32 protein-coding genes (1 of these 32 running past the window's edge) are annotated in these 57,671 nt (G+C 61.5%); 13 read left to right on the top strand and 19 right to left on the bottom strand.

Annotated elements, in window-relative coordinates:
- The 3 genes from QZR14_RS19125 to QZR14_RS19115 form a co-directional block, all read right to left on the bottom strand.
- Positions 1-6,468, bottom strand: the 5' end (the start) of a protein-coding gene (locus tag QZR14_RS19125; protein ID WP_311997413.1) for a non-ribosomal peptide synthase/polyketide synthase. The gene continues 11,376 nt to the left of window position 1, outside the view; only the first 6,468 of its 17,844 coding nucleotides appear in the window; its start codon is at positions 6,466-6,468; its stop codon lies beyond the left edge, outside the window.
- Positions 6,465-19,481, bottom strand: coding sequence for a non-ribosomal peptide synthetase (locus QZR14_RS19120; RefSeq protein ID WP_311997412.1), 13,017 nt, complete (start codon positions 19,479-19,481; stop codon positions 6,465-6,467). The genes QZR14_RS19125 and QZR14_RS19120 overlap by 4 nt, the downstream gene beginning before the upstream one ends.
- A 246-nt stretch (positions 19,482-19,727) precedes the next feature.
- Positions 19,728-26,138, bottom strand: coding sequence for a non-ribosomal peptide synthetase (locus QZR14_RS19115; protein WP_311997411.1), 6,411 nt, complete (start codon positions 26,136-26,138; stop codon positions 19,728-19,730).
- A 488-nt stretch (positions 26,139-26,626) separates the two neighbouring features.
- Between QZR14_RS19115 and QZR14_RS19110 the strand changes: the two genes are divergently transcribed.
- From QZR14_RS19110 to QZR14_RS19095, 4 genes are all read left to right on the top strand, one after another.
- Positions 26,627-27,421, top strand: a complete 795-nt coding sequence (locus tag QZR14_RS19110) for a helix-turn-helix transcriptional regulator (protein WP_311997410.1) — start codon at positions 26,627-26,629, stop codon at positions 27,419-27,421.
- 33 nt (positions 27,422-27,454) lie between these two features.
- Positions 27,455-28,849, top strand: a complete 1,395-nt coding sequence (locus tag QZR14_RS19105; protein ID WP_311997409.1) for an efflux transporter outer membrane subunit — start codon at positions 27,455-27,457, stop codon at positions 28,847-28,849.
- A 156-nt stretch (positions 28,850-29,005) separates the two neighbouring features.
- Positions 29,006-29,611 carry an SCO family protein gene (locus tag QZR14_RS19100; protein WP_250604605.1) on the top strand — a complete coding sequence of 202 codons (606 nt, stop codon included), beginning with the start codon at positions 29,006-29,008 and terminating at the stop codon, positions 29,609-29,611.
- Positions 29,611-30,090 carry a copper chaperone PCu(A)C gene (locus QZR14_RS19095; protein ID WP_311997408.1) on the top strand — a complete coding sequence of 160 codons (480 nt, stop codon included), beginning with the start codon at positions 29,611-29,613 and terminating at the stop codon, positions 30,088-30,090. The genes QZR14_RS19100 and QZR14_RS19095 overlap by 1 nt, the downstream gene beginning before the upstream one ends.
- Before the next feature lie 77 nt (positions 30,091-30,167).
- On the opposite strand, the gene QZR14_RS19090 is transcribed toward QZR14_RS19095, so the two are convergent.
- Positions 30,168-30,668 carry a hypothetical protein gene (locus tag QZR14_RS19090; RefSeq protein ID WP_250604601.1) on the bottom strand — a complete coding sequence of 167 codons (501 nt, stop codon included), beginning with the start codon at positions 30,666-30,668 and terminating at the stop codon, positions 30,168-30,170.
- A 221-nt stretch (positions 30,669-30,889) separates the two neighbouring features.
- On the opposite strand from QZR14_RS19090, the gene QZR14_RS19085 reads away from it, so the two are divergent.
- On the top strand, positions 30,890-31,264 hold the full coding sequence (locus QZR14_RS19085; protein ID WP_311997407.1) for a hypothetical protein: 375 nt from the start codon (positions 30,890-30,892) through the stop codon (positions 31,262-31,264).
- Positions 31,261-31,458 carry a helix-turn-helix transcriptional regulator gene (locus tag QZR14_RS19080; RefSeq protein WP_311997406.1) on the top strand — a complete coding sequence of 66 codons (198 nt, stop codon included), beginning with the start codon at positions 31,261-31,263 and terminating at the stop codon, positions 31,456-31,458. Before QZR14_RS19085 ends, QZR14_RS19080 begins: the two co-directional genes overlap by 4 nt.
- 38 nt (positions 31,459-31,496) lie before the next feature.
- Here the strand turns inward: QZR14_RS19080 and QZR14_RS19075 are convergent, their stop codons facing one another.
- Positions 31,497-32,513, bottom strand: a complete 1,017-nt coding sequence (locus QZR14_RS19075; protein ID WP_311997405.1) for an ABC transporter substrate-binding protein — start codon at positions 32,511-32,513, stop codon at positions 31,497-31,499.
- Positions 32,514-32,932: 419 nt separating this feature from the next.
- Here QZR14_RS19075 and QZR14_RS19070 point away from each other — a divergent pair, with 419 nt between their 5' ends.
- The gene (locus QZR14_RS19070; protein ID WP_311997404.1) at positions 32,933-35,143 is read left to right on the top strand and encodes an LTA synthase family protein; all 2,211 of its coding nucleotides are present in this window, start codon (positions 32,933-32,935) and stop codon (positions 35,141-35,143) included.
- Positions 35,144-35,195: 52 nt separating this feature from the next.
- On the opposite strand, the gene QZR14_RS19065 is transcribed toward QZR14_RS19070, so the two are convergent.
- Positions 35,196-35,612 carry a hypothetical protein gene (locus QZR14_RS19065; RefSeq protein WP_311997403.1) on the bottom strand — a complete coding sequence of 139 codons (417 nt, stop codon included), beginning with the start codon at positions 35,610-35,612 and terminating at the stop codon, positions 35,196-35,198.
- 266 nt (positions 35,613-35,878) lie between these two features.
- Between QZR14_RS19065 and katG the strand changes: the two genes are divergently transcribed.
- Positions 35,879-38,149 carry a catalase/peroxidase HPI gene (gene katG / locus QZR14_RS19060; protein WP_311997402.1) on the top strand — a complete coding sequence of 757 codons (2,271 nt, stop codon included), beginning with the start codon at positions 35,879-35,881 and terminating at the stop codon, positions 38,147-38,149.
- 363 nt (positions 38,150-38,512) lie between these two features.
- Here katG and pepN read toward each other — a convergent pair whose 3' ends face one another.
- From pepN to QZR14_RS19030, 6 genes are read right to left on the bottom strand one after another with little or no spacing between them, the layout of a single operon-like run.
- Complete coding sequence (gene pepN / locus QZR14_RS19055; RefSeq protein WP_311997401.1) at positions 38,513-41,170, bottom strand: aminopeptidase N; 2,658 nt, start codon at positions 41,168-41,170, stop codon at positions 38,513-38,515.
- A gap of 10 nt (positions 41,171-41,180) precedes the next feature.
- Positions 41,181-42,011 (bottom strand): DUF2797 domain-containing protein, encoded by an 831-nt coding sequence (locus QZR14_RS19050; RefSeq protein WP_311997400.1) that lies wholly within the window; start codon positions 42,009-42,011, stop codon positions 41,181-41,183.
- Complete coding sequence (locus tag QZR14_RS19045) at positions 42,008-42,268, bottom strand: YeaC family protein (RefSeq protein WP_007919229.1); 261 nt, start codon at positions 42,266-42,268, stop codon at positions 42,008-42,010. Before QZR14_RS19045 ends, QZR14_RS19050 begins: the two co-directional genes overlap by 4 nt.
- A gap of 32 nt (positions 42,269-42,300) precedes the next feature.
- Positions 42,301-43,170 carry a rhomboid family intramembrane serine protease gene (locus QZR14_RS19040; protein ID WP_311997399.1) on the bottom strand — a complete coding sequence of 290 codons (870 nt, stop codon included), beginning with the start codon at positions 43,168-43,170 and terminating at the stop codon, positions 42,301-42,303.
- On the bottom strand, positions 43,167-44,138 hold the full coding sequence (locus tag QZR14_RS19035) for a metallophosphoesterase (protein WP_311997398.1): 972 nt from the start codon (positions 44,136-44,138) through the stop codon (positions 43,167-43,169). The genes QZR14_RS19040 and QZR14_RS19035 overlap by 4 nt, the downstream gene beginning before the upstream one ends.
- Positions 44,138-45,028 (bottom strand): NAD(+) kinase, encoded by an 891-nt coding sequence (locus tag QZR14_RS19030; RefSeq protein WP_003224174.1) that lies wholly within the window; start codon positions 45,026-45,028, stop codon positions 44,138-44,140. Before QZR14_RS19030 ends, QZR14_RS19035 begins: the two co-directional genes overlap by 1 nt.
- Before the next feature lie 115 nt (positions 45,029-45,143).
- Between QZR14_RS19030 and QZR14_RS19025 the strand changes: the two genes are divergently transcribed.
- Positions 45,144-46,094, top strand: a complete 951-nt coding sequence (locus QZR14_RS19025) for a DUF1853 family protein (protein ID WP_311997397.1) — start codon at positions 45,144-45,146, stop codon at positions 46,092-46,094.
- 185 nt (positions 46,095-46,279) lie between these two features.
- Here the strand turns inward: QZR14_RS19025 and QZR14_RS19020 are convergent, their stop codons facing one another.
- Positions 46,280-47,563 (bottom strand): arsenic transporter, encoded by a 1,284-nt coding sequence (locus QZR14_RS19020; protein ID WP_250604583.1) that lies wholly within the window; start codon positions 47,561-47,563, stop codon positions 46,280-46,282.
- A 169-nt stretch (positions 47,564-47,732) separates the two neighbouring features.
- On the bottom strand, positions 47,733-48,290 hold the full coding sequence (locus QZR14_RS19015; RefSeq protein WP_064390479.1) for an NADPH-dependent FMN reductase: 558 nt from the start codon (positions 48,288-48,290) through the stop codon (positions 47,733-47,735).
- A 183-nt stretch (positions 48,291-48,473) separates the two neighbouring features.
- On the opposite strand from QZR14_RS19015, the gene QZR14_RS19010 reads away from it, so the two are divergent.
- Together QZR14_RS19010 and QZR14_RS19005 are read left to right on the top strand one after the other, a co-directional pair.
- Complete coding sequence (locus QZR14_RS19010) at positions 48,474-48,704, top strand: hypothetical protein (protein WP_250604579.1); 231 nt, start codon at positions 48,474-48,476, stop codon at positions 48,702-48,704.
- An 85-nt stretch (positions 48,705-48,789) separates the two neighbouring features.
- Positions 48,790-49,683 carry a LysR family transcriptional regulator gene (locus QZR14_RS19005; protein WP_311997396.1) on the top strand — a complete coding sequence of 298 codons (894 nt, stop codon included), beginning with the start codon at positions 48,790-48,792 and terminating at the stop codon, positions 49,681-49,683.
- Here QZR14_RS19005 and QZR14_RS19000 read toward each other — a convergent pair.
- The 5 genes from QZR14_RS19000 to QZR14_RS18980 all read right to left on the bottom strand — a co-directional run bounded on the left by QZR14_RS19000 (position 49,649) and on the right by QZR14_RS18980 (position 54,980).
- A complete protein-coding gene (locus QZR14_RS19000) occupies positions 49,649-50,263 on the bottom strand; it encodes a GNAT family N-acetyltransferase (protein ID WP_311997395.1) in 615 nt (204 codons plus the stop codon). The two genes, QZR14_RS19005 and QZR14_RS19000, sit on opposite strands and share 35 nt — an antisense overlap.
- 14 nt (positions 50,264-50,277) lie before the next feature.
- Complete coding sequence (locus QZR14_RS18995; RefSeq protein WP_250604573.1) at positions 50,278-52,533, bottom strand: Orn/Lys/Arg decarboxylase N-terminal domain-containing protein; 2,256 nt, start codon at positions 52,531-52,533, stop codon at positions 50,278-50,280.
- Positions 52,534-52,721: 188 nt separating this feature from the next.
- Positions 52,722-53,480, bottom strand: a complete 759-nt coding sequence (gene dnaQ / locus QZR14_RS18990; RefSeq protein WP_250604571.1) for a DNA polymerase III subunit epsilon — start codon at positions 53,478-53,480, stop codon at positions 52,722-52,724.
- A gap of 180 nt (positions 53,481-53,660) precedes the next feature.
- On the bottom strand, positions 53,661-54,131 hold the full coding sequence (gene rnhA / locus QZR14_RS18985) for a ribonuclease HI (protein WP_007910572.1): 471 nt from the start codon (positions 54,129-54,131) through the stop codon (positions 53,661-53,663).
- Positions 54,132-54,221: 90 nt separating this feature from the next.
- Positions 54,222-54,980, bottom strand: a complete 759-nt coding sequence (locus QZR14_RS18980; RefSeq protein WP_007910573.1) for a class I SAM-dependent methyltransferase — start codon at positions 54,978-54,980, stop codon at positions 54,222-54,224.
- Between the two features lie 66 nt (positions 54,981-55,046).
- On the opposite strand from QZR14_RS18980, the gene gloB reads away from it, so the two are divergent.
- Together gloB and QZR14_RS18970 are read left to right on the top strand one after the other, a co-directional pair.
- Positions 55,047-55,814 (top strand): hydroxyacylglutathione hydrolase, encoded by a 768-nt coding sequence (gene gloB / locus QZR14_RS18975; protein ID WP_311997394.1) that lies wholly within the window; start codon positions 55,047-55,049, stop codon positions 55,812-55,814.
- 99 nt (positions 55,815-55,913) lie between these two features.
- Entirely contained in the window at positions 55,914-57,377 is a 1,464-nt protein-coding gene (locus QZR14_RS18970) for a transglycosylase SLT domain-containing protein (protein WP_311997393.1), read from the top strand.
- Positions 57,378-57,671: the final 294 nt, after the last annotated feature.

The raw sequence follows: 57,671 nt of genomic DNA, 5'->3' as shown, positions 1-57,671 counted from the left end.
CAACGAGTGGCCGCCCAGTTCGAAGAAATGATCAAAGCGCCCTACTCGCTCGACCTTCAGCAGCTCGGCCCAGAGACCGGCTATGACGGTTTCGACTTCACCGATCGGGGCTTCGTACTCGCGGGTCAGTAGCGCCGACTGGTCGGGAGCCGGCAAGGCCTGGCGATCCAGTTTACCGTTGGGACTCAGCGGCAAGGCCTGCACATGCACAAACACGGCAGGCACCATGTAATCCGGCAGATGTGTGAGTAATTGACTGCGTAGCTGATCTGTTTCCAGTAGCTCGCCGCTGTAATACGCCACCAGCCGCTGATCGCCCGGCACGTCCTCACGGGCCAGCACGGTCGCTTCGCGCACGCCGTCGACCTGCGCCAGATGCGCCTGAATCTCGCCCAGTTCGATGCGCAAACCACGGATTTTGACCTGATCGTCGTTGCGCCCCAGGTACTCGATGTTGCCATCGGCGAGATAGCGTGCGACGTCGCCGGTGCGGTACATACGCGCGCCAGGCTGATCACTGAACGGATCGTCGAGGAAGCGTTCGGCCGTCAGCTCAGGCCGATTCAGATAACCCCGCGTCACTTGCACGCCACCCAGATACATCTCGCCGACCACACCCAGCGGCGTCGGTTGCTGGTGAGCGTCAAGGATATACACGCGGGTATTGCACAGCGGTTTGCCAATCGGTGGCGCGCCTTGCGGTACCGGCGAATGAGGTTCCAGCGTCCACACGGTGCTGTCGACGGTGGCTTCGGTCGGACCATAAACGTTGTGCAGGCGCACCTGCGGCAGACGCTCGCGGAGGCTGCGCACCAACGCAGCCGTCAGCTCACCGCCGCCACAGAACACATCGGTCAGGCTGCTGCACTCGCCCACATCTTCCACTTCAAGAAATTGTTGCAACAGCGCCGGTACGAACTGGATGACATTGACCTGTTGCTCACGAATGAGCTGCACCAGCGCGGCCGGATCGCGGTGGTCGTCCGGGCCTGCGAGAACCAGACGCATGCCGCAGCTCAACGGCCAGAACAGCTCCCACACCGAGGCGTCGAAACTGAACGGGGTTTTCTGCAGCAGCGCGGCGCCGGTTGAAAGTGGGCATAGGCTGGCGCTCCAGTGCAGCAGATTGCCCAGGTTGCGGTGCTCGACCATCACGCCTTTCGGCTTGCCGGTGGAGCCGGAGGTGTAAATCACATAGGCCAGATTTGCCGCGCTCAGGCCTGGCACCTGCGGATTGCTCTGCGCAAGGTCTTGCCAGTTGCACTCGTCGAAATCGACCCGCACGCCGGCCCACTCGCCGATCAGCGCACGCGTCGGCGCATGCACCAGCACCGTCACGGGTGCGCTGTCCTCAAGCATGTAGGCCAGACGTTCGGCGGGATAACCCGGATCGAGCGGCACGTATGCGCCGCCGGCCTTGAGAATCGCCAGCAGACCGACCAGCAATTGCGGCCCGCGCTCGACGCAGATCGCCACCCGCGCATCACTGTCCACACCGCACTGGCGCAGGTGATGGGCGAGCTGGTTGGCGCGACGGTTCAACTCGGCGTAACTCAAACGCAACTCACCGGCCACCACGGCATCCGCGTCTGGCGTGCGCAACACCTGCGTCTCGAAGCGGCCATGAACGGTCTGCTCAAGATCGTGGGTGACAGCGGTGGCGTTCAGATCAACCAGCAGGTGCTGACGCTCGTCGTCGGCCAACAACGTCACCTGCTCCAACACCGCTTGATCATTGCTGACCATCGCCTGCAACAGGCGCCGGAAGTAGCCGACGTAACGTTGAATGGTCGACTCATCGAACAAGGCAACGGCGTACTCCAACACACCGCGAATCCCGTCCGGCGCCTCTGCCAGCGTCAGTGACAGGTCGAATTTGGCAAAGTGGCTGGGTTCGGCAACGCTTTGCAGCGTCAGCTCGCCCAGACTCAGGTTGGCACCATGGCCGCTGTCCCAACTGAACATGGCCTGGAACAACGGGCTGTGCGCCATGCTTCGCGCAGGCCGGGTGATTTCCACCACCTGTTCGAACGGCAGATCCTGATGCGCCTGGGCTTGCAGTGTTCGCGCTTTGACCTGCGCCAGCAGCGCTTCGCTGCTCAACGCGCCCGAAGTATCGATACGCAGGGCCAGAGTATTGACGAACATGCCGATCAGGCCTTCGATCTCGGCCCGCGTGCGATTGGCCACCGGCGAACCGATGACCACTTCGGCTTGCCCGGACAAACGACTCAACAGGCTCGCCCAGGCACCGAGCATAAGCATGTACATGGTCACGCCGTGACGCTGGGCCAAGGCCTTGAGCCCGGCGCTCAGGCGTTCGTCGAGCACCACCTCGACGGTGCTGCCGGCGTAATCCTGCTGTGCCGGGCGCACACGGTCAGTCGGCAGCGTCAACAGCGCCGGAGCGCCCGCCAGCGTCTGCTGCCAGTATTCGCTCTGGCGCTGCAACACCTCGCCACTGAGCCAGCGCCGCTGCCACACCGCGTAATCGCTGTATTGCAGGGTCAGCGGCGGCAGTGGATCCGGCTGGCCATGGCTGAACGCCTGATACAACGCCATCAGTTCACGGGTCAGCACGCCCATCGACCAGCCATCGGAGATGATGTGGTGCAGGGTCAACAACAGCACATGATGATCGTCGGCCAGCCGCACCAGGCGTCCGCGAATCAGCGCGTCATCCTGCAAATCGAACGGCCCGGACGCTTCGCCCTGAATCAGCGCCTGCAAGGCTTGCTCGGGTTGCGGATGTTGGCGCAGGTCTTCGACGCGCAGCAACAGGCCGCTGTCGACCGGGGCAATCAGCACCTGTGCCTGATCATTGAACTGGGCGAAACGGCTGCGCAGGGTTTCATGACGGGCAACGATCCGCGCCAGTGCACGCTGAAGCGCAGCGTCGTCGAGGCGGCCACGCAAACGCAGGGCCACGGGAATGTTGTACGCGGTGTTGGCGCCTTCCATTTGCGCCAGAAACCACAGGCGTTGCTGGGCGAACGACAGCGGCAAGGCGCCGTCACGCGGCACCGGCACAATCTCCGGTTGCGTGCAGCGCCCGGCCGCACTCAGTACCGCCGCGACCGCCGCCAGTTCGGCGTTGGCGAACAGTTCAGTCAGTGCCAGTTCGACGCCGAGCCGTTGCCGCACTTGCGAAACCATGCGCATCGCCAGCAGCGAATGGCCGCCGAGTTCGAAAAAGTGATCCTGACGCCCGACCCGCTCGACCTGCAGCACCTCGGCCCAGATCTGCGCCAGCGCGTTTTCCACCTCGCCTTCGGGCGCCGCGTATTCGCGGGTGAACAACGCCGACAGCTCCGGCGCCGGCAAGGCTTTGCGGTCGACCTTGCCATTGGCGGTCAACGGCAACGCGGCGAGTTTGACGAACGCCACCGGCACCATGTACTCCGGCAAGCGGCTCAATAATTGCGCACGCAGCTCGCCGACCGGCAGCGTTTCGACCTGCGCCTGCTCGGTGAAGTACGCCACCAGGCGCGGCTGGCCGGGTTGGTCTTCACGGGCCAGCAGCACGGCTTCCTGAATCCCCGGCAACTGATTGAGGCAGGTTTCGATTTCGCCCAGTTCGATGCGCACGCCACGGATTTTCACCTGATCGTCGTTGCGCCCCAGGTACTCGAGCGTACCGTCTTCGCGCCAGCGTGCGAGGTCACCAGTGCGGTACATGCGCGCGTTCGGCAAACGGCTGAACGGGTCACGCAGAAAGCGCTCGGCAGTCATTTGCGGGCGGTTCAAATAGCCACGGGCGACGCCGGCACCGCCGACGTACAACTCGCCCGCCACGCCCATCGGCACCGGGCTCTGGTGTTCATCGAGCAAGTACACCGTGGCGTTGCTTACCGGTTTACCGATGTGCAACGCGTCGCCGCTGTCGACTCGACCCGATGTTGCGACCACCGTGGCCTCCGTCGGACCATAGTTGTTGATCACGTCGAAATGCTGGTTGCGATTGAACTGGCGCAAGCGGTCGCCGCCGATCAGCAGCGTGCGCAGGGTCGGGTGTTCGAGGTTCTGGCTGAAAGCGTATTCGGCCACCGGCGTCGGCAGAAAACTCACGTCCAGCGGTTGTGCGCACCACCACGCCAGCAGCGCATCGATGTCTTCGTTGCCATCGTGGTTCGGCGCCAGGTGCAAGGTCGCACCTGCGCACAGGGCCGGCCAGACTTCCCAGGCCATCGCGTCGAACCCGAAACCGGCGAGGCTTGAGGTGTGGCGACCGGCACACAGGTCGAAGGCCGTGCAGTGCCAATCGACCAGATTGTTCAGGGTCTGATGCTCGACCATCACGCCTTTGGGCAGGCCGGTGGAGCCGGAGGTGTAGATCACATACGCGAGGTGTGAAGCGGTCAGGCCCGGCACCTGCGGGTCGAAGGTGCAGGTCAGTGTCCAGGTACAACGGTCGAGGTCGATCACCGGTACGTCCAGCGCCGGCAAGCGCGCACGCAGATCGGTTTGGGTGAGGACCAAAACCGGAGTGCTGTCGCTGAGCAGATAGTGCAAGCGCTCGGCAGGGTGCGCCGGATCGACCGGCACGTAAGCGGCGCCGGCCTTGAGAATGGCGACCAGCCCGATCAGCGTATCGAGACCGCGGCGGGCGACGATGGCCACCCGATCATCGGGTTTTACACCGCGCTCGATCAGATGATGCGCCAGGGCATTGGCGTGACGGTTGAGCTCGGCGTAGGTCAATTGCGCATCGGCAAACACTGCCGCCAGCGCTTCCGGCCGCTGCGCAACTTGAGCTTCAAAGCGTTGTTGCAGGGGCTGGGTCGGCGGGAAATTCATGTGCGTAGCGTTGAAGCCGACCAGCACTTGCTCAAGCTCCACGGCCGGCAGAACCGACAGTTGATTGACCGGCGTTTGCGGCGCCTGCTCGAGTGCCAGCAGCAGGTTTTCCAGTGCACAGTGCATGTAGGCGCAGATCCGCTGCGGGTCGATCTGCGTGCTCGCCAGCAACGTCAGACTGAACGCGTCGCCGAGGTCATCGACGCTCAGGGTCAGCGGATAGTTGGTACGTTCCTCGGAGTGCAGGGTGGCAATGCCCTCCCACGCCGCCAGCGTTTCAGCGCTGGCCGTGGTGACGTTGTGGCTGTGGCGATAATTGAGCAGCGTGCTGAACAGCGGCGTCGGCGCGACCACGTTGCTGCAGCGCTGGGCCAGGGCCAGCGGCGCGTATTCATGGCGCATCAGCGTGGTCAGCCGCGCGTGGGTGGCGTTGACGGCGGCGCGCACATCAGCGCTGTCGACATTCACCCGCAACGGCAAGGTGTTGATGAAAATTCCCAGCGCCCGGTCGACCGCCTCGGCGCCTTGCATGCGCCCCATCAGCACCGTGCCGAACACCACGTGTTGCTTGCCGGTCAACGCGGCCAACACCTGCGCCCAACCGAGGTGAAACAGGCTCGCGGCACTGACCCCGAGCTGGCGTGCCTGGGCGCGCAAACGCTGGCCCAACAGCGGTTCGATCGGCTGGCTCAGTTCGCCAATTTCGCTGCCGTCACCCTGCACATCCTGCAAACCGTACGGCAACGTCGGCTCGTCGATGTCGCTGAGCATCTCGCGGAAAAACCCCTCATGCTCGGCTTCGCTGACACCCAGCCGCGCCTGTGCCACATAATTGCGAAACGGCACCGGCCGCCCCAACAACTCGCGCTGCCCGCTGAGGCAGGCGCGCATTTCATGCCGCACCACGTCGAGGGCCGAGTGGTCGAGAGCCATGTGATGGAACAGCAGCGTCGCAATCACCCGTTGCCCGGCGTCATCCCAGGCATGGGCCAGACGCATGAGCGGCGCGCGGCTGACGTCGAGGCGAAAGTGTCGGGCGTCGAACCGCTGGTGCAGGTACGCCAGCACGTCGCTGTCGGCGTCAGGGACGATGACCTCTTCCACTGGCAGCTCGGCGCGGCGCCAGACCACCTGCACCGGGGCATCCAGGCCCTGCCAGTGCACAGAGGTGCGGAGGATGTCATGGCGATCGATCACCGTTTGCAACGCTTGCGCGAACGCCTGAAAGCGTTCGCGGCTGGCAAAGGCGAATTGTGACGGCATCACATACGGATCGCCTTCGCCGCCACTGACGTGGTGATAAAGAATGCCTTCCTGCAACGGCGCCAGCGGGTAGATGTCCTGGACATTCGCCGCGCCGCCAGGCACTTGCGCCACGAGGTGGTCGATGCTGGTCTGATCCAGTTCGACCAGGGTCAGCATCGACGGGTTGATCTGCGTGGCGTCGGCTGCGATGCCGTTGGCTGGCACCTCGACCTGACCGGCCTTGGTCGCCGAGTAGTGCCCGGCCTTGATCAGTTCGATCAGCGCCGGTTTGTGTTCGCGTAGCGCAGCCAGCAGCGCCGGATCGCTCAACGCCTGTTTGTTGCCGTTCACCCGCAGCTGATCATCGGTGACCGCCAGTTGGATGTCTTTAGCCTTCAATGTGGCCAACAGTTCGATCACGTTCACAGGACGATCTCCATTCTTTCCGTAATTGCGGCGTAGCCGGCCAGGGTCGGATGTTCGAACAGCGACCTGACATCAGCTTCCATGCCTTCCTGACGCAACCGGCCGATCAGACTGACCGCCAGCAGCGAGTGACCACCCAACTCAAAGAAATGGTCCTGACGCCCTACCCGCTCGACGTTGAGCAGTTCCGCCCAGAGCCGTGCCAGGGTGATTTCGACTTCGCCGACCGGGGCTTCGTACTCGCGTGTTTTCAGCGATTGCTGATCCGGTGCCGGCAAGGCCTTGCGGTCGAGTTTGCCGTTCGGGCTCAGCGGCAAACGATCGAGATGCACGAACACCGCAGGCACCATGTAATCCGGCAAATGCTCGAGCAGTTGACTGCGCAGCAGGTCGATTTCCAGCCGCTCGCCGGTGTAATACGCGACCAGACGTTTGTCGCCGGGCGCGTCTTCCCGGGCCAGCACCACGGCTTCCTGCACACCCTGGATCTGGGTCAGGCGCGCCTGAATTTCGCCCAATTCGATGCGCAAGCCACGGATCTTCACCTGATCATCGTTACGCCCCAGGTATTCGATATTGCCGTCCGGCCGATAGCGCGCGACGTCACCGGTGCGGTACATGCGCCCGTGCGGATGAAACGGATCCTCGAGGAAGCGTTCGGCCGTCAGTTGCGGCCGGTTCAGATAACCGCGCGCCACCTGCACACCGGCGATGTACAGCTCGCCGATCACGCCTTGCGGCACCGGTTGCTGCTGCGCATCGAGGATGTACATGCGGGTGTTGGCGATCGGTTTGCCGATTGGCGTGTTGTCCGGGGTCTGCTCGATGGAGCCGGCGCAGGCCCACGCGGTTACGTCGACGGCGGCTTCGGTCGGGCCATACAGGTTGTGCAAACCGCTGCCAGGCAGTTGCAGCTTGAAGCGCCGCACCAGACTGCCCGGCAACGCCTCACCGCTGCACATCACCTGCCGCAGGCTGTCGCAGCGTGTGGTGTCGCTGTTGGCGAGGAACACATCGAGCATCGACGGCACAAAGTGCAGCGTAGTGATGTGTTCGCGCTCGATCACTTCGCTCAGGTAGTGCGGATCCTTGTGCCCGCCGGGCTGCGCCATGACCAGGCGCGCGCCGGTCATCAGCGGCCAGAAGAACTCCCACACCGACACGTCGAAACTGAACGGGGTTTTCTGCAGCACCGAATCGGCAGCGCTCAGGCGATAGGCGTCCTGCATCCATAGCAAACGGTTGACCACCCCGATGTGTTCGTTGACCACGCCTTTCGGCTGGCCGGTCGAGCCGGAGGTGTAGATCACGTAGGCGCTGTGTTGTGGCGTCAGCGCCGGGATTTGCGGATTGTCGGCAGACAACGATTGCCAAGTGTCCTGGTCAAGATCGACCACGGGGGCGGCGATGTCCCCCTGCAACGCGCGAGTCGCCCCGTGCACCAGCACCACGGCCGGCGCGCTGTCCTCGAGCATGTAAGCGAGGCGCTCCGACGGATAGGCCGGGTCCAGCGGCACATACGCGGCGCCGGCCTTGTTGATCGCCAGCAGGCCGATGACCATTTCCAGGCTGCGTTCGACGCAGATCGCCACCCGCGCATCCACTTGCACACCGAGACGGATCAAGTGCTGGGCCAAACGGTTGGCGCGCTCGTTCAACTGCGTGTAGCTCAATGCCTGATCACCGGCGACAACGGCCACAGCCTGCGGCGTGCGCTGCACCTGCGCTTCGAACAGGCCGTGCAGCGTTTGCTGCAAGTCGTAATCGACGACAGTGTCGTTGAGGCCGAACAGCAACGTCTGCCGCTCCTCGTCCGCCAACACCGTCAGGCGATTCAATGCTTGCTGAGGTGTTTGCTCCAACGCTTCAACCAGCACGGTCAGCGCGTTGTGCATGTACTGGCCGAGGCGTGCCGCACCAATGCGCGACGGTGTCATCACTGTCAGTTGGAAGCCGCTGCCCAGATCGTCGACGTTGAGGGTCAACGGGTAATTGGTGCGCTCCTCGCCGGCCAGGGATTCGATGCCCTGCCAGGCCTCACGCTTGGTCTTTTGCTGAGCTTCGCTGTCGCTATGACGGTAATTGAGCATTGCGCTGAACAGTGGTGACGGCGCCGCGACACCGCTGCAACGCTGGGCCAATGCCAGCGACGCATGTTCGTGAGCCAACAACGCACTGAGTCGCGCATGGGTCGCCTTGACCCCGGCGCGCACGGTGGTTTCGTCGACATCCACGCGCAATGGCAAGGTGTTGATGAACATGCCCAGACCGCGATCCGCGCCCGCGCCGCCCTGCATGCGACCCAACAGCACCGTACCGAACACCACCCGCTCCTGACCCGACGTTGCCGCCAGCACCTGTGCCCAAGCGAGATGAAACAGGCTGGCGACGCTGACGCCGAGCAACCGCGCCTGACTGCGCAGACGCTGCGCCACCAAGGCCGGCAGTGGCTGGCAGACTTCCTCGATGTCATTGCCGTCGCCGTGCACATCCTGCAGGCCAAACGGCAATGTCGGTTCGTCAATGTCGCCGAGCATCTCGCGAAAGAACACTTCGTGCTCCTGTTCGCTGACGCCAAGACGAGTCTGCGCAACATAATTGCGGTATGGCACCGCTGCCTCCGGCAACTGCTCACCGCCCTGCAAAATCGCCTGCATTTCTTCACTGACCACCGCCATCGCGGTGTGGTCCATGGCGATGTGGTGGAACAACAGCATGGCAACCACGCGTTGATTGGCCGGATCGAGGGCATACACCAGACGCAGCAGTGGCGCCTGATCCAGGTCCAGACGCCAGTGCCGTGCGTCGAAGCGCCCACGCAACTGATCGATGGCCTCACCCTGCGCAGGCTCCAGCGCCACAGCCTGGACCGGCAGCTCGGCACGGCGCCAGACCACCTGCACTGGCGTCGTCAAGCCTTGCCAGACCACGGAAGTGCGCAAGATGTCGTGGCGCGTCATGACCTGACGCAACGCCGCCGCGAACCCTTGCAATCGCTCGAGGCTGTCGAACGCCAGACACGATTGCAGCAGGTACGGATCGCCCTGCGCGGCGCTGAGGTGGTGATACAGAATCCCTTCCTGCAACGGCGCCAACGGATAAATGTCCTGCACGTTGGCCGCACCGCCCGGAACCGTGGCGACGATACGCTCGATGCTGGCCTGATCCAGTTGCACCAGCGGCAGCATGTCCGGGGTGATGTGCGTGCAGTTGACCGCAATCATGTTCTCCGGCACGACGACCTCGCGGCCGCTGCCCACCGCCGCCGCCAGCGCGGCCAGCGTCGGTTGACTGAACAGCACACGCACATCGGTGCTCAGATCGGCCTGACGCATGCGTTCGATCAGTGTCACCGCCAGCAACGAATGCCCGCCCAGTTCGAAGAAATTGTCGTGACGTCCGACCTGTTCGACGTTGAGGACTTCGGACCAGATCTGCGCCAAGGCGACTTCCACCGCGCCTTGCGGTGCAGCATATTCGCGGCTCAGCCACGCTGTTTGATCCGGCTCTGGCAGGGCCTTGCGGTCGAGTTTGCCGTTGGCGGTCAGCGGCAGTGCTGGCAGGCGCACGTAAGCGGCGGGCACCAGCGCTTGCGGCAACTGCGCTTGCAGATGACGGCGCAAATCCTCGATCTCGACGCTCAGACGTTCGGTAAACCACGCCAGCAACTGCCCGTCGCGCACCAGCACCACGCAATCCTGCACGGCCTCGTGAGCGCTCAACGCCGCTTCGATTTCGCCCGGTTCGATACGCACGCCGCGCAGTTTGACCTGATCATCGTTACGCCCCAGGTATTCGATGTTGCCGTCGGCCAGCCAGCGTGCGAGGTCGCCGGTGCGGTACATGCGCGCCAGCGGTGCGTCGCTGAACGGGTCGTCGAGGAAGCGTTCGGCGCTCAGCTCGGGGCGATGCAGATAACCGCGTGCCACACCGGCACCACCGACATACAACTCAGCGGCGACGCCGACCGGCACTGGACGCTGCTGGTCGTCGAGCAGGTAAATCTTCGCGTTGGCCATCGGCCGACCGATATGCAGCACCTGCCCGGCCTCAACCACCCCGGAGGTGGCAACCACCGTGGCTTCGGTTGGGCCGTAGTTATTGATCACCGCGAAGGTCTGTTCACGCGGGAACTGCCGCAGTTTGTCACCACCGATCAACAGCGTGCGCAAGGTCGGGTGGCCGAGGTCGCGACTGAACGCATATTCGGCGACCGGCGTCGGCAGGAAACTCACCTGCAACGGCTGCGCGCACCACCATGCCAGCAATTCATCCAGGTGCTCGTTGCTCACCGTTTGCGGCGGCAGATGCAGGGTCGCGCCGACACACAGCGCCGGCCAGACTTCCCACGCCATCGCATCGAAACCGAAGCCGGCGACACTCGCCGTGTGGCTGCCGGCGTGCAGGTCAAAAGCGCGGTTGTGCCAGTGCACGAGGTTTTCCAGCGTCGCGTGTTCGACCATCACGCCTTTCGGCTGGCCGGTAGAACCCGAGGTGTAGATCACATAGGCCAGATGCGCCGGGGTCAGCGTCGGTACTCGCGGATTGCTGTCCGGCAGCTGCGCCCAGACACTGCTATCGAGATCGATCACCGGCACGGCACCGAGACAATCACGCGTCGAGGCCTCGGCCAGAACCGCCAACGGAGCGCTGTCCGCAAGCAGGTAAGCAATGCGCTCCGCCGGGTGCGCCGGGTCGACCGGCACATAAGCGGCGCCCGACTTGAGGATCGCCAGCAGCGCCACCAGCATCTGCGGACTGCGCCGCACGCACACGGCGATGCGGTCGTCAGGCTGCACGCCAAGGCTGAGCAGATGGTGGGCCAGACGGTTGGCGCGTTGATTGAGCTGGCCGTAGGTCAACGATTGCCCGCCCTGCACCACGGCCAGCGCATCCGCGCGTTGCGCCGCTTGAGTCTCGACCAGCGCATGAAGGGTTGCGCCACGGGGAAACGCGACAGCACTCCGGTTGAAATCCACCAGCAGTCGCGTCTGCTCCGGCAGCGACAGAATCGGCAGCTGATTGAGTGGCGTCCGGGGCTGCTGCTCCAGCGCTTGCACCAGATGTTCCAGTGCGGTGTGCATGTAGCTGCAGATCCGCTGTGCACCGATCTCGGCGAGCGCCAGCACGTCCAGGGCAAAACCGTCGCCCAGATCATCCACCGACAGGGTCAGCGGATAATTGCTGCGCTCCTCGCCGCCGAGCATGCGCACGCCTTGCCAGATCCCCTGGCCGTCGCGCGGCTGCTGTTCAGCAGCGCTGTGCCGGTAATTGAGCAAGGCGCTGAACAGCGGCGCGGAACCCGACATGCCGCTGCAGCGTTGAGCCAGCGCCAGCGACGCGTGTTCATGAGCGAGCAGAGCCGTCAGCCGTGCGTGAGTGGTTTTCACCCCGGCGCGCACGCTTTCAGCGAGATCGACCCGCAGCGGCAGGGTATTGATAAACACCCCCAACGTGCGGTCGGCACCCTCGCCACCCTGCATGCGCCCCATCAACACGGTGCCGAAGACCACGTCGCGACGCCCGGAGACCACGCCCAGCACCTGCGCCCAGGCCATGTGCATCAGGCTCGCCGGGCTGACGCCCAACTGCCGCGCCTGTTCGCGCAGACGTAGATTGAGCGCGGCATCGAGCGGTTGCAGCGCTTCTTCGATGCCGCGCCCATCGCCCTGAACATCTTGCAGACCGAAGGGCAAGGTCGGCTCGTCGATATCGCCGAGCATGTCGCGGAAGAACGCTTCATGTTCCTGCTCATCGGCGCCCAGGCGGGCCTGCGCCACGTAATTGCGATACGGCATCGGCGGCGTCAGCGTGTCGAGTTGATCGAACATCAACGCGTGCATTTCCCGGCCAATCACGTCCATGGCGGTGTGGTCGAGAATCGAGTGATGGAACAGCACGATGGCGACCACTTGCTGGTGCGACGGATCCTCGGCGTAGACCATGCGGATCAGCGGCGCAGCGCTCAGGTCGAGGCGGTAATGCCGTGCGTCGAAACGCGCGTGCAACTGCTCAAGCATGTTGCCGTCCTGCGGATCCGGCAGCACTTGCTGCACAACCATCTGCGCCACGCGCCAGACCACCTGATGCGGGCTGGGCAAACCTTCCCAGACCACACTGGTGCGCAGAATGTCGTGACGGGCGATGACCTGCTGCAAGTGCTCGGCGAAAGTCTGTAACCGTTCAAGACTGTCGAAGGCCAGACGCGATTGCAGCAGGTACGGATCGCCCTGTTCGGCACTGAGGTGGTGATAAAGAATGCCTTCCTGCAACGGTGCCAGCGGATAGATATCCTGCACATTCGCGGCGCCGCCCGGCACCGTGGCAACGATACGATCGATACTGGTTTGATCCAGCGTGGTCAGGGTCAGCATGTCCGGGGTGATGTGCGTGCAATCGGCCGCAATCAGATTGGCCGGCACTGCGATTTCCCGGCCACTGCCCAAGGCTCGCGCCAGTGCGGCCAGACTCGGCTGGTTGAACAGCACGCGCACATCGGCGCTCAGACCGGCCTGACGCATGCGCTCGATCAGGCTCACCGCCAACAGCGAATGGCCGCCGAGTTCGAAGAAATTGTCGTGACGGCCGATCTGCTCGATGTTGAGGACGTCGGCCCAGATCTGCGCCAACGCTGTTTCGACCGGACCTTGTGGCGCTTCATATTCACGGCTGAGCCACGCATCCTGATCCGGTTCGGGCAAGGCCTTGCGGTCGAGTTTGCCGTGGGCGGTCAGCGGCAAGCTGTCCAGGCGCACGTAAGCCGCAGGCACCAAAGTATCCGGCAGTCGCGCTTGCAGATGCTGGTGCAAATCGCCGATCTCGACGGATTCGATGGTGGTAAACCAGGCGACCAGACGTCCATCACGCACCAACACCACGCATTCGCGCACCGCGTCGTGAGCGCTCAGCGCTGCTTCGATTTCGCCGAGTTCAATGCGCACGCCGCGCAGTTTCACCTGATCGTCGTTGCGGCCCAGGTATGCGATATTGCCGTCCGCGAGCCAACGCGCGAGGTCGCCAGTGCGGTACATCCGTGCGTGGGGCTCGTCGCTGAACGGGTCGTCGAGAAAGTGCGCAGCGGTCAGTTCCGGGCGATTCAGATAACCGCGCGCAACCCCGGCGCCGCCGACATACAACTCGCCTTGCACGCCAGTCGGCACAGGTTGTTGCTGACGGTCGAGCAGATAAATCCGGGCATTGGCGATCGGCCGGCCGATGTGCAGAACTTGCCCAGTCTCGACGCGCCCGGACGTCGCCACCACCGTGGCTTCGGTCGGGCCGTAGTTATTGATCACGTCAAACGCCTGATCACGCGGCAACTGGCGCAACTTGTCGCCACCGATCAGCAATGTGCGCAGGGTCGGATGACCCAGTTCACGGCTGAAGGCGTATTCCGCCACCGGGGTCGGCAGGAAACTCACCTGCAACGGCTGCCCACGCCACCACTCGAGCAGTTCATCGAGATGTTCATTGCCGATCGCGGGCGGTGGCAGATGCACGGTCGCGCCGACGCACAGCGCCGGCCAGACTTCCCAGGCCATGGCATCGAAACCGCAACCGGCGACGCTGGCGGTGTGGCTGCCGGCCTGCAGATCGAAAGCTTCGGCATGCCAGTGCACGAGGTTTTCCAGGGTGCGGTGCTCGACCATCACGCCTTTCGGTTGCCCGGTGGAACCGGAGGTGTAAATCACGTAGGCCAGATTCGCCGGGGTCAACCTCGACAACACTGGGTTGGTGTCAGGTAAGTGCTGCCAGTCGCTGGCGTCCAGATCGATCACCGGCACAACGCCAAGCAGCTCGCGCGTCGACGCTTGCGCGAGCACGGCGATCGGTTCGCTGTCGTGCAACAGGTAGGCGATGCGCTCTGCCGGGTAATCCGGATCGATCGGCACGTAACCGGCACCGGCCTTGAGAATCGCCAGCAGCGCAACGAGCATGTCCGGGCCACGACGCAGGCACAGCGCAACACGGTCGTCGACCTGCACGCCGAGGCCGAGCAAGTGATGGGCCAGGCGATTGGCGCGCTGATTCAGTTCGCCATAGCTGAGCGGTTGCTCGCCCTGCACCACCGCCAGCGCCTCGGGCTGCGCGGCCACTTGCGCTTCGAACAGGCGCGGCACGGTCTGCGCCGGCGGGTATTCACGACCGCTGATGTTGAAGCCGACCAGCACTCGCTGCCGCTCGCTCGGCGAGACAATCGACAGCTGCTGCAACGGCGCCGTCGGCGTGTACTCCAGTGCCGTGACCAGACTGTGCAACGCGGTTTGCAAGAAATCGCAGACCCGCGCGCCATCCACCTGTGGCACGGCTTGCACACTCAAGCGGAAACCTTCGCCGAGGTCGTCAACGCTGACCACCAACGGATAATTGCTGCGCTCGCGGGAGCTGAGAATCTGCACGCCGTCCCACGCTACAGCGGCCGACTCCGGCGCACTGTGGCGATAATTGAGCAAGGTGCTGAACAGCGCCTGCGCACCACCGACACCACTGCAACGCTGGGCCAGTGCCAGCGAGGCTTGCTCGTGGCCGAGCAACTGCGCCAGCCGCGCATGGGTGCCCCGCACGCCGCTCTCTACCGAATCCGCCCCGACACTGACGCGCAGCGGCAAGGTGTTGATGAACATGCCCAGCGCCCGGTCTGCGCCCTCTCCGCCCTGCATTCGGCCAAGCAGCACTGTGCCGAACACCACGTCCTGCTGGCCGGACACCTGCGCCAGCACCTGAGCCCAGGCCTGATGCACCAGACTGGCGACGCTGACACCGAGCCGCCGCGCCTGCTCACGCAGACGTTGACCGAGGCCGGCATCCAGTTCGCAATGACTGTCGAGAATGTCGCTGCCGTCGCCGTGCACGTCCTGCAGACCGAAGGCCACGGTCGGCTCGTCGATATCGCCAAGCATCTCGCGGAAGAACGCCTCATGGGCCTGATCATCAACGCCGAGTCGCGCCTGCGCGACAAAATGGCGGTACTGCACCGGCGGCGGCAGATCGCTGCTACGGTCGAGCATGACGTCATTCATTTCCGCGACCAGCACGTCCAGTGCGGTGTGGTCGAGGACGATATGGTGCATCAGGAGAATGCCGATCCAGCGGTTGTGCGGCTGATCTTCGGTGTAGACAAAGCGCATCAGCGGCGCGCGATTGAGGCCCAGGCGATAGTGGCGCGGATCGAAACGCGCCTGCATCTGTTCCAGCACATCGCCATCGAGTTCGTCGGCATCGACACGTTCCAGCGCCAGCGGCGCCTCGCGCCAGACCACTTGCACCGCTTCTTCCAACCCTTCCCAGACGATGCCGGTGCGCAGGATGTCATGACGTTTGATCACACCGTTCAAGGCTCGAACGAAGGTTTTGATCTGTGCCAGACCGTCGAAGGCGAATTGCGCTTGCAACACATACGGATCACCGTCAGCGGTGGCCAGATGGTGATAGAGAATCCCCGCCTGCAACGGCGCCAGGCCGTAGATGTCCTGCACGTTGGCGATGCCGCCCGGCACGCTGGCAACAACGCGGTCGATTGCGGCTTGATCGAGACGGGCCAGCGGCAGCATGGCCGGAGTGATGCGCGTGCAACCCGGCTCGATCAGGTTGTCTGGAACGACGATGCCGCGTTCGCTGCTCAGGGTCGCCGCCAGCGCTGCCACGCTCGGCTGACCGAACAGCACGCGCACATCACAGTGCAGATCCTGTTGGCGCATGCGTTCGATCAGCTTCACCGCCAGCAGCGAATGACCGCCGAGTTCGAAGAAATTGTCGTGGCGACCGACCTGCTCGACACCCAGCAACGTCTGCCAGAGACCGGCGATCAGATTTTCCACGGCACCGACCGGCGCTTCGAAACCGCGCCGGGCAAACGCTTCGCTGTCCGGCGCCGGCAAGGCTTTGCGGTCGAGTTTGCCGTTGGCGGTCAGCGGGAAAGTCTCGAGACGCACGAAGGCGCTCGGCACCATGTACTCAGCCAGCGAAACCAGCAGTTGATCGCGCAACTGCGCCACATCCGGCGCGGCGCCTTCGTCGGCCAGCCAGTAGGCGACCAGCCGCTGATCACCGGGGCTGTCCTCACGGGCGATGACCACGGCTTCACGCACGCCTGCGCAACCAGACAAGCGCGCTTCGATCTCGCCCAGCTCAATGCGGAAACCGCGAATCTTCACTTGGTCGTCGTTGCGTCCCAGGTATTCGAGGCTGCCATCGGCGGCCCAGCGCGCAAGGTCACCGGTTTTATACAAACGCGCCTGGGCGTTTTCGCTGAACGGATCATTGATAAAACGCTCGGCAGTCAGTGCTTCGCGATTCAGATAACCGCGCGCCACACCCGCGCCACCGACGTACAACTCGCCAATCACACCGACGGGAACCGGTTCACGCTGCGCATCGAGGACATACAGCTGCAGGTCGGGAATGCGCACGCCAATCGGGCTGACGCCGAGCAACTGCGCGTCGGCGGCTTGCAGCGGTCGATAGGTCACGTGCACGGTGGTTTCGGTGATGCCGTACATGTTCACCAGCCGCGTTCCGGCATTGCCGACCCGCGCATACCAAGGCTTGAGCAAGCCCGGCTCCAGCGCTTCGCCGCCGAAGATCACTTCCCGCAACGAGTGTTGAAGCTGACTGCGGCCCTGAGCGGCGATCAGTTGGCGGAACGCGCTCGGCGTCTGGTTGAGCACAGTCACGCCGGTCTGGCAAAGCAATGCATAGCAGTCGTCCGGCGAGCGGCTGACGGCTTGCGGGATCAGCAGCAATTGTCCGCCGAACGCCAGCGCGGCCCAGATTTCCCAGACCGAAAAGTCGAAGGCGAAGGAATGGAACAGCACCCCGATGTCTTGCTGGTTGAACTGGAACCAATCGTGGGTGGAGGAGAACAGCCGTGCCACGTTGCGGTGTTCGACCATCACGCCTTTGGGCAGACCGGTGGAGCCGGAGGTGTAGATCACGTACGCCAGATGCGCCGGGCTCAGCTCGGGGATCTGCGGATTGCTATCGAGTTCGGCCTTGAGGTGAGCGCTGTCGAGATCGATCTGCGTCACATTCAGATGGGTCACGCGATCACGCGTCGCCGCCTGCATCAGCAGCGCTGCCGGGGCGCTGTCCTGCAAGGTGAAGCTGATTCTGTCGAGCGGATAGGTCGGATCGATCGGCACGTAACCGGCACCTGCCTTGAGTACACCGAGCAGGCCGATGAGCATTTGCGGGCCACGCTCGACGCAGATCGCCACGCGGTCGTCAGGGCGAATGTTCAGGGCCAGCAAATGGTGGGCGACCTGATTGGCGCGGCGGTTGAGTTCGCCGTAACTGAGGGTTTGCCCGTCGAATATCAGCGCTGTGGCGTCAGGCCTCACTTGGGCATGGGCTTCGAATTGCTGGTGGATCAGCGGGGTTTCCGGGAACTGTGCCAGCGGCGAATTGACGCCGTATAGCAGGTGTTCACGTTCGCTCGCCGGGAGGACGCGCAGCGTTTGCAGCGGCACATCGGCGCCGGTTTGCAGGGCCGCGAGCAGACTCTCCAGCGCCGTGTTCAGGTACGCGGCCATGCGCTCGGCCCCCAGCGCTGCATCCGCCAGCGCGGTGATGCGCAAATCGGCGCCGAGGTCATCGATGTTGATGGTCAGCGGATAGTTGGTGCGCTCGCGGGCACCCAGCACCTGCACGCCGGGGGCAATGTCGACCACTTCCGCCACTTCCTCAACGCTGCTGTGTCGGTAGTTGAGAATCGCGCTGAACAGTGGCGTCGGCACCGCAACGGCGCTGCAGCGTTGCGCCAGGGCCAGCGAGGCCTGCTCGTGCGCCAGCAACGCAGTCAGGCGTTGATGGGTCGCGCGCACGCCGGCGCGCACGCTGTGCTCGCCGACATCAACGCGCAGCGGCAAGGTGTTGATGAACATGCCCAACGCTTGCTCGCCGCCCTCGCCCGCGTCCATCCGCCCCAGCAGCACAGTGCCGAACACCACCGCCGTGCGCCCGGACAATTGCCCGAGCACCCGCGCCAGGGCCAGATGCGTCAGGCTCGCCACGCTGACGCCGAGCTGCCGCGCCTGCTCACGCAACTGCAGGCTCAGGTGGCTGTCGAGCAGCAACGCGGCTTCTTCGATGGCGTGGCCTTCGCCCTGCACATCCTGCAAGCCACACGGCAGCGTCGGCTCGTCGATGTCGGCGAGCATGTCGCGGAAAAACGCTTCATGTGCCTGCTCATTGCCGGCATTGCGTGCCCTGGCCAAGTGATCGCGATACGGCACGGCCGCAGGCACTTGCGCGGCCTGCCCGAGCAGGCAGGCTTGAACTTCCCGGCGCAGCACATCCAGTGCGACGTGATCCATGATCATGTGATGAAACAGCAACAGCGCGACCACGCGGCCCTGCGCCGGATCCTGCGCATACACCAGGCGCAGCAACGGTGCCTGCTGCATATCGAGACGGAAGTGCTGCGGGTCGTGGCGTGCGAGCAGTTGCGTGAGCACGTCGGCGCCCCTGTCGACGGGGACTTCCTCACACACCAGCGGCGCCTCGCGCCAGACCACTTGCAGCGCTTCGTCGAGGTATTCCCAGACAAACGAAGTACGCAGGATGTCGTGACGTTTTACCACCCAGCGCAGCGCGTCGGCGAAGGCGTCCAGCCGTTCCTGACTGTCGAAGACGAAACGCGCCTGCGAAATATAAGGATCGCCGGCAACAGCCGAGAGGTGGTGATAGAGCATGCCCTCCTGCAACGCGGACAGCGGATAGATGTCCTGCACGTTGGCGGCGCCACCGGGCACCGTGGCGACGATGCGGTCAAGGGTGTCCTGACTCAGCTTCACCAGCGGCAGCATGTCCGGGGTGATGCGAAAGGCCGGGCTCAGCCAGTCACCGCCGTGTTGGGCGACCAGCTCCAGCAGTTGCGCCTTGTGCGCCGCGAGGCTGTCCCACAACGCGTCATCCAGCGCGTCGTCGCCGCCCAGAATGACCAGGTCTTCATCTTCCTGTTGAAGGCGGATCGCATGGGTGGAAATGGCAGCCATCAGTTCGCTGAAATGCATGAGGTAACCTGCTGTAAATACGGAAAAAAAGAGCGCGCAGCAGCGAGTCCGTGCACGCGGCGCGCAGCCTGGAAAAACTAAAACATCGGGGCGTGGGTGTCTGACATGGGAAGCGGGGACAAGCTGCCGTGCCCGCTGTTCGTCTCTGTAGGAGCTGCCGAAGGCTGCGATCTTTTGATTTTGCTTTTAAAAACAAGATCAACAGATCGCAGCCTTCGGCAGCTCCTACAGGGTTTGTGGTCGCCGTCAGAGCCGGCGTTTACGGTTGAGGCTCGGGATGGTGGTCTGGGCGATTTCGACCCGCTTGGCCTGCCGCGAGGTCTGTGCAGCCAGCGCGGCCAGCGTCGGCTGGCTGAACAGCGTGCGCGCGTCGACATGCAGGCCGGCCAGACGCATGCGCGCCACCAGACTGACCGCCAACAGCGAATGCCCGCCCAGCTCGAAGAAGTTGTCATGCCGGCCCACCTGCTCGACTTTGAGCACCTGCGCCCAGATCTGCGCCAAGGCCGTTTCCACGTCGCCTTCCGGGGCCTCGTAAGGACGGCTGAGCAGCGCCTCCGCCCCCGGCTCCGGCAAGGCCTTGCGGTCGATTTTGTCGTTAGGTGTCAACGGCAATGCGGCCAGCATCACGTAGGCACCGGGCACCATGAATTCCGGCAACTGCGCCAGTACATGCGCTCGCAAGGCCTCAAGCGTCGGTGCAGTCAGCCCGGTACGCAGGGTGTAATACGCCACCAGTCGCTCATCGCGCACCAGCACCACCGCCTCGCGGATGGCCGGGTGTTCCAGCAGGCGCGCTTCAATCTCGCCCAGCTCAAGGCGTACCCCGCGCAACTTGACCTGAAAGTCATTGCGCCCGAGGAAAACAAGATTGCCATCAGCGCCGTAACGCACCAGATCACCGGTGCGATACAAGCGATCACCTGCCACGAACGGACTGTCGATAAAGCGCTCGGCTTGCAGTTCCGGCAATCCGAGATACCCGCGCGCCACCCCCACTCCGCCAATGTGCAAATGCCCACTGACGCCAAACGGCACTGGCTGATCAAACGCATCGAGGACGTACAGCCGCGTGTTGCTCAAGGCCTTGCCGATCGGCACCACGCTCTGCGGCACCGGCGCGCCGGGTTCCAGGGTCCAGCCGCTGCTGTCGACCGTGGTTTCGGTCGGCCCGTAGACGTTATGCAGGCGCACCCACGGCAGGCGTTCGCGCACTTGCCGGGCCAAGGCGACGGTCAGTTCGCCGCCGCCGTTGAGCACGTCGGTGAGGCTGGTGCACTGACTGACATCGTCCTGTTCAATGAACTGCTGCAACAACGCCGGCACGAACTTGACCACGGTTATGTGCTGCTCGCGGATCACTTGCGTGACATACGCCGAATCGCGGTTGCCATCGGCCCGCGCCAGCACCAGGCGCATGCCCGAGCACAGCGGCCAGAAGATCTCCCACACCGAACTGTCGAAACTGTACGGCGCCTTTTGCAGCAACGCCCCATGCTCGGTGGGCGGCGCAAGCTGCGAGCCCCAATGCACCATGTTGCAGGCGCTGCGGTGCTCGATCATCACGCCCTTCGGCGTGCCGGTGGAGCCGGAGGTGTAGATCATGTAAGCCAGGTTCGTCGCGCCGAGGCCCGGCACCTGCGGATTGTCGTGCGGCTGGTCCTGCCAGGTACCGAGGTCGAGGTCAATCAGCGGCACGCCGGGTTCGCCAAGCAGATCACGCGTCGCGCCATGCACCAGCAGCGCGACCGGCGTGCTGTCTTGCAACATGTAGTTCAGGCGTTGCAGCGGATAATCCGGATCGAGCGGCACATAAGCACCGCCAGCCTTGAGAATGCCCAGCAGACCGATCACCAGCTCAGGCCCGCGCTCGACGCAGATCGCGACTCGCGAATCCGGCTTTACACCAAGCCCGCGCAGATGATGGGCCAAGCGGTTGGCCTGCTCGTTCAACTCGCGATAGCTCAGGCGCTGTTCGGCAAACTGCACGGCGATGGCATTCGGTTTGCGCCGCACCTGCTGTTCGAACAGCGCCTGCAGTGGCTGCTCCATCGGGCAGTCGACGGCGCTGGCGTTGAACTCGATCAACAGCCGTTGCAGTTCTTCTTGCGGCAACAGCGGCAGGCGATTCACCGGCTGCTGCGGCTCGGTTTCCAGCGCCGCGACCAAGCCCTTCAGGGCTGACTGCACATAAGTGCAAATTCGCTGCGCGCCGATGCTCGACAGGGTTCGGGTAGTCAAGCGCAAACCCGTGCCGAGGTCATCGACACTTAGGGTAAACGGGTAATTGGTCCGTTCCTCGTTGGCCAGGGTCTCGATGCCCTGCCAGGTTTGCCGGGAGGTTGTTTGCTCGGCGTCATCGCTGTGCCGGTAGTTGAGCAAGGCGCTGAACAGCGGCGCTGGCGCAGCAACGCCGCTGCAACGCTGGGCCAGCGCCAATGACGCGTGTTCATGAGCGAGTAACGCGGTGAGGCGGGCGTGGGTGGATTTCACCGCTGCGCGCGCGCGCTCGCCGACATCGACCCGCAGCGGCAAGGTGTTGATGAATACCCCCAGCGCCCGGTCGGCACCGGCGCCGCCCTGCATGCGCCCCATCAGCACGGTGCCGAATACGACACTTTGCTGCGCCGAGGTCGCCGCCAATACTTGCGCCCAGGCGAGGTGAATCAGGCTGGCGATGCTCACGCCCGCCAGGCGCGCCTGCTGCTGCAGGCGCTGATACAGATCGCTCGCCAGCGTTTGCTCGGCCTCCTGGATGTTGCTGCCGTCGCCCTGCACATTCTGCAAAGCGAACGGCAAGGTCGGCTCGTCGATGTCGGCGAGCATCTGCCGGAAGAACGCTTCATGCTCCTGCTCGCTGACGCCCAGGCGCGTCTGCGCCACATAGTTGCGGTACGGCACTGGCGCGGCCAGCGGTTCGCCGTGCCCGGACAGGCTGGCGTGAATTTCTTCGCGCATCGCCTCCAGCGCAATGTGATCCATCGCCAAATGATGGAACAGCAAGATGCCCACCACGCGGCCATGTGCGGGGTCAGGGGCATACATCAGGCGCAGCAGCGGTGCCTGACTGACATCCAGGCGATAGCGCCGCGCATCGAAGCGCGCGTGCAATTGATCGAGGATCGCGCCGTGGGCAGGATCCAGTTCGACCGCTTGCACCGGCAGAATCGCCTCGCGCCACACCACCTGCACTGGCGCCGTCAGCCCTTCCCAGACCACCGCCGTACGCAAGATGTCGTGCCGCGCCATGACCTGACGCAGCGCCACGGCGAAGGCCTCGACCCGTTCGAGGCTGTCGAACGCCAGCAGTGATTGCAGCAGATACGGATCGCCCTGCGCAGCGGTGATGTGGTGATAGAGAATGCCTTCCTGCAACGGCGCCAGCGGGTAGATGTCCTGCACATTGGCAGCGCCGCCCGGCACGGTCGCGACGATACGCTCGATCATCGTTTGATCCAGTTGCACCAGCGGCAACAGGTCGGGAGTGATGTGCGTGCAATCGTCCGGGATGCGATTGGCCGGCACTTCGACTTCGCGGCCGCTGCCCTCCGCTGCCGCCAACGCGGCCAGTGTCGGTTGGCTGAACAGCACGCGAACATCGCTGTTCATGCCGATCTGGCGCATGCGTTCGATCAGGCCCACGGCCAGCAAGGAATGGCCGCCCAGTTCAAAGAAATGGTCGTGGCGCCCTACCCGCTCAACCTGTAAAACCTCGGCCCAGATCTGCGCCAGGGCGATTTCGACGTCACCTTGTGGCGCCTCGTACTGCCGACGAATCAGCGCTTCCGGCCCCGGTGCCGGCAAGGCCTGGCGATCGAGCTTGCCGTTGGCGGTCAGCGGCAACGTCGTCAGGCGGATGTAGGCGGCCGGCAGCATGGCGGCTGGCAAACGCGAGGTCAGGTGCGCGTGCAGTTGCAGGATGTCCAGCGTTTCACGCTCGGTGAACCACGCCAACAGTTGGCCGTCGCGCACCAGCACCACGGCTTCCTGCACCGCGTCATGGCTGGCCAGTGCCGCCTCGATTTCGCCCAGTTCGACGCGCACACCACGGACTTTCACCTGATCATCATTGCGACCGATGTACTCAAGATTGCCGTCAGCACGCCAACGGGCAAGGTCGCCGGTGCGGTACATGCGCGCATCCGGCTGCGCACTGAACGGGTCGTCGAGAAAGCGTTCGGCGGTCAATTCCGGGCGATTCAGATAGCCCCGAGCGACCCCGGCGCCACCGACATACAACTCGCCGATGATGCCGATCGGCACCGGGCGCTGCTGATCATCGAGCAGGTAAGCCGTGGCATTGCTCACAGGTTTGCCGATGTGCAACGCCTGCCCCGGGGTGATCAGCCCCGAAGTGGCGACCACCGTGGCTTCGGTCGGGCCATAGTTGTTGACCACCGCAAAAGACTGCGCGCGGTTGAACTGGCGCAGACGATCACCGCCGATCAGCAAGGTGCGCAAGGTCGGGTGATCGAGTTGTTTGCTGAAGGCGTATTCGGCGACCGGCGTAGGCAGGAAACTGACGTCCAGCGGCTGCGCCCGCCACCAGGCGAGCAGCGCATCGATGTCTTCGCTGCCTTCGCTTGCGGGCGCAAAATGCACCGTCGCCCCGGCACACAGCGCCGGCCACACCTCCCACGCCATCGCGTCAAACCCGAACCCGGCGAGGCTCGACGTGTGCTGCCCGTGGCCAAGCCCAAACGCCGCACAATGCCAGTCGACCAGATTGCCCAACGTGCGGTGCTCGACCATCACGCCTTTGGGCAACCCGGTGGAGCCGGAGGTGTAAATCACATAAGCGAGGTGGCAGGTGTTCAACCCCGACACGTCGGGATCGTTCACGTTGTCGAGCGACCACTCGCACCGATCCAGCTCGATCACCGGCAGCGCCGTGGCGGACAAACGATCACGCAGATCGCTTTGCGTCAGCAGCGCCACCGGCGCACTGTCGCTGAGCAGATAACTCAGGCGCTCGGGCGGATGCGCCGGGTCAATCGGCACATAAGCGGCGCCCGCCTTGAGAATCGCCAGCAGCCCGACCAACGTTTCCAGCCCCCGGCGGGCAACGATCGCCACACGATCATCAGGGCGCACGCCGAGGCCGATCAGATGGTGGGCCAGCGCGTTGGCTTGCCGGTTCAGCTCGGCATAACTCAGGGTTCGTCCCTGATACGTCGCGACCACGGCGTCCGGTTGTTGGTCTACTCGCGATTCGAAGCGCTGATGAATCAGTCGGCCTTGCGGATAACTGACCCGGGTGTCGTTCCACTCATTGAGCAGGGCCAGCTCTGCCGGGCTATTAAGGTTGAAATCGGCGATCGCCAGTGTCGGACATTCCAGGCCTTGCTGCAGAATCAGCGACAAGCGCTCGGTCAACGCCGTGATCTCGTCAGCGGTGAAATAGGCCGGCGAGTACACCAAATGCAACCAGGCCTTGTCGGTGTAACGGTTACTGCGCAGGTGAATGGCCAGCGGTGTCGCCTCGTGCTGGTTGGAGACCTTGACCGAGTGCCCCGACGCCTCACCGTAACGGTAGTTATAGTCATCCTGCTCGTAGGACACCGACAGCTCGAACAGTTGCGCACGGTCTTCACGCAACAGGCCCAGCGCGCGGTTCATCTCGCTCAGCGGGTAGCGTTGATGGCGGAAATCCTGCTTCAGGTCAGCGCCGATCGCCTTGATCAATTCAGCGAATGACAACGCTCGGCCAAAGCCCATGCGCATTGCACTGACCTGGGTAAACAACCCCAACGTACCTTTGAAGCGGGCACCGCAGCGATTGAGAATCGGCAAGCCAACCACCCACTCGTCACGTTGCCCGCTGCGACTGAAATACACATGCAGCGCGGCCAGCAACACGTGAAAGGCCGAACCGCCGAGTTGCCGCGCGCAGTCCTTCATGCGCTGGTGCAGCACGGCTGAAAAAGCCTCGACGTGGATGCGACTTGGCGCTGTTTCAGCGTTGTGGGATTCGCGATGGCGGGGAATCAACAAGGGCTCAGGCAGGCTACGGTACTTGTCCAGCCAGTAGCGTTGATCGACTTCATAGCGGAGTGACTGATGGTAGCGCGCGTCATCTTCGATAAAGCCGACATACGACGGTGCCGCCACACGCGGGGGCTCGCCACGGCACAACGCGCTGTAGATGTCGCCCACCGACTTGAACAGCAGCGCGAATGCCCAGCCATCGATGATCAAGTGATGGGCCTGCGCCGCCAGCCAGTGACGCTGCTGATCAAGGCGAATCAGGCTGAAGCGGAACAACGCGTGCCCGCTCAACACAAAGGCCTGCGACATCTGCGCTGCAACCAGCGTCCGGGCCGCTGCCTGTGAATCGGGTTGTCCGCTGAGATCATGCAGCGGCATGGCCACCGGCAGTGACTGCGCAAACCCTTGCAACGGCAGCCCGTCGTGACCCACGTCTGCGAGCAGCACAATGCGCAAGGCATCATTCGCCGCCACCAGGGACTCAAGCGCCGAATGCAGCAATGCCGGATCCAGCGGCCCGCTCAGTTCGACGTAACCGCCAATGTTGTACAGCGGCGAATCTCCGCGGCTCAGTTGATCCAGCCAGATATCCCGTTGGGCGGCAGTCAGCGCAAAAGTCTCGACAGGCACGGACACATCGTCCGCCACGTTGGCAGAAGTAGGCTGCATAAGATCCATCTCATGAAATTTTGCCGGTATTCAAGCATCGGCCCCGCCACCGACATGACACGTGAAACCCGGACAACCACGACGCTCTGATGCGCCTGTCTGACATTGCGGGCGTGTTTATCGCAGGCAATGCCTAAAAGTTCGGAGAGGAAATACTGAAAAGCTTGTAGGAAAAAAACCACACTCCAGCGCCGCCATTTGCCCGGCTGCTGAACGTCAGAAGTCAGCAACCCGTGGATTTCCGGGGCGTTGGCGTGACCAGTCAGTCACGGATGCGTACTCACCTGTGTTCGACTCCGTCAGAACCCCGGCGCCAATATTCAGAAATAGTGGCACTTTGTGTCCCTGTTTTCCCCTACAGACGTAGGACAAATCCATGGGCTTAAATTCCGCTCCAGATCGTGTTCAAGGAGAAACGACGGCGTGGGCGGCTTTTGCATAGACGGCAGACGATTCAGTGAGGGTTCTGAACCAGGGATGACAAGGATATGAATCTGACCGGCAGTATTCGCAATATGGAAAACCCGCATTTCTATTGGCAACTGGGTGAGTTGATTGCCAGCACCGGCGATGATCACTTCGCCACGAACATGTTCCAGTTGGTCGACACCCTGGTGCCGGTCAACCGCGTGGACCTGAGTGAATGGACGCTGGACGAACGTCAGGCCAGCGTGGTCGATATCAAGCCTCTGGGCAGCGCCGGTCTGACTCAGACCTGTGCCCCACCCGACCTGCTGGAAAGCCCCGACGATCATCCGCTGTTGCAGAAGATGATCGAGATGAACGACTCATTGCTGATTCAACTGAGAGCCTCACTCCAGCCTCGCCATCCGCAACACAGCGCCCATCAATGCAATCTGGTTTCGCGCACGTCCAACCGTCGTTGCGTGATTTCGTTTTACCGACCGCATACCCAACGGGTGTTTTCCCTGCCGGAGTTATCGTTTCTCAAGAGCCTGTCCGACACCCTGCTGCCGCTGATTGAACGTCACGCGCAGATCAGTCGGCAAATCCTCGCCCGACAACCGCGCCAGCCGTTGGCCGAACTGGATCAGGCGCCGCTGCCGCAGGTGTTCGATGAGCGCTTGGCATTGAGCGACATCGCCTTGTCGGTGCGCGAGAAAGAAGTCTGCCTGGGCCTGCTGACCGGCAGCACCGTGCCGCAAATGGCGGAAAAGCTGCGGGTCAAGAACAGCTCGATCGAGACGTACCTGAAACGCGCCACGGCCAAACTCGGGGTCAGTGGTCGCCATGGTCTGGCGAAATGGATGGCCGGGGCCTGAGCACAACGCTCTTTATATGCATGAGGCAGTTCGATGTTGACGTTGCGACTTTCCCTGCTGTCCATCGCGGTGCTGATGGGCGGTTGTTCATTGATTCCCGAATATCAGCGCCCCGCTTCACCCTCCGCCGCGCAGTATCCGACAGCGACACAGGCTGCAACGAGCAGCGATGACTGGCGCACGCTGTTCAATGACCCGGCGCTGCAACAGCTGATCAACAGCGCCCTGATCAACAACCGCGACCTGCGCGTGGCCGCACTCAATGTCGAAGCCTTCCAGGCGCAATACCGCATTCAGCGCGCCGACCTGCTGCCGGCGGTGTCGGTCAATGCCAATGAACTGCGCCAGCGCATGCCGCCGAGCGTGACCCAAGGCAAAGCGCTGATCAATTCGACGTACTCGGTCAACCTCGGCATCAGCGCTTATGAGCTGGATTTCTTCGGCCGCGTGCGCAGCCTCAGCGAAGAAGCCTTGCAGACCTGGCTCTCGACTGAAGAGGCACGGCGCAGTGCCGAGCTGAGTCTGGTGGCCAACGTCGCCAACGCCTACCTGACCTGGCGCGCCGATCAGGAACTGCTGGAACTGACTCGCGACACTCTTGCCGCCGATGAACAGAGCCTGCACTTGACCACCCGCAACCGTGAGGCCGGCAAATCGTCGGCGCTGGAGCAGGCACAGGCGAAGACCAGCGTCGACAGTTCCCGGGCCAATCTGGCGCGCTATCAGCGTCAAGTCGCTCAGGACTTGAACAGCCTGACCTTGCTGGTTGGCGCGCCGGTGCCCGAGTCGCTGCCCGCGCGTCCACTGGCCAGTGATCTGGTCCGGCAACTGCCCGCCGGGCTGCCGTCGGATCTGCTGCAACGGCGTCCGGACATCCTTCAGGCGGAGTACAAACTCAAAGCCGCCAACGCCAATATCGGCGCGGCGCGGGCGGCGTTTTTCCCCAGTGTCAGCCTGACGGCGAATGCCGGCACGTCGAGTCGCGATCTGTCCGGACTGTTCGGCGGCGGCTCTGGCGCCTGGACCTTTCAGCCGCAGATCAACCTGCCGATTTTCAACGCCGGCAGCCTGCGCGCCAGCCTGGATTATTCGAAGCTACAGAAAGATGTCGCGGTGGCCGAATACGAAAAGTCGATCCAGACCGCGTTTCAGGAAGTCGCCGACGGCCTCGCCGCACGCACGACGTATCAGCAGCAATTGCAGGCGCAGCGCGATCTCGTCGCAGCCACGCAGACGTATTACAACCTGGCGCAGAACCGCTATCAGAATGGCGTCGACAGCAGCCTGACGTTCCTCGATGCGCAACGTTCGCTGTTCAGTTCGCAGCAAGGCCTGATCACCGATCGCCTCGCGCAACTGGTCGCCGAGGTCAACCTTTACACCGCGCTGGGCGGGGGCTGGAGCGCCGCTGAATCACGCGCGCAGTAAGCTGCGGTCACTTTTTCTTACACCTTTTGTCGCTCGATCCTGCGCCGTGCGGCGATCCGTGGCCGGCGCCTGCCTTCAGTTTGGTATCATGCGCCGCTTTTACGGTTAACCCCCCGCCAGTCCTGCTGACTGACGGGCTGCAAAAGGCGGTATTAGATGACGGCTTTGTTGACTCGCCGCAAGGTGCTTGCGGGAATGGGCGTGCTCGGGCTAGGCCTGCTCGCCGGCTGCGACACCCGTGGCCAACTGTCGTACAAGTACGGCAAGGATCTGAGTAACAAGATCATGGGGCGCACCTTCAAACTGAAGAACACCGATGGCGAAACCATGACGCTGTCGAGCTTTCGCGGCATGATGCCGATGGTCTTCTTCGGCTTCACCCAGTGCCCGGCAGTCTGCCCGACCACCCTCGCCCGCGCGGCGAAAATCAAGAAGCTGATGGGCGCCGATGGTGATCGCTTGCAGGTGATCTTCATCACCCTCGATCCCGAGCGCGACACCCCGCAAATCCTCGACGCCTACATGAAAGCCTTCGACCCGACGTTCGTTGCGCTGTACGGCACGCTCGAGGAAACCGCGGCCACGGCCAAGGAATTCGACGTGTTCTACGAGAAAGTCCCGGCCGGCGACACGTACACCATCTCGCACACCGCCACCAGTTACGTTTACGACTCCAACGGCGGCTTGCGCCTGGGTCTGTCCACCTCGCTTTCGGCAGAACAATGCACGGAAGATTTGCTTACTGTTATGGAGGTTTGCTGATGCAACCTGTGCTGAACCACATCAAACGCGCTGTCATCGGTCTGTCTCTGCTGGGCCTGGCGTTCCAGGCGACCGCAGCGACCAAGGTCGACGACGCCTGGGTCCGTGCCACCGTGCCGACCCAGTCCGCCAGCGGCGCGTTCATGACCCTCACCGCCGAGAGCGACAGCAAGTTGCTCAGCGTCGCGACGCCAGCGGCCAAAGACGTGCAGATCCACGAAATGACCATGAAAAACGACGTCATGAGCATGGGCCCGGTGAAGTTCGTCGAGCTGCCGGCCGGCAAAGCCGTCAAGCTTGATCCGAACGGCTATCACGTGATGCTGATGGGCCTGAACGGCCAGCTCAAGGAAGGCGAAACTGTGCCGCTGACCCTGACCGTGGAAAACGCCAAGGGCGAGAAAGAAATCATCGAGGTCAAAGCGCCGGTTCGCTCGCTGACCAACATGGAAGGTCACGATCACAGCAAGATGCATTGATCTGACTGAGCGATAACAAAAAAGGGGGGCCTGATCGATGATCAGGCCCCCCTTTTTTGTATTTGATCTGCGCCGTATTAACGCTTGCGGGCCAATGCGTTGCGCACGCTTTCCCGTGACATCCCCGAGCCGGAACGGGGCACGGTTTCAACGACGGCTGCCTTGGCCAACGGTTTCTTGCGCTTTGCCACCTGACGCCAGCGGTAACCAACATATCCGCCTGCCGCCACAATCCCCAGCCAACCGAAAACCAGACTGACGAAGAACCACAGCCCGAGGGTGATCCACACAGTCTTCGAGGTGAATAACTTCAAGTTGTCATCGGCAGGTACCGGTTCGTCCGGCTCGACCGGTGTCTGCTGCGCCACCGGTATTTTCTGCACTCCATCCAGATCAAAGCGCAAAGCGAAGTCCGCCCCCGGCACCGCAACGTCTAGCTGATTGCCTTCAGCACGATGCACCCGAATTTCGCCATCGACCAGCGACATGGAACTGAAACTGATCTGGGTTTCACAGTGAATCTCGCCGTTGACCAGGGTCACGACCGTTCGTTGCGGGTCATTGGGAGTGTCGCGCATGTCGATTCCTTGAGCGTTCCACGTCTGACGACGTGCGAAGGGAAAATCCGTTGGGGTCGAATGCTACTGAGTGGCTGTTACGCTGTCCAGAAAGCGTGACCCTACGCTGCAACTTCTCCGGCACCAGCGTTTTAGAGGCAACCAGCCTGATGGAAAGCGTGCTTTACATCGGAAACAACATCAGCAACCATGTAAAGGGTCTTTTACATAGGAAGTGAAGAATGAACCGGTACTACCTCGAATTGGGCGCCGCATTAATCATCTACATGCTGGTACTGACAGCATCATTGGTTGCCTCGCAACACCTGATGGACGCTTCCATCGTGCTGCGCTCGGCCGTCGCACTGACGCCGGTCATTCCGGCGGGACTGATGTGCTGGGCCATCGTGCGGAACATGCGGCGCATGGACGAAATGCATTTACGCATCCAGTTTGAAGCACTGGGTTTTGCCTTCGCCGCCTCGGCATTGTTGACCTTCAGCTACGGCTTTCTGGAGAGCGTCGGCGCCCCGCATATCCCGTGGACGTGTGTGTGGCCGGTGATGGGGCTGATGTGGATTGTCGGCCTGCAAATTGCGCGACGCCGCTACCAATGAAAAACCGCCTCAAGGAATTGCGCGCAGAGCGCAAATGGTCGCAAGTCGATCTGGCGGAACGCCTGAACGTGTCGCGCCAGACCATCAACGCCATCGAAAACGAACGCTACGACCCGAGCCTGCCACTGGCCTTTCAAATTGCCCGGGCGTTCGAGCTGCCGATTGAGAACATTTTTGATGATGGCGAACCTTGAATGAAAAAAGGGGCAACAGACGTTGCCCCCCTTTTCCATCAACTCCCCGCGCCACCATGCGCCTCTTCAAAGAAGTAGTCCTTCCAGCTGTTGGCCTTGTTCTTCAGCACACCCAACTCCTGCAACTTCTCGGCATAGATAAACGTACGCTGCGGCACTACGGTGAAATCGATTTCCGGGTCTTTGACGATTTGCTCGACCAGGGCCAGCGGCAACTTCGATTGCTCGACCCGAATATAAGCCTGAGCGGCCGCCGGTTTGTCGGCCTTGATGATTTTCTCGGCTTCGGCCAACGCGTCGTAGAACGCCCTGTAGGTTTTCGGGTTTTCGTCGTGGAATTTTTCTGTGGTGTAGAGCACGTTGAACGTCGCCTGCCCGCCGAGCACGTCATAGGAACTCAGCACTTTGTGCACGTTGGGGTTCTGCAGCGCCTGGTACTGGAACGGCGGGCTGGAGAAGTGCGAGTTGATCTCTGAGCCGCCGGCTATCAGCGCCGCCGTCGCATCGGGGTGCGGCAGGCTGACTGAAATGTCGTCGAATTTCTTGTACTGCGCGTCACCGAACTCTTTGGCGGTTTCAATCTGCAAGGTGCGCGACTGGAAGCCGACACCGGCGGCCGGCACGGCGATCCGGTCCTTGTCGGTGAAGTCCTTGAGCGTTTTGATGTTCGGGTTGTTGGTCAGCAAATAGTTGGGCATCGAACCCAGTGCGGCGATGGCTTTGACGTTCTGTTTGCCTTTGGTGCGATCCCACACGGTGAGCATCGGCGGCACACCGGCGGACACCACATCGAGCGATCCGGTGAGCAACGCTTCGTTCATCGCCGTGGCGCCGGAGATGCTGTTCCAGTCGACCTTGATGTCGAGGCCCTGCTCCTTACCGTGTTTTTCGATGAGATTCTGGTCGCGCACCACATCGAGAATCAGGTAACCGATGCCGAATTGCTGGGCGATGCTGATCTTGCCTTCGGCCTGAGCGCCGGTGCTGAACATCGCACTCGCCATCAGGGAAGCGACCAACAGAGTCAGTGCGGAACGTTTGAACGGTGTGGCCATGACAACCTCGCAGCATGGGGGTGTTGTGCTGAAAGGCCTGACTTTATAGATATAAAAAACATAAATTAAATATCTTTATTGCATATCGATAGCACGGGTTGTTGAGCGAAACGAGTCTGCGATCTTTTGATTCCAGGTTCCGATAACAAGATCAAAAGATCGCAGCGTGCCGCATCTCCTACATTGGAATCCGGTGGCGGCTCGACGGGTTAAACAGCCTGAAACAATAAATCCACTTGCCTCAATATCGTCGATTGCCGTGCCACGCGAAGGCCGGTCAGGCCTGCAGGCACTCCATCACCTTCAGAGGCGACCGCGCCAGCACATCAGTTGCACGTTGAAAGGGGCGATCAGACAGCCCACCCTTGGTATCATCGCCCACACTTTTATGACGATTTAATGGCTGGAAGGTCTTTTTTGTGAGCGCTCTTTTTAACCGGTTGCGGCAGCCGCATGCCCGCCTCTTTTCCCTGATTGTTCTGGTGCTGGTGGTGCCGGTGGGCCTGCGTGCGGCGCTGGGCTGGTCGGCACCGTTGGGCTATTTGTCAGATCTGGCGATTGGCAGCCTGTTGGTGGTGTTGCTGCATCGTCGGGCGTGGTGGCTGGCCTTGCCGGTGCTGCTGTTCTGGGGATTGCTGGCGGTGGCGACCGCTGAACTGGTCAGCGCGGTCGGTCGTCTGCCGACACCTTCCGACATTCATTACCTGATCGATCCGCAGTTCGTGGAGAACTCCACGGGTGGCGGGTTGGCCCATCCGGCATTGGGCATCACTTTGCTGCTTGCCCTGCTGTTCTGGCTGCTGACCCGGTTTGCCAACCGCGACCTGCCGCGTCCGCCCCTGCCCCGCGCGGCTTGGGGCGCGCCGTTGGTGTTGTTCGCCGCGCACTGGGGCGCGCAGAACCTGTGGCCGAGCGAAGCCGATCCGTGGCGCCAGTACAACCTGCCGCACCAGTTGCTGGCCAGCGAGGCCGCCGACCTGCAGACTCAGGCCGAGGAATGGCTGGACGGTGATGTCGAAGAACCTGCGCCAGCCATGGCCGGGCTCACCGACGTCGACCTCAACGGGCAAAAACTGCTGGCCGCACCGGGTCAAGCGCGCAACGTGCTGATCATCGCCCTCGAAGGCATTCCCGGCGCCTATATCCGCGCCAACCGCGAGGCCATCGGCAGCCACTATCAGGAAGACCTGATGCCCAACCTCAGCCGCTGGGCCGAGCGCGGCATGAACACCCCGGATTACGTGCTGCACACGCACCAGACCATTCGCGGTCTGTACGCGATGCTCTGCGGCGATTACGACAAACTCAACAACGGCACGCCCAAAGGCGTGGAAATGCTCACCCTCAACGAGCGCAATCAGGCCTGCCTGCCGGCGCAACTGCGCGAACACGGCTTCAGCACTCACTATCTGCAGGGGGCCGGGCTGCGCTTCATGGCCAAAGACAAGATCATGCCGCACATTGGTTTCGATGCGACGCACGGTCTGGAATGGTTCAGCAACAGCAACTATCTGGAATTCCCGTGGGGCAAAGATGACAAGGCGTTTTTCGAAGGTGCGCTGGACTATGTCGGGCAACTGAACAAGCAGAAGCAGCCATGGATGCTGACGCTGCTGACCGTCGGCACCCATCAGCCCTACTCCGCGCCCGAGGAATATCTGGAGCGCTACGAAACGCCGAAACAGGCCGCCGTCGGTTATCTCGACGATGCGCTGGAGCAGTTTCTCAACGGTCTTGAACGTCAGGGCATTCTGAAAGACACGCTGGTGGTGATCACATCGGACGAATCCCACGGCATCGACGGTGTACGCCTGGCTTCTTCGTGGGGCTTCAATCTGACCCTGGCGCCGGAGCATGAACAACTGCCACGGCTGAACAAAGGCGTGTATGGCCACGTCGATCTGAGCACTTCCATCCTCGACTATTTCGACTTGCCGGTCCCCTCAGCGCTGAGCGGTCGTTCGCTGTTTCGCGACTACGACAGCGGCCGCGAAATCATGTCGTTCACCAACGGCAAGCTGCGTTATCACAACGGTCAGGGGATCTTCTCCGAGTGCGACATGCCGCGCCGTTGCCGCTTTTACGAAAGCGCCGGTTTCATCGCCGAAAGCGCCACGTACAAAGGCAACTACAGCGGTCACCCGGCCCGACAAATCGCCGCTCGCGCCAACGCCCTCGACCTGTCGCTGCTGCGCACGCCGCTCAATCACCGCTATCAATTCGGCAGCACCAACGTCATCCCGCTGCAAGCGCAGATCAAGGATGACTGGGCCGACAACCTGATCGGCGCACAGTACCTGGAGATGCCCAAAGGCTCGCACACCCGCGTGCGCCTGACCGTACGCTCGGTCGATCCGCAACAAGCGGCGTACATTCAGCTAAAGGCCAAGGAGTTTGAACAGGACGTGCAGATCGGTCTGCCCCAAGAGATGATCGCGACCGCCGAGCAGCCGCTGGAAATGGACTTCAGCTTCGACAACCCGCAAGAGCGCAAAGCGTTTTCTTTCCATTTGCTGGGGTATGGATTGGGTGCGGTTGAAGTGACGGACTTCAGTGTGATTACTGAATCGCCGGGGCAAGAGGACATTCTCGACGACGTGCCGGATGACGACACGGCCCAATCCACCTGACTGGTTTTGAAGCATGAAAATACAGGGCGTCGTTACGCCCTGTATTAATCGGCTAGCTGAAAATATGAAAAGATCCGGTAATTTTTCGATCTTCTTTCAGGATGAATTCCAGCGTTCCCACGATGGTTTTTTGACTATTTCTTAATTCTACGTTTACCCAGCCCGACTCAACCGGATAGGTTTCCCCCTCAATATCGACCTCCCATTTTTGCACCCATTCGCGATCATCAAAATAGATAGTGTGCGGGGTATAACCTGAAAGACTTTTCGGAATTGCAAAAATTATCGCATTGAGGTTTGGCGTGTACTGATCCAGACCGAGGACCCAGAACTCCGGATAGGCCGTAGGAACGAAAAGCACCTGGGTACTTTTAAGGGTCCAACCAGCACCATCAGTAGCATCAAAAGTGCCAGTATCCTTGGTATTTTCGCTGAGTTCTTTTTTCTGCTTCTGTTCTTTGCTGAGCATTGTTTTTATCTCTATGTCGAAGTTGATGAGGTCTCTCGACTTGAATGATATTTTCATGCGCGCAAAGCGCCAACTGTCATAAATGACAGTTCTTAAGAAACATTCGAAATTAAAAAACCCTTGCTTACTTCCAGCATCGTTCTTGAGAGAGCCTGCCTATCAGCCTCCAACAGTCGGCCTATTAGCTGACTCTCCAAGTCGGGTCTAGCCTTACTAGTCCGAAGTCGGCACGAGCCGGCCGTAGCAGACCTGATAAGGACCCGAACATGGCAAACGAATCGAAATGCCCGTTCAACCACGCCGCCGGTGGTGGTACGACGAACCGTGACTGGTGGCCGAATCAACTCAACCTGAAAATCCTCAGCCAGCATTCGCCCAAGTCCGACCCGCTGGGCAAGGATTTCGACTACGCCAAAGCCTTCAAGAGCCTGGACTTCCAGGCGCTGAAACAAGACCTCAATGCGCTGATGACCGATTCCCAGGACTGGTGGCCGGCCGACTTCGGCCATTACGGCCCCCTCTTCATCCGTATGGCCTGGCACAGCGCCGGCACCTATCGCACCGCCGATGGCCGTGGTGGCGCCGGCTCCGGTCAGCAACGTTTCGCGCCGCTGAACAGTTGGCCGGACAACGTCAGCCTCGACAAGGCCCGCCGCCTGCTGTGGCCGATCAAGCAGAAATATGGCCGCAACATTTCCTGGGCCGACCTGATTGTTCTTACCGGTAACGTCGCGTTGGAATCCATGGGTTTCAAAACCTTCGGTTTCTCCGGTGGCCGTCCCGACGTCTGGGAACCGGATGAGGATGTTTACTGGGGTTCGGAGAACGAATGGCTGGGCGGCGACAGCCGTTACGGCAAGAGCAAGGAACCCATGCAGGAACCGGGTGACGGCACGCTGGTTGCCGAGCCGGATCTGCACGGCAAAGAAGAGAGCCGCACCGATCAGGGCGAACGCAATCTGGAAAACCCGCTCGCCGCCGTGCAAATGGGCCTGATCTACGTGAACCCCGAAGGCCCGGAAGGCAATCCGGATCCGGTCGCTTCGGCCCATGACATCCGCGAGACCTTTGGCCGCATGGCCATGAACGATGAAGAAACCGTCGCGTTGATCGCGGGCGGTCACGCCTTCGGTAAAACCCACGGTGCCGGTCCTGCCGATAACGTCGGGCCTGAGCCGGAAGCGGCCGGCCTGGAAGAACAGGGCCTCGGCTGGCGCAACGCGTTCGGCACCGGTAAGGGTGCCGACACCATCACCAGCGGTCTGGAAGTGACCTGGACCACCACACCGACCAAGTGGAGCAACAACTACCTGGAGAACCTGTTCGGCTTCGAGTGGGAACTGACCAAAAGCCCCGCTGGGGCGCATCAGTGGATTCCGAAAAACGGCGCCGGTGCCGGCACCGTTCCCCACGCCCATGATCCGAGCAAAAAGCTTTCGCCGACCATGCTCACCTCCGACTTGGCGCTGCGTTTCGACCCGGCTTACGAGCAGATCTCGCGGCGCTTCCTCGCCAACCCGGATCAGTTGGCCGATGCCTTCGCCCGCGCTTGGTACAAACTGATCCACCGCGACATGGGCCCGCTGTCTCGCTACCTCGGCCCGGAACTGCCGAATGAAGAACTGTTGTGGCAGGATCCGATCCCCGCTGTCACTCACCCGCTGATCGACGACAGCGACGCGGCCGCGCTGAAAGGCAAAATCCTCGCGTCGGGGCTTTCGGTGTCGCAACTGGTCTCGACCGCATGGGCCGCTGCCTCGACATTCCGCGGTTCAGACAAGCGCGGCGGCGCCAATGGCGGTCGTCTGCGACTGGCCCCGCAAAAGTTCTGGCAGGCCAACCAGCCTGAGCAACTGGCCAAAGTGCTGCAAACCCTTGAGGGCATTCAGAACGACTTCAACAGCGGTGCTGCTGGCAAGAAAGTCTCGCTGGCAGACTTGATCGTATTGGCCGGGAATGCCGGGGTCGAACAGGCGGCGAAAAACGCCGGCCATTCGGTCACGGTGCCGTTCACACCGGGACGCACGGATGCAACTCAGGAGCAAACCGACGTTGATTCCTTCGGTTTCCTTGAACCGATTGCCGATGGCTTCCGCAACTACAGCAAAGGCAAATACACCGTCTCGGCCGAAGCACTGCTGATCGACAAGGCACAACTGCTGACCCTCACCGCGCCGGAAATGACTGTGCTGCTCGGTGGTTTGCGGGTGTTGAACACCAACGTCGGGCAGAGCCGGCATGGCGTGTTCACTTCGCAGACGGAAGCACTGACCAATGACTTCTTCACCAACCTGCTGGACATGGGGGTGGAGTGGAAGCCGACTTCAAGGGATGCGGATGAGTTCGAGGGGCGCGACCGTAAAACAGGCAGTGTGAAGTGGACGGCAACGCGGGTTGATCTGGTGTTCGGCTCGAATGCGCAACTGCGGGCATTGGCTGAGGTGTATGCCAGTTCGGATGCGAAGGAGCAGTTTGTGAAGGACTTTGTGGCGGCGTGGACGAAGGTGACGAATCTGGATCGATTTGATTTGAAGTAATTTTTCGGGAATTGAAAACGCCGCATTGTTTCAATGCGGCGTTTTTTGTGTGTACGGCTTGGGTTTTATGGTGATGCGTAAACCCTACCCCCTCACCCCAGCCCTCTCCCCCAAGGGGGCGAGGGGGAAAGGGAGCAGATCTTCGTGCTATCCAAAACCTGAGTTCGAATCCAGACTTTCAGATGTGAAACTCGTACATTCACCTCGGTCAGTGCCCTCTCCCACTATGAAAGAGGGAAAGGGAGCAGATCGGGGGCCGTTCAAAGCCTGAGTTCGACTCCGGACTTTCAGGTCGGCGTATAGCGCAAAGACACCTCGGTCAGTCCCCTCTCCCACTGGGAGAGGGTTAGGGTGAGGGGCCCATCAAGCCAGGCTCTTGCTCACCACCTCATACACATCACTCGACAACTGCCCCGACGCCAGAATCCGCTCCAGCTCGCCCTTCATCAACGCCTGACGAGCGCTGTCGTATTTGCGCCAGCGAGTCAGCGGCGCCAATTGGCGCGAAGCGATCTGCGGGTTGAAGCCGTTCAGTTCGATCACCAGATCGGCGAGGAAGCGATAACCCGAGCCATCGGCCGCGTGGAAGTTGATCAGGTTCTGCCCGGCAAACGCGCCGACCAGCGCACGCACCTTGTTCGGGTTCTTGATATTGAACGCCGGGTGTTGCATCAGCGCTTTCACGCGCTGCAGACCGCCCGGCAAAGTGCTGCCGGCCTGCACGCTGAACCACTGATCCATGACCAGCGGGTTGTCCTTGAAGTGCTCGGCGAAACTGGCCAGGGCCACGGCTTTCTGCTCTTCGAACGGCGAGTTGACCAATACCGCCAGCGCGGTCAGGCGCTCGGTCATGTTGTCGGCCGTTTCGAACTGCTCCAGCGCCGCCGCCAGTACTTCCGGCTTGCCGCTGAGCATCAGGTACGAAAGCGCAATATTCTGCAGTGCGCGACGAGCGAAGTGCTCGGCTTCGGCCACGTACGGGGTTTTCTTCGACAGGTCACGGTTGGCCTGATAACGCAGCCAAAGTGCCTCGAACAAACCTTCGGCCAATTGCTGGCGAGCGAACTCACGGGCGATATGGATCGCGTCGACGTCCGCCACTTCGCTGATTTCGGTAAGGTACGCCTCACCCGGCAGCGAAAGCATTTCGGCGACCATGGCCTGATCCAGCGACTCGTCCGACAGCACCGTACGCAGCGCCGACACCAGACGCGGATCGAGTTTCAGGCTCTCGCCCTTCTGCTGCTGACCGATCAACTCTTGCAGCACTTGCACCGACAGTTGCTGACCGGCGTCCCAGCGGTTGAAGCCATCGCTGTCGTGCTGCATCAGGAACATCAACTGATCGCGGTTGTACGGGAAGCTCAGTTTCACCGGCGCGGAGAAACCGCGCAGCAGCGAGGGCAGCGGCTGCTCGGCGATGTCGACGAAGGTGAAGGTCTGCTCGGCTTCGGTGACCGAGATCACCCGAGTGGCGCCTTGCGCCGACGCTTCGCCAGCCAGACGCAGGGCAATCTCGTTGCCTTTGCTGTCCAAAAGGCCGAGTTCGACCGGAATCACGAACGGCAGTTTTTCAACTTTGTCCGGGGTTTCCGGGCAGCTTTGGCGGAAAGTCAGGCTGTAGGTTTTCGCCGCGGCGTCGTAAGACTCGCTCACTGCCAGACGCGGCGTACCGGCCTGGCTGTACCAGCGTTTGAACTGGGTCAGGTCGACGCCGTTGGCATCTTCCATCGCTTTGATGAAGTCGTCGCAGGTCACCGCTTGGCCGTCATGACGTTCGAAGTACAGATCGCTGCCCTTACGGAAACCTTCGGCGCCGAGCAAGGTGTGGATCATGCCGACCACTTCCGAGCCCTTTTCGTACACGGTCAGGGTGTAGAAGTTGGAGATTTCGATAAAGCTGTCCGGGCGCACCGCGTGGGCCATCGGGCCAGCGTCTTCGGCGAACTGGTGGGTACGCAGATAGGCGACGTCCTGAATGCGCTTGACCGTGGCGGAGTTCATGTCGGCAGAGAAGCCGGAATCACGGAACACGGTGAAGCCTTCTTTCAGCGACAGCTGGAACCAGTCGCGGCAGGTCACACGGTTGCCCGACCAGTTGTGGAAATATTCGTGGGCGACGATTGCTTCAACACGCTGGTGCGCGGCGTCGGTGGCGGTTTCGGCGCGGGCCAGCACGGCGCTGGAGTTGAAGATGTTGAGGCCTTTGTTCTCCATCGCGCCCATGTTGAAGTCGTTGACGGCGACGATCATGAAGATGTCCAGATCGTACTCGCGACCGTAAACCTCTTCATCCCAGCGCATCGACTTCTTCAGGCTGTTCATCGCGTGCTGGCACTTGTCGATGTTTTCCGGCTCGACATAAATACGCAGCGCAACGTTACGGTCGGTCATGGTGGTGAAGCTGTCTTCGACGCACCACAAATCACCGGCCACCAGCGCGAACAGGTACGCCGGTTTCATGAACGGGTCTTCCCACGTCGCCCAGTGCCGGCCGTCTTCACCAGGGCCCGAGGCAATCGGGTTGCCGTTGGAGAGCAATACCGGATAGCTGTGCTGTTCGGCGACCACGGTGGTGGTGAACTTGCTCATCACGTCCGGGCGGTCGAGGTAATAAGTGATCTTGCGGAAACCTTCGGCCTCGCACTGGGTGCAGAACATCGTGCCGGACTTGTACAGGCCTTCCAGCGCGGTGTTGGTTTCCGGGTGGATCCTGACGCTGGTGTCGACCGTGAAGGTTTCGCTGGCCGGTTGCAGGGTCAGGTGGTTTTCGGAGAGCTGGTATTGGCCGTCAGACAGTTCCTGATCGGCCAGCGTCACCGAGAGCAATTCCAGCTGCTGGCCATCGAGCACCAGCGGCGGCAGGCCCGGGCCACGCGCCGGGTTGCGGCGCATCACCAACTGCGCGTGCACCAGGCTGTGATCCTCGAACAACTCGAAGGTCAGGTGTGTTTCGTCGATCAGGTACTCGGGCGCCTGATAGTCCTTCAGGTAAATCATCTTCGGTTGTTCGGTGCGCATGCTGGTGTCCTTATTGATGCACGGCGAGCTGATAAGCCGTGTACTTGCGAATGTTGATCACGCCGGTGTCGAAGATCAGGTACTGGCCCTTGATCCCCAGCAGCGTGCCTTCGGCAATCGGGTTCTTGTCCAGGTTGAAGCTGACGATTTTGGCCGGGTATTGCTCGACCGGATAGCGGATTTCCAGCGGTTCGACATCGGCAATGGTCTGAATGGCCTGCAGGCCGAATCGCTGCTGCAGGCCTTGCAGCCCTTCAGCACAGCTCTCGAACAGTTGATCGCGCACTTGTGCCAGATCGACCGCCGCCGCATCGCCCTTGAGCAGCGCGCGCCAGTTGGTTTTGTCGGCCACCTGACTGCGGAACAGGTCTTCGACGAAACCGGACTGCTGCCGCGTGGCAACGCGCATGATCGGCAACGCCTGACTGGCGCCCTGATCGAGCCAACGGGTCGGCAATTGCGTAGCACGGGTGATGCCAACCTTGATCCCCGACGAGTTGGCCAGGTAAACCACGTGGTCGGTCATGCAGAATTTCTCGCCCCACTCCGGCTCGCGGCAGGTGCCGGCCTCATAGTGGCAGCGCTCCGGGCTCATGATGCAGATGTCGCACTGCGCCAGTTTGGTCATGCACGGGTAGCAGTAACCCTGACTGAAACTGGTTTTGGTCTTGCGCCCGCAATGGGTGCAGTGGATCGCCCCCAGGTACTCCAGACGCACCGTGCTGCCGATCAACGGATTGACCGGCACCTCGACGTCATCCAGACGAAACGCGTATTGCACGTTCGGCCCGTCCAGGCGCGCCGACATTTTGCTGATTGCACCGCGGCCAATCTCGATCAATGGATGGCATCCGACTTGAACAGGATGTTCGGCACTTCGATCGACTTCGATGCACATTCCTGCGGGCCCATGTAACCGGTGCGCTGGTCTTCAGGCAGGTTCTGGATTTCCCAGGCGATCATCGCCTGCAACGACAGCTCGCGCTGTTCGGCGGTGAGTTTGCCACCGTCGGACCATTTGCCGATTTCCACAGCCAGTTTCAGGCTCTCGTAAATGTCCGGGGTAATGTTGTTGATCATGTCGTTAAAAGAGGACATCAGGGTCTCCGTGCTCTTTATCTACTGAAATTTCAAGCGGCCAGTTTACGGCGGTTATACAAACCGCCCAACAAACCGGTTAAGCATCCGATGAGTAACCCGCCGACGTGGGCGGCGTTGGCAATTTCGCCGAAACCGATCATCGAGATCAGCCCGGACATGCACACCAGCAACCACACCAGCATCATCACCAGCACGCCACGCGGCAGGCGATAGGCCGGGTTCGGCGCCAGCAGCTGGAAGATCCAGCAATGCCCGAGCAAGCCGTAAAGTACGCCGGACAGGCCGCCGAACAAGGTCGGGCCGCTCCAGGCAAATTGCGCGTAGTTGGACACCAGGCTGAACAGCAGCGTCAGGCCGATCAGGTTGATGCTGCCCTGGCGCGACTCGATGCGCCGCCCCAGTTCCCAGTACCACATGCCGTTCATGGCCAGATGGAGGATGCCGAAGTGGATCAGCATCGGTGTGACCAGACGCCACCACTGCCCCGCCGCCAGACTGTCCGCCAATGGCGTGAAATGAATGTATTCGCCGACCACCTGAAAATCGAGAAAGGTAAGCCAGCGCAAGGTTTGCAGGTTTTCACCCAGATAGGTCAGCCCGCCAACGATCAGGCACAGCAGCAGGATGAACCCGGTGGCCTTGGCGTATTTCAGCTGTTCGGCAAAACCCGGACGCTTGAAGGTCTGCGCCACCGGGATATCCAGGGTTTGCTCGGGATCGCCCGCCGGAAAGCGTTCGTACAACGAACGTACGTCTTCGCTGATTTCCGCCGGCGCCCATAACACCTGTTCGCCCGCCTCTTCACTGACCCGGTGCGGCACCTGCATGCGTTGCAGCAGCGTGACAAAACCGCTCAAGTCCACCGCCAGGGGCAGACGCAATACCGCTACCGCACTCATTGCAGCACCTCCGGTCGCTCGACATCGACCCAGACAAATTTATGCGGATCCAGACGTGTTTCCTGATCCAGACGATAGGCGACCAGTTTGCCGTAAAGCACCGCGCTGTAATCCAGGCAGGCGAGATTCGGACGGATCGGCGCCGGTTTGCCACTGCGCCAGTAATGGCCGACGAACAGCAATGGCTCGTCGACGCCGTAGCGCAGCAGGTTGTTTTTTTCGCTGGACGTCAGCGGTGTCTGCGCGACCGGCTCTGGCAGTGCATCAGGCTGGAAGACGATGTCGCCGTAGGTTTTCGGGTCATCTTCCCAGAACTTGGTGCGGAAGAACGAACGCACCAGACCGTCGCCGCTGGTCATGGTCAAACCGTGCGGCAAGCGCATGTCGGTGCCGCGCAGCAAACGGTCGAACACAGTGCAGGCGAAGCTGTCCGGCACCGCCGAGGCCTGCAGGAAGTGTTCGTCGATGCAACCGTTGGGGAACAGCGCGCGCAACGGCTCGATCAGGCCAGCATCCCAACAGGCATGCACGACGCGGAAGCGTCCGGCATCGACAAACAGCGGCAGCTCGTAGAACCAGCGCTGGAAATCGTGCCAGTCGCCGGGATGGTCTTCGAACTGGGTCAGGGTTTCGTGAAGCAGGCGCGCGTGGCGCGGCGTGTGTTCGCGAACGAACTGCTTGCCGCTGCCCGGTGGCGCCGGGGTGCTCCAGCCCAATGCGTTGAATTCGTGGTTGCCCATGATGCACAAGGCCTGACCGGCCTCGACCATGTCATGGACAATGTGCAGCGCCTCGCGGATGCGCGGGCCACGGTCGATGATGTCGCCGACAAACACGGCCATGCGCGATGAATGCCGCCAGACCCCGCCCTGCTTGTGATAACCGAGACGGTCCAGCAAGTGTTCGAGGGTCAAGGCGCATCCGTGCACGTCACCAATCAGGTCATAACTGCGCGCGGGATCGAGCATCAGTCGCCTCCACCGCCCAACTTGCTGCCCCAGCCGAGCTTGGTCCGGCAGACTTCGTAGTAGTTGTGATCGAGCGGATGAATCAGCCGCAGCTTCTGGGCTTTCTTGCTGACGGTGATGGTGTCGCCCGGCGCGCAGGTGAAATGGTTCTGCCCGTCGCAGGAGACTTGCGGGTAAATCTGCATGTTTTTCGACACGACGATTTTCAGCTCACTGTTGCCATCGACCACAATTGGCCGGCTCGACAACATATGGGGGTACATCGGCACGATCACAATGGCATCGAGCTTGGGATGCATGATCGGCCCGCCGGCAGACAGCGCGTAAGCGGTGGAACCGGTCGGCGTCGCGACGATCAGGCCGTCGGCCTTCTGGCTGCAGACGAACTGGCCGTCGATGTACAGCTCGAACTCGATCATCCGCGTCGATTTGCCCGGGTGCAGCACGACATCGTTGAGCGCGTCGCCCTGACCGATTGCCTCGGCATGCCGGCGAACTTCGGCTTGCAGCAGGAAGCGGTTTTCGACCAGATAGTGGCCGTCGAGCACCTTGGCGACTTCGACTTCCAGCTCGTCCGGGCGAATGTCGGTGAGGAAGCCGAGGCTGCCACGGTTGATCCCCAGCACCGGAATATTGTGTTTGGCCAGCGCCCGCGCGGCGCCGAGCAGGCTGCCATCACCGCCGACGACGATGACCATGTCGCAGACTTCACCGAGCATCTTGCGCGACGAGGTTTGCAGGCCGTGGCCCGGCAGGACTTCGGCGATGGTGTCTTCGAGGATCACATGCAGGTGACGATCGAGCAGAAAGCGTTTCAGTCGGCGGACGGTATCCAGCACCTGGGAACTGCCCAGGCGACCGATGATGCCGATATTACGAAATTGCTCCATGGGACCTCTGCGGACAATCGAAAACGCGAAAACCACGATTATGGGCGAAAGCGCCGGTTAGACAAAATCCTTTCAGCCTCAAGGGTGTGCTCAGGTTTCAGGCTATGCTCGCAAGATGATCCTGTTTCCCGATTTGCTTCAGCTGCCCCACCAATTACGCCACCCGGAAGTGCGGGATCTGGCGTGGGTGATCCTCGCCCCGCCGATGCTCGCCACCACACCGTGGCCGCAGCGTCATCCGCTGGCCGGCAGCGACTGGGTGCATGACCCGCAGCGACTGGAACACTGGTTGCGCGAGCTCGACCGCGACAGTTATGGCTTGTTGCACTGGCTGTCGCAGGCTCGCACCCGGCGTCTGGGCCTGTATTACGAGCGTCTTTGGCAGTTCGCCGTAGAGCATGCGCCGGGCATCGAACTGATTGCGGCCAACCTGCCGATCCGTCGTGAGGGACATACCCTCGGCGAGCTGGACATGCTGCTGCGTGACCGCGACGGCGTGCATCACCTGGAACTGGCGATCAAGCTTTACCTCGGCCCGCAACATGGCGACGGTCGTGATCCGGCGCAGTGGTTGGGGCCGGGCTGTCATGATCGACTGGATCGCAAACTGGCGCATCTGGCCGAGCATCAACTGCCGATCTCGGCGCGCCCGGAGAGCCGCGAAGTGCTGGCGGCGCTGGATATCGAGGTGTTCAGTGCGCAGCTGTGGCTCGGTGGCTATTTGCTGTACCCGTGGCCGGGACAGGCTGAATCACCGAGCGGTGCGCATCCGCAGCATTTGCGCGGCAGTTGGTTGCATCAGAAGGATTGGCCGGCATTCGTCGCGCAACGTCCGGCAGGACGCTGGCAACCCCTGCCCCGCCACGCCTGGCTGGCGCCGGCGCATTATCCGGCGGATCAGACGTGGAGCGTCGAGCATTTGCAGAGTTGGCTGGAGGATCTGGAACCGCTGGCCCCGGCGCAATTGATGGTGCGCCTGATCGAGAATACGCAAGGGCAATGGGAAGAGGCGGAGCGGTTGTTTCTGGTGTCGGACCTTTGGCCGAATGTACCCGGCCAGGCCTGATTTTTTTGTGTCGCCTGTACCGGCCCCATCGCTGGCAAGCCAGCTCCCACAGGTTTTGTGGTGTGGCCCAGATAGTGAACACACCACAAAGCTAATGGGAGCTGGCTTTGTGGTGTGGCTCAGGTAGTGAACACACAGAAAATCCCTGTGGGAGCTGGCTTGCCAGCGATTGGGGCCGACTGGGTCTAGAAGGAAAGCCGTACAGCCAAAGCCGCCAACGTCACCAACAACACCGGCACCGTCAGCACAATCCCGACCCGGAAGTAATACCCCCAGCCAATGTGAATGCCTTTGCGCTCCAGCACATGCAGCCACAACAACGTGGCCAGGCTGCCAATCGGCGTAATCTTCGGCCCCAGGTCACTGCCAATCACGTTGGCATAAATCATCGCTTCCTTGACCACTCCGCTGGCCTGACTGGCATCAATCGACAACAAACCAATCAACACCGTCGGCAAGTTGTTCATGATCGATGACAGTAACGCGGTCAGCACACCGGTGCCCATTGCCGCGCCCCAGACGCCATGACCGGCGAAGACATCCAGCCAACCGGCCAGATACCCGGTCAGCCCGGCATTGCGCAGGCCATACACCACCAGATACATGCCCAACGAGAAAATCACGATCTGCCACGGCGCTTCTTTCATCACCTTGCGCGTGGAAATCTTGTGGCCACGGGCGGCGATGCCCAGTAACAGCGCGGCGCACACGGCGGAAATCGCACTGATCGGAATGCCCAGCGGCTCCAGCGCAAAACAACCGATCAGCAGAATCACCAGCACTGCCCAACCGGCATAGAACGTGGCTTTATCGTGGATCGCGGTTTCGGGATGCTCGAGTTGCTCAGGGTCGTATGCCGATGGAATGTCGCGGCGGAAAAACCACAGCAACATGCCCAGCGTCGCCGCCACACTGACGAAGTTCACCGGCACCATCACTGCTGCGTAGCGGTTGAAGCCGATGTGAAAGAAGTCCGCCGAGACGATGTTGACCAGGTTCGACACCACCAAAGGCAAACTTGCGGTGTCGGCAATAAAACCCGCGCCCATGACGAACGCCAAGGTCGCCGCCGGTGAAAACCGTAGCGCCAGCAACATCGAAATCACGATCGGCGTGAGGATCAACGCTGCACCGTCATTGGCAAACAACGCTGACACCAGCGCGCCGAGCAGCACCATAAAAGCAAACAGCTTGCGCCCACTGCCCCGCCCCCAACGTGCCACATGCAACGCGGCCCAGTTGAAGAACCCGGCCTCGTCGAGCAGCAGGCTGATGATGATCAGCGCGACAAAGGTACCGGTGGCGTTCCAGATGATCTGCCAGACCAGCGGGATATCGCTCAGGTGCACAACGCCGAAGATCAGCGCCAGCACAGCGCCCAGCGTCGCACTCCAGCCGACGCCGAGGCCTTTCGGTTGCCAGATGACAAGGGTAATGGTCAGCAGGAAAATCAGTGACGCAGCGAGCATCCGCAACAGCCTTCAAAGAGTGAGGTAAAAAGGCCACGACGAGTGCCGAGCCAGAAATATAACCTGTGGGAGCGAGCCTGCTCGCGAAAGCGCACTGTCAGTCGCCGTTGATGCAACGGCTGACGACGCCTTCGCGAGCAGGCTCGCTCCCACAGGGGATTCGGTGAAGTTACTTCTTGTGTTGCTCTACGAACTGTCCGTAGGCATTGATAAAGCTTTGCAGAAAAGGTTTCACCGTTTCGCTCAACTTGCCCGCCTCGTCAAACGCCGAGCCCGCGCCGCCGAGGTACGCTTCCGGCTGCTGCATGCATGGCACATTGAGAAACACGAACGACTGTCGCAGGTGCTGGTTCGCCCCGAAACCACCGATCGCACCCGGCGACACGCTGATCACCGCTCCCGGCTTGCCACTCCAGACAGCCTTGCCATACGGCCGCGAGCCAACGTCAATCGCATTCTTCAGTGGCGCGGGCACTGAACGGTTGTACTCGGGCGTGACAAACAGCACCGCGTCGGATGAACCCACTTTTTCCCGGAAAGTGCTGTAGGCTGCCGGCGGTGAATCACCGTCGATGTCTTCGTTATAGAGTGGCAGATCGCCAATTTCGACAATCTCAAGTTTGAGATTCGCCGGGGCCAGTTCAGCCAGAGCCAGGGCGACTTTGCGATTGATCGAAGCTTTACGCAGGCTACCGACCACTACGGCGACGTTGTAGACATTGCTCATGGAAGACTCTCGATGTCCGTGGGAGGAGCCACAAGTTATAGATGATCCGGTGACGATTCCACCAGCACACGATGGGAAATTCCCGCGCGCTGATTATTTTTTTCCTGTAGGAAAACTTACAGGCCTTGATGGCGGTCTACCAAGCCGTAAATCAAGCGTTTTATCTCCAGAGGTTCTAAGCAGATGGCAGCAGTACTCGTCGGTCAGTTCCATGCAAGAGATGCGGAAGGCCGCGTTTATTCCGTGCATGAGTTCCAGGAATCCAACCCGTCGGCAGACGGTTCCACTGGCTCGGAGCCGATTTACAAACTGGCCATTGGCGATCGCGTCAACAAAGTCAGTGAGACCGAGTTTCTCCTGGTTCAGTCAGGCATCACCCTGACCCGCGAGCCTGAGACAACCGTCGCTTCATAACTGGCCGTTATGAGCAGAAGTCATATGCGCAGACTTGGGGTAGGATTCAGCCACTGACCCCACCTGCTGAACATGGACTTCACGCATGCGTTTACGTCATATCGAAGTGATTCAGGCGCTCTTGCAGACCGGTCACCTGGGCACCGCCGCCGAATGGTTGCAGTTGCCGGTGGCCGAGGTCGAAGAGCGTTTGCGCGAAGCCGAGAGTCAGTTGGGGTTCATGCTGTTCGCCAGCGTACGCGGGCGCCTGCAATCGACGCCCGAGGCGCGGGCGTTGCAGGTGGAAATCGCCCACGTCTATGAAGCGCTGGAGCCGGTGCAACGTCTGGCCAGCAGCCTTAAACAATACCTCGCCCCGCCCCTGCGCATCTTCGGCACCCCGCCGCTGGCGCAACAATTACTGCCACAAAGTCTCGCCGCCCTGCGCCGCCGCCTGCCCGATGCACCGTGCAGCCTGCTCAGTGCGCCGACCCGCGATATCGTCCGCAGCCTGTTGTTGCGCGAAAGCGATCTCGGCTTGAGCCTGCACGATCCCGAACATCCCGACATTGATTGCCGGCCACTGGCCCAAGGCAAGCTGCAACTGCTCGCGCCCCATGGCTGGCTGCAACCGAAACAGAAATACATTTCCCTGCAGGATCTGGCCGGTCAGGCCATGGTCGGCCTCGAAGGCCAGGATCCGCTGAGTCCGGCGCTGGAAAACAAACTTCAGGCCTTGCGCCCGGCGCCGAGCATCCAGACCCGCGTGCAAACCCACCAGATGATGCGCAGCATGGTCGAGGCCGGCGAAGGCCTGGCCATCGTTGACCCGTTCACTGCACTGGGCGCGCGCGCCAGCGGGCTGGATGTCTGCCCACTGTCGCCGGCCGTGCCGATCAGCCTCTACGCCCTGACGTTCAAGCACGCCGCGCCGACATCGGCGATCCAGACACTGCTGGCGATCATCACGGAACAAGCCGAGGCGATGCTAGCGAGCTGACGGGATTTTCCAGCGGGTTATCGAACAGTCGATACCAGAACAGCGCCACTTCGGCGGTGTTCGGATCAATGCCGCGGTAGCGCAACTGGTCGATACCGCCAATCACATAGCCGCAACGCTCATACAACCGACAAGCGCCGAGGTTGTTGTTCTGGGTTTCAAGCATGATCCCCGGCAGCTTTTTCTTGCGACTCCAGAACTGCGCGACATCCAGCAACGCCTTGGCCACGCCATGGCGCCGGGCCGGCGCATGCACCGCCAGTTCATCGATATGCGCGAAGCCGTTCCAGTTGGTGCTGATCACCAGATGGCCGACCGGCTCATCATCCAGATACGCCATGAAAATCGCGCTGTCCGGCGCGTTGTGAAAAGCGCTGAATTCTTCCGGATCGATGCCGTAGCACTTGCGGTACGGCACGATCGGCGTCACCCGCCAGCGCTCGACAGGCTGGCCGATCACGGCCGCGCCATAAGCGGCGACTTCGAAACTGAAATCGCTGCCCCAGATATACGGCGCAAAGCCTTCATCGGCGACACGCACCGACAGCCCTGGGTATTTCGGATTCATGACCGGTTGCATACTGGGAAAAGTCCTCATTCCTTGACGCAATCGACGGTGTATAGCCGTCCATTGCCTTCATCTTCATGCTGCAATCCATGCACATCCGCGACAAAACCGGGGAAGCTGCTATCGAACGTGCGAGCAAATTTCAGGTAATCAATGATCGAGCGGGTCGATTCGGTAAAGCGTTCGCCGGGCATGATCAGCGGAATCCCCGGCGGATACGGCACTAGCATCACCGCAGCGATGCGCCCTTCCAGGTCATCGATGGGCACCGCCTCGACTTCGCCACGCACCAGATGATCGTAAGCGTGGGCCGGTTTCATGGCAATTTCCGGCAGCACGGTGTACATGCGTTTGAGGTGTTTGGCTGTAGCGTTGCTGCGATAACAGGTGTGCAGTTGATCACACAAGTCGCGCAGCCCCATGCCGCGATAACGCGCAACGTCTTGCTGGGCAACGCACGGCAGGCAGGTGTCGAGACGCACATTGGCATCGTAGCTGCGCTTGAATTCCAGCAACTCGGTGAGCAGCGTGCTCCATTTGCCTTTGGTAATGCCCATGGAGAACAGCACCAGAAATGAATACAGGCCGGTCTTCTCCACCACCAGGCCACGCTCCCAGAGGAATTTGCTGACCACCGCCGCCGGAATGCCCTTATCGCTCAGCGCACCGCCGGCATTCAGCCCCGGCATCACCAGCGTGACTTTGATCGGGTCGAGCAAGACGTAATCATCACTGACCTCGCCGAAGCCATGCCATTCGGCGTCCGGTTGCAATAACCAGTCTTCGGTCTGCACGCGGTCGATGCCCTCGACACCCGGCGGCTGCCAGATCGAAAACCACCAGTCATCTGCGGCAATGTGCTGACGCAGATTGGCCAAAGCGCGACGGAAGCTCAGCGCTTCATCAAAGGTTTCTTGCAACAGCGATCGCCCGGCCGGACCTTCCATCATTGCCGAAGCAACGTCGAGCGAGGCAATGATGCTGTATTGCGGCGAAGTCGAGATGTGCATCATGAACGCTTCATTGAAACGATCACGATCCAGTTGCCGCGCGCCGCCGTCCTGCACATGAATCATCGAGGCCTGACTGAACGCAGCGAGCAGTTTGTGCGTGGAATGGGTGGTGAACACCAGCGGGCTGTCGGCCGTGCGTGAGGTGGCCATGCCATAGCGCCCGGCGAAGAATTCGTGAAACGCCGCGTAGGCATACCAGGCTTCGTCGAAGTGCAACACTTCGACGCTGTTGCCGAGGCTTTGCTTGATCAACTCGGCGTTGTAGCAGAGGCCGTCGTAGGTCGAGTTGGTGACCACGGCCAGTTTGACTTTCGGCGCGCGGCCCTTGGTCAGCGGACTGGCGTCGATCTTGGCCTGAATCGATTCGCGGCTGAATTCGCTCAGCGGGATCGGACCGATGATCCCCAGCTCATTACGCTCCGGGCACAGATACAACGGAATCGCTCCGGTCATGATGATCGCGTGCAACACCGATTTGTGGCAGTTGCGATCAACGAGTACCAGATCATCGCGACCGACCATCGAGTGCCAGACAATCTTGTTGGCCGTCGAGGTGCCATTGATCACGAAAAAGGTGTGATCGGCGCCGAAATTGCGCGCGGCGCGCGCTTCGGCTTCGGCCAGTGGCCCGGTGTGATCAAGCAGCGAACCAAGCTCCGGCACCGACACCGACAAGTCCGAACGCAGGGTATTTTCCCCGAAGAACTGGTGGAACGCCTGCCCGACCGGACTCTTGTGATACGCCACACCGCCGCCATGGCCGGGGGTGTGCCAGGAATAATTGGAGTCGGCGGTGTGCTGCACCAGCGCCTTGAAAAACGGCGGCAGCAACCCGTCCAGGTACTTGCGCGCCGCACGGGCCACTTGCCGGGCGAGGAACGGTACGGTGTCTTCGAACAGATAGAGAATGCCGCGCAATTGATTGAGCTCGGCCATGGCGTCGGCCGGGGCATTTTCCAGAGTGACTTGTTCGCCCAGGGCAAAGATCGGCAGATCCGGTGCACGCACCCGCGCCAGACCGATCAGTTCGGCCATGTTCTGCAACAGATGCGAATTGGTGCTCGCGTCCTCCGCGGCAATCAACATGCACGCGAGGCCGTGGTGGGTCGACGCGACCAAACGCCCTTCGGCGTAGTCGATGGCCGAAACGATATTGAAACCTTCCTGCTCCAACTCCCGGGCGATGCCACGGATACGGTCACCGGCAACCGTGTCGGCCTTGATGTCGCGATGGACAATCAACACCGGAAACTTCAAATCTTTGTACATGAGGCTCAGTGTCCTGAGGCGGCAGGTTTGAATCTGCCAATGCACTCAGGGTAGAGGGTTGCAGCGAAAGTGGCGAGGGTGGCCAGTTGGCTTCATGTCCGTAATAGCAAAAGATCGCAGCCTCCGGCAGCTCCTACAGGGAACGCATTCTCATGTAGAAGCTGCCGAAGGCTGCGATCCTTTGATCTTCAAGCCTGGGCGTCGGCTTCCGCGATCTGCGTCCACAACGCCGGACCACCGGCAGACTTGGCAATGATTTCCAGCCGCGCCATGTGCGCTGCCAGCTCTTCTTCCGTCGCACGAATGATCCGTGCAGGCTGACGATCGGCCGGCAAGCGCCGAATCTCGGTCGCCGAGTTGTCCGCGCCCTCGCCCGTGCCATTGCCATCAGACGCATTGCCGGCCAGCGACAGACTGGTCTGGCCGCCGGTCATGGTCAGGTAGACGTCGGCGAGAATCTCCGAGTCGAGCAAGGCGCCGTGCAGTTCACGGCCGGAGTTGTCGACACCATAACGTTTGCACAACGCATCGAGGCTGTTGCGCTGCCCCGGGTGACGTTCCCGGGCCATCATCAGGGTGTCGAGGATAGAGCAGTGTTGCGTGATGTCAGCGCGATCGTGCTGCCCCATCAAGGCGAATTCGTTGTTGATGAAGCCAACGTCGAACGCCGCGTTGTGGATGATCAGTTGTGCGCCCTGGATGAACTCGAAAAATTCATCGGCCACTTCGGCAAAACGCGGCTTGCCGACCAGAAACTCGTTGGTGATACCGTGAACGCCGATGGCGCCTTCATCACTCTCGCGATCCGGTTGCAGGTAAACGTGAAAATGCCGGCCCGTCAGGCGCCGACCGATCAGTTCGACGCAACCGATTTCAATGATCCGGTGACCATCGGTCACCGGCATGCCGGTGGTTTCGGTATCGAGTACAACGGATCTGGTGGCCATCAGTGTTCAGCTCTCAACGGGTCGATCTTGCAAAAAACGCGGATGTTAACACGCTCAGCGAGGTGTTTCAGTCAGACCGTGGTGCCCCATTCGCGAGCAGGCTCGCTCCCACAGAGGAACCGCATTCCAATGTGGGAGCGAGCCTGGTCGCGAAGGCCGCGCCACGATGTACCGGCAAAATCAGCTCTGCTTGTAACCGCGCACTTCGTCCACGCCACGGTTAGCCAACTGGTCAGCCCGCTCGTTACCGTGATGCCCGATGTGCCCACGCACCCATTTCCAGGTGACTTTGTGGCGGTTGACCTGCTCGTCCAGTTCTTTCCACAGATCAGCGTTTTTCACCGGCTCCTTCGCTGCGGTTTTCCAGCCGCGCTTCTTCCAGTTGGCCATCCACTCGTTGATGCCCTTCATCACGTATTGCGAGTCGGTCACCAGCAGTACTTCACACGGCCGCTTCAAAGCTTCGAGGCCACGGATCGCGCCGAGCAGTTCCATGCGATTGTTGGTGGTGTTGGCTTCGCCGCCCCACAGCTCCTTTTCGACGCCCTTGCACACCAGCAAAGCGCCCCAGCCGCCAGGGCCGGGGTTACCCTTGCAGGCACCGTCAGTAAACAGCTCTACGGTGTCGACGCTTTCAACGCTTTCGCTCATGCCACTCTATCCAGAAAAATGCCTGTCCTGCCGATCACGGACCGACAATGACCGAGGCCGGGACAGACCCGGCCACAAATAAAAGAAGGTTTACGGTTCGATTCGACGGCGGTTGACCTTGGCCATCGGCAGCGGAATCAGCTTGCCCATCGGCTCGCGGCGCTCCTGACGCAACGGCCGCAACCCGACCACGATCTTGCGCGCGACCAGTAAATAGAAGCCGCCACCCGACAGTTGCCAGTCACCGGCCTTGCGTTCCCAGCCGGCCAGACGGGCCTGCCACTTGGGTGACGCGAGCGGCGGACGATAGCACCCGAAGCGACGTTTCTCCAGCGCGAAACCCAGCAGATTGAGCCAATCAGCGACCCGCGACGGCGAGATGCAGCGCGCCTGACGCAAGGCGTCGTGGGCGAACACATGGCGCAGACCCCAGGTACTCCAAGGGTTGATGCCGATGATCAGCAAATGCCCGCCGGGGCGCACGCTGCTCGCCGCTTCACGCAGCAAACCGTGGGGCGACAGGCAGAAATCCAGACCGTGCTGCATCACCACCACGTCGGCGGCATGCTCGCTCAGCGGCCAGGCTTGCTCCTCGCAGACGATCTCGACCCCGGGCAACGGCGCACCCAAGCGCACATTGCGCTGCACTTGCGGCGCTGCCGGCGGGGTTTCGGCGGAAGGCCCGTAATGCACCAGATAACCGCCGAAGAAACGGCCCAGCTCGTCTTCGAGCATGCGCCGCTCTTCATCGAGCAGAAATTGCCCGAGCGGACCGGACAGCCATTCTCGGGCTGCACCGATCAGGGCCAGCCAGTCAGGATCAGCCTGTGCGAACGCTTTATCACTCATCGCATTCTCCAAAGCGCCAGGAACTACTAAGATGCGCCAATGTTTTCCGCTTGGCGAATTCCGACGATGATACAGATCAGTGCCCTGCCCGCGTTCACCGATAACTACATCTGGTTGTTACAGGATCACCGCACCCAGCGCTGCGCCGTGGTCGACCCGGGCGACGCCGCGCCGGTGCAGGCATGGCTTGAAGCGCATCCGGGCTGGGCATTGAGCGATATCCTGATCACCCACCACCATCATGATCACGTCGGCGGCGTCGAGCGCCTGAAAGCGGCAACCGGCGCCACAGTTTACGGCCCGGCCAGCGAAAGCATCCCGGGACGCGACGTGGCGCTCAAGGACAACGACAGCGTCAGCGTGCTCGGCTGGGACTTCGCAGTCTACGCAGTGCCCGGTCACACCCTTGGACACATTGCCTATTACCACCACGGCCTGCTGTTCTGCGGTGACACCCTGTTCGCCGCTGGCTGCGGTCGACTGTTCGAAGGCACGCCGGAGCAGATGCACCATTCGCTCAGCCGTCTCGCCGCGTTACCCGAAGATACGCTGGTCTACTGCACCCATGAATACACCCTGAGCAATCTGAAGTTTGCCGCCGCCGTCGAGCCGGGCAACCCGGACATCGCCGCCCGTCTGGAAAAAGTCACCCGGCAACGGCAAAACGGCGTCATGACCCTGCCCTCGACCTTGGCCCTGGAAAAGCTCACCAATCCGTTTTTGCGCACCACTGAAACATTGATTACACAAAAAGTGGACGAACGGGCAGGCGCTCAAAACCGGGCGCCGAGTGAGGTATTTGCGGCTCTGCGGGCCTGGAAAGATAAGTTCTAAGTGCCCCGCCACTTGGTACAAAAATTCTGAATGGTTGACCTAGGGGGGTGCGCTTTCTAGAATCGCCCGACATTTTTGCCCGGAACTTACTTCCAGCCAATGTCGTCATCCATACGTAAGTCCGTCAATTCAGACGCATTGACCCGCCTGGCGCAAGCCATCGCGGTGGCTGTGTCCGCCACGCTGGCGGGCTGTTCCAGCCATGCTCCGCAGACTGAAGCGACCCATACGCCGAACATTGCTGCGCGAGCCAAGCAGAAGCCGATGTGGCTGACTGAAAAGCCCAGCCCACAGGTTCCCCAGGACATCTGGGAACGCATGCGCCAGGGCTTTCAGCTGCAGGAAGGTCTTGGCGTAAACCCGCGCATTGAGCAACAGCGCCTGTGGTTCGCCAGCAACCCATCTTTCCTCGAGAACGCCGGCGAACGCGGCAGTCTCTATATTCACTACATCGTCGAACGCCTCGAAGAACGCAACATGCCGCTGGAACTGGCCCTGTTGCCAGTGATTGAAAGCGCCTACAACCCGATGGCCTATTCCCGGGCCGATGCAGTGGGGCTGTGGCAATTCATTCCGTCCACCGGGCGTTACTTCAACCTGCGTCAGACGCGCTTCTACGATGGCCGTCGCGACATCACCGCCTCGACCACGGCAGCGATGGATTACCTGACCCGCCTGCATGACATGTTCAACGGTGACTGGCTGCTGGCACTGGCGGCTTACAACGCTGGTGAAGGCACCGTCAGCCGCGCGATCGAGCGTAACGAAAAGCTCGGCCTGCCCACCGACTACTGGAACCTGCCGCTGCCGGCCGAAACCCAGGCTTACGTGCCGAAGCTGCTGGCGCTGTCGCAAGTGGTGCTGGCGCCGGAAGCCTACGGCGTGAACCTCAACCCGATCGCCAACGAACCGTACTTCCAGGTCGTCGAAATCAACCAGCGCATGGACCTGTCCAAAGTCGCAGCGGTTGCCAATATCGACGAAGACGAACTGTTCCAGCTCAACCCGGCGTTCAAGCAACGCACCACCATCGATGGCCCTCAGCATCTGCTGGTGCCGACGTCGAAGGCGCAATTGCTGACCGCCAGTTTGCAGACCATGCGTCCGGAAGAGTTGATCAGCCCGCGTTCGCTGAAACCAGTCTTCGAAGGCGCCGATCCGTCGGAAGTGGCCCAGCTCAAGCGTGCCTATCGGGTGAAGCGTGGCGACAACCTCGGCTCCATCGCCAAGGCCAACAAGGTCGAAGTCAAGGATCTGCAACGCTGGAACAAGCTGACCGGCAAGAATCTCAAGGTCGGCCAGACCCTGGTCATGCAGGACACCACCAAGCGCGCTCCGGCTCGCAAGTCCGGGCGCGTCAACACCGTGATTGCGGCCAACACCAAGAGCAAAGGCAAGGACGACAGCGCGCAGCAGACCCAGTACAAGGTCAAACGCGGCGACACGCTGTACGTCGTGGCGAAGCGCTTCAACGTTGAGATGCAGCATCTCAAGCGCTGGAACCCGGGTACGGGTAAAGCGTTGAAGCCGGGGCAGATGCTCACGGTTTATCAGCCGCACTGACAAAAGAGCCCCTGAGATTTCAGGGGCTTTTTTTGGTCCGGATTTTGTGGCGTGCTTTAGATCGATCCCCCTCACCCCAGCCCTCTCCCCCACGGGGGGCGAGGGGGAAAGGGAGCCGATCTCCGTGCTGTTGAAAATCCGAGTTCGACTCGGTATCGCAAGTCGGTGCAATTCGTCCAAACACCACGATCAGTCCCCTCTCCCTCCGGGAGAGGGTTAGGGTGAGGGGCTTTTCAAAACGTGAGTTCGACTCGACAGTTCAGGTCGGTGTAGCTCGCAAACACCGCAATCAGC

The sequence above is a fragment of the Pseudomonas sp. rhizo66 genome, assembly GCF_031931925.1.
Lineage (GTDB): Bacteria > Pseudomonadota > Gammaproteobacteria > Pseudomonadales > Pseudomonadaceae > Aquipseudomonas.
This window is presented reverse-complemented; position numbering and strand designations above follow the sequence as displayed.

Excerpts from the sequence above, each read along its gene's own strand:
- QZR14_RS19120 (WP_311997412.1), bottom strand. The coding sequence starts at position 19,481 with ATGCATTTCAGCGAACTGATGGCTGCCATTTCCACCCATGCGATCCGC.
- QZR14_RS19115 (WP_311997411.1), bottom strand. The coding sequence starts at position 26,138 with ATGCAGCCTACTTCTGCCAACGTGGCGGACGATGTGTCCGTGCCTGTC.
- QZR14_RS19110 (WP_311997410.1), top strand. The coding sequence starts at position 26,627 with ATGAATCTGACCGGCAGTATTCGCAATATGGAAAACCCGCATTTCTAT.
- QZR14_RS19105 (WP_311997409.1), top strand. The coding sequence starts at position 27,455 with ATGTTGACGTTGCGACTTTCCCTGCTGTCCATCGCGGTGCTGATGGGC.
- QZR14_RS19100 (WP_250604605.1), top strand. The coding sequence starts at position 29,006 with ATGACGGCTTTGTTGACTCGCCGCAAGGTGCTTGCGGGAATGGGCGTG.
- QZR14_RS19095 (WP_311997408.1), top strand. The coding sequence starts at position 29,611 with ATGCAACCTGTGCTGAACCACATCAAACGCGCTGTCATCGGTCTGTCT.
- QZR14_RS19090 (WP_250604601.1), bottom strand. The coding sequence starts at position 30,668 with ATGCGCGACACTCCCAATGACCCGCAACGAACGGTCGTGACCCTGGTC.
- QZR14_RS19085 (WP_311997407.1), top strand. The coding sequence starts at position 30,890 with ATGAACCGGTACTACCTCGAATTGGGCGCCGCATTAATCATCTACATG.
- QZR14_RS19080 (WP_311997406.1), top strand. The coding sequence starts at position 31,261 with ATGAAAAACCGCCTCAAGGAATTGCGCGCAGAGCGCAAATGGTCGCAA.
- QZR14_RS19075 (WP_311997405.1), bottom strand. The coding sequence starts at position 32,513 with ATGGCCACACCGTTCAAACGTTCCGCACTGACTCTGTTGGTCGCTTCC.
- QZR14_RS19065 (WP_311997403.1), bottom strand. The coding sequence starts at position 35,612 with ATGCTCAGCAAAGAACAGAAGCAGAAAAAAGAACTCAGCGAAAATACC.
- katG (WP_311997402.1), top strand. The coding sequence starts at position 35,879 with ATGGCAAACGAATCGAAATGCCCGTTCAACCACGCCGCCGGTGGTGGT.
- pepN (WP_311997401.1), bottom strand. The coding sequence starts at position 41,170 with ATGCGCACCGAACAACCGAAGATGATTTACCTGAAGGACTATCAGGCG.
- QZR14_RS19045 (WP_007919229.1), bottom strand. The coding sequence starts at position 42,268 with ATGTCCTCTTTTAACGACATGATCAACAACATTACCCCGGACATTTAC.
- QZR14_RS19040 (WP_311997399.1), bottom strand. The coding sequence starts at position 43,170 with ATGAGTGCGGTAGCGGTATTGCGTCTGCCCCTGGCGGTGGACTTGAGC.
- QZR14_RS19035 (WP_311997398.1), bottom strand. The coding sequence starts at position 44,138 with ATGCTCGATCCCGCGCGCAGTTATGACCTGATTGGTGACGTGCACGGA.
- QZR14_RS19030 (WP_003224174.1), bottom strand. The coding sequence starts at position 45,028 with ATGGAGCAATTTCGTAATATCGGCATCATCGGTCGCCTGGGCAGTTCC.
- QZR14_RS19025 (WP_311997397.1), top strand. The coding sequence starts at position 45,144 with ATGATCCTGTTTCCCGATTTGCTTCAGCTGCCCCACCAATTACGCCAC.
- QZR14_RS19020 (WP_250604583.1), bottom strand. The coding sequence starts at position 47,563 with ATGCTCGCTGCGTCACTGATTTTCCTGCTGACCATTACCCTTGTCATC.
- QZR14_RS19015 (WP_064390479.1), bottom strand. The coding sequence starts at position 48,290 with ATGAGCAATGTCTACAACGTCGCCGTAGTGGTCGGTAGCCTGCGTAAA.
- QZR14_RS19010 (WP_250604579.1), top strand. The coding sequence starts at position 48,474 with ATGGCAGCAGTACTCGTCGGTCAGTTCCATGCAAGAGATGCGGAAGGC.
- QZR14_RS19005 (WP_311997396.1), top strand. The coding sequence starts at position 48,790 with ATGCGTTTACGTCATATCGAAGTGATTCAGGCGCTCTTGCAGACCGGT.
- QZR14_RS19000 (WP_311997395.1), bottom strand. The coding sequence starts at position 50,263 with ATGCAACCGGTCATGAATCCGAAATACCCAGGGCTGTCGGTGCGTGTC.
- QZR14_RS18995 (WP_250604573.1), bottom strand. The coding sequence starts at position 52,533 with ATGTACAAAGATTTGAAGTTTCCGGTGTTGATTGTCCATCGCGACATC.
- dnaQ (WP_250604571.1), bottom strand. The coding sequence starts at position 53,480 with ATGGCCACCAGATCCGTTGTACTCGATACCGAAACCACCGGCATGCCG.
- rnhA (WP_007910572.1), bottom strand. The coding sequence starts at position 54,131 with ATGAGCGAAAGCGTTGAAAGCGTCGACACCGTAGAGCTGTTTACTGAC.
- QZR14_RS18980 (WP_007910573.1), bottom strand. The coding sequence starts at position 54,980 with ATGAGTGATAAAGCGTTCGCACAGGCTGATCCTGACTGGCTGGCCCTG.
- gloB (WP_311997394.1), top strand. The coding sequence starts at position 55,047 with ATGATACAGATCAGTGCCCTGCCCGCGTTCACCGATAACTACATCTGG.
- QZR14_RS18970 (WP_311997393.1), top strand. The coding sequence starts at position 55,914 with ATGTCGTCATCCATACGTAAGTCCGTCAATTCAGACGCATTGACCCGC.